The following is a 56,665-nucleotide window of genomic DNA, read 5'->3' as shown; positions in this document are numbered from 1 at the left end:
TCTGCTGGACCCCGATGAATCACACACGCTGCTGGTCTTCACCGCGGCGCCCGGTAGTGAAAGCTACGAGAAGCTGCAACTGCTGTCGGTGGTCGGCGCGCCGACGGTGTGAGCGGCGGCCCCGGTGTCATGCTGGTCTCGATGACCGACCGGCCGCTGGACCCCAACACCCGGCTCGCCGCCGAACGCAACCGGCTGGCCCTGGAGCGCACTTTGATGGCGTGGACCCGGACGGCGACCTCGCTGATCGCGTTCGGGTTCACCATCTTTCAGATCTTCCGGTATCTGTCCGAAAATGAGCGCCTGGCCGATCCCTACGTCAGCCCGCAGCTGGTGGGCACCGTCATGATCGTCATCGGCATCACCGCGTTGATCCTGGCCTGGGCGCAGCACCGGCAGGAGTTGGCCGCGCTGCGCAGGGAGTTCGGTCCGATGCGCTATTCCATCGCCTCGGTCGTCGCCGCGATGCTCGCCGGACTCGGCGTGTTGGCGCTGCTGGCGATCACGTTGCGGATGTGATGGCATGAGCGCTTGGCTGGTGGAGCATGTCCCGGCGGGAATGCTGCTCATCGCCCTGATCGTGCTGTTCGCCGGCGGTGCGCTGCTGGCGCAGCGGTTCGTGCGGCGCCGGTACCCGCACCTGGCCGGYGAGGAGCACAACGACGTCACCCGGTTCGCCTACGGGGTGATCGGATTCGTCTACGCCTTCTTTATCGGCTTCGTCGTCTCGGCGATGTGGGGCCACATCAACACAGCGGATGGCAACGCGCGGGCCGAGGGCGCGGCCGCGGTGCAGTTGGCAACGGATGCCGCGGTTTTCGATGCTGTCGATGCCGAACGCATCCGGCAGCGTCTGCTCACCTATGAACGGGCGGCCATCGCGGAGTGGCCGGGCAACCGTTCGGCCCAGGCCGATGCCGCGCTGACCGACGTGTACCGCGCCTACGGGCAGATCGTGCCGGCCGGTGACCTTCAGAAGTCCATCGTCGCAACGTCGTTCGGCAATCTCGACAAGGTCGGTCAGGCCCGGACGGTGCGGATCATGGCTGCCCACGGCGATGACGGACCGCCGTGGCCGCTGTGGGCCGTCGTCTTCCTGACCAGCGCGTTGGTATTGGGCACCGCGATCATCTACGGGGTGGAAAAGCCGTCGATGCACTACCCGATGGTGGCCATCGTCGGCGTGCTGGTCGCCACCAACCTGTTCCTCGTGCTGCAGCTTTCGCACCCGTTCATCGGCGACGTGGCGACCTCGCCGGATCCGCTGCACGAAGCCGTCGCGGTGCTGGAGCAGCCCAGCGGTTAGAGCCGGTACATCTCCCGCGCCATGGCGGCGTCCTCCATGAAGGCCTCCCGCTGAACCGCGCGGTGGCCGGCGTTCTTGCGTGTCTGCTGCACCGGAGCCAGAAACGTCGCGCGCAACGCCGCTTTCATACGGGCCACCCAGTGCCGAGAATTGATGCGCGGCAATGGTATCGCTGCCGCCGGCGATCCCCTGAGGGGTTGTGCCTGTGTCATGATTCGACGTTACGAATTATGCGCTGACCAGGCATCGTGCCCGAGGGCGATCTTGATCTGCGACCGTAGTAGGAGGCCGGCCCGCCCAGGGCATGAGAGCCGGGTCACACTGCGCGGCCGCGTCCGGGCTCAGTGGCCGGTCAGGTGCGCCCGCACATCGTCGTCGAGTTCGACTCCGAAGGACCGCAGCATCCAGCCCAGCGTCTCATAGGCGCCGACGGTGAAGATGGCGTCCAGGATCTGCTGCGTGCTCAGGTGCGCGTTCAATGTGGCCCAGGTGGCGTCGCCGATAACGCCGTCGGCGACCAACTCATCGGCGGTGCGCAGCAGGGCCGCGTCGGCCTCGGACCACAGCGAGGAGTCCGGGCCCCACGCGATCTGGGCCACCTCGTCGCGCGAGATGCCCACATCGCCGGCGATCACCACATGCTGGGCCCATTCGTACTCGGCCTGCCGCAGCACCGCGGTGCGCAGGATCAACATCTCGCGCTGGCGCGGCGTCAGTGAGGTCGCCGACAACAGGTGGCCGTTGAAGGTGAAGAAGGCCTTGGAGAGCTCCGGGTGATACGCCAAGGCGCCCAAGACGTTCAGCCCCTTCGGCCGGCCCTCGGTCGGCAGCGGGGGATGGCGGCGCACCGGCGGGTTCATGGCCGCCAGCGCGTCACGCATCTGGGGTGGCCACTCCTTGGGGTGCAGCGGGTCGACACGAGCCATGCTGGGAGGTTCCTCTCGTCGCTGCGGCCGCTTCCACGGCCCGACCGGTAATGGCGTTCTCCCAAGATTGCACGACGATCCCGAAAATGACGAATGCGACGCTTCCGGGGTCTAGGGAGAGCCGAGACCGCGGAGGCGTCGCACCGGAAACTTGGGGCCGTCAGCTGGCGGCGGGCTCCTGCAGATTCCACAGATTGTTGGTCAACAACCTCTGCAACTTGTCGAGAACAGCGGTGACCTCGTCATCGGTGCCCACGAATCCGGCGTAGAAGCCCATCCCGAACATCAGCACCAGCAACATCTCGACGAGCGCGGCAGCGTCGGCGTCGGCGGCCAGCTGGCCGGTTTCGGCGGCGTCGCTGACGGCGGTGTTCAAGAACGCGCGGATGTCCTCGCGGGGCGCGTATTCGTCGTTCTTGAGCTCGGGGTGCCGATAGGCCTCCAGCATCGAGGTGACCAGGAACGCCGCCGCCGAGTCGAACTCGCGGTGCGCGGCCATCATCCCGGTCATGAAGGCCGAAAGCTTGCCGGTCAGGGTGGTCTCACCGGCCGCGGCCTCGACACCGGCGTTGAACAGCGCGGTGTTGGTGCTCGCCAGCACCTGCCCGTACAGATCTTTCTTGTTCGTGAAGTAGTGATTGATCGCCGGGCGGGTCAAATTGGCCCGTTCTGCGATCGCCTGAAACGTCGACGCATCGTAGCCAAGTTCACTGAAAACCTGCCGAGCCGCATGAATGATCCGCTCACGGGTTTCGGCACCGTTAGCTGCTCGTGGACGCCCGCGAGTGCGGCGCAGCGCTTGTGTCATACGCGGAGTTTGCCACAGTTATCTGACTCATGCGTAGAAAACGTTTCGAACTGCTGGTTTACCGGTCTGCATAGCAAATGTCCGAACGAGGGTTGTTGCCGACCCCGTCCTTGCCGCCGTAGCCTCGTGAGGTGTCCGGAGTGACCGCAGTCCGTGCCGACGAACTGGCCGCCCTGGAGTTCTTCGCCGGTTGCCCCGCGCAGACCCTCAGGCCGTTGGCCGCGCAGCTACAACCGCTGGTCGCGGCGCCCGGGCAGGTGCTGATGCGCCAAGGTGAGACCGCCCTGACCTTTTTGCTCATCGCTTCCGGGCAGGCCGAGGTGACCCACGTCGGCAAGGACGGTGCGGTGACCGTCTCGCACCTCGGTCCCGGCGTCGTCGTGGGTGAGATCGCGCTGCTGCGTGACAAGCCGCGCAACGCCACGGTGGTGGCGACCACCGAGCTGAGCGGCTGGGTCGGCAACCAGGACGCCTTCGCTCAGATGCTGGAACTGCCCGAGGCGATGAACCGGCTGGTGCGCACCGCCCGGCAGCGGCTGGCGGCCCACATCACCCCGATCGAGATCGCCCTGCGCGACCACCTGGTGCTGCATCTGCGCCCGGTGCTGCCCGGTGACAACGTGCGCACCACCAGCGGCCCGATCGAGTTCTCCTCCGAGACGCTCTACCGCCGGTTCCAGAGCACCCGGGTGCCCACCCCGGCGCTGATGGCATACCTGTTCGAGGTCGACTATGTCGACCACTTCGTCTGGGTGATGACGGCCGGACCGGACGGGCCGGTGGTGGCCGACGCCCGCTTCGTGCGGGAGGGGCACGGCGTCAGCACCGCCGAGGTGGCGTTCATCGTGGCCGACGTCTACCAGGGTCACGGCATCGGCACGTTCCTGATGGAGGCCCTGGCGGTGGCCGCGCACGTCGGCGGCGTCACCCGGTTCTCGGCGCGGGTGCTGTCGGACAACTACGCCATGCGGGCGATCATGAACCGTGCCGGCGCGCACTGGGTGCGCGATGATCTGAACGTGGTCATCACCGAGGTGGACGTGCCGCCGGCCAAGTCGCTGTCCCTGCGGCCCGAGATGTACGAGGAGATCGCCGAGATGGCGCGCCGCACCATGAGAGCGGTGAGCTGATGGCGCGCCGCCCGCCGCTGAACAAAGACACCCGGCTGTGCATCTCGCTGGCCGCGCGGCCCAGCAACATCGGCACCCGGTTTCACAACTATCTCTACGACGAGCTCGGCCTCGACTTCATCTACAAGGCTTTCACCACCACGGACATCACCGCCGCCATCGGCGGGGTGCGGGCACTCGGTATCCGCGGCTGCTCGGTGTCGATGCCGTTCAAATCCGACGTGATGGCCCTGGTCGACGAGATCGAGCCCTCGGCGCAAGCCATCGAGTCGGTCAACACGATCGTCAACGACGACGGCCATCTGCGGGCCTCGAACACCGATTACCTTGCCGTGCAGGGCCTCATCGCCCAGCACGGGCTCAATCCGGATCAGGAGGTCATCATCCGGGGCAGCGGCGGGATGGCCAATGCGGTGGCAGCCGCCTTCGTCGGGGCCGGCTTCGCCGAAGGCGTCATCGTGGCGCGCAACGCAGATGCCGGGCGGGCGCTGGCCGACCGGGTGGGCTACCGGTACGCGCCCGAGGTCGGGTCGCTGCGGGCGCCGATCGTGGTGAACGTGACCCCGATCGGTATGGCCGGGGCGGCGGAGGAAACCGAGCAGGCCTTCGACGACGACGTGATCGCCGCCGCCGCCGCCGTTTTCGACGTGGTGGCGCTGCCGTCGGAGACCCCGCTCATCACTGCCGCCCGCGCAGCGGGGACAGCGGTGATCACCGGCGCGGAGGTCATCGCGTTACAGGCGGCCGAACAGTTCGAGCGTTACACCGGTGTCCGGCCGACCGATCAGCAGATAGCCGCCGCGTCGGCGATCTCGCGGGCCTAGGGCGTGATGGTCGTTTCGTCGTCGATGGCCGACGTGGCATCCATCAGCGGGCCCATCTGCTCCTCGGTGCCCTCGGCGTTGATCTGCAGCACGAAGACGCCGCCCTCGACCGGGATGACCGTCGTCTTCTGGGCGACGAGCAGATTCTTGCCGTCCTTGACGTAGGTGCCGCCGACCTGGACGGCGTCGAACCCGCCGAGCTTGTCGGGCTGACCCTCGGCGGGGCCGTCGAACTGGGGGAGATTGCGGAGCTCACCCGGGGCGAACTCCAGGACCTTGGCGACGTCCACATCGCCGGTCAGCTTCGACATGATCGCGGTGATGGTCGGCGGCGGTGGCGGCATCGACGGGTCGGTGAACACGATCTGGCTGTAGGCCCACTCCGGGGTGGCCGGTCCGGCGTCCATCCACCCGGCCGGCGCCGGCAGGTTCACCGTGGGTGCGCCTTCGTCGCCGCGCTTCACCTGTGCCTCGGTGATGCCGTTGTCCCGGATGTACTCGGCGATCGTGTAATTCTCACCGGCGGGCTCGGCGGGAGCGCTGGATGCCGCGGCGCTGGTACTGGTTTCGGCGGCCTCCGACGAGGTGGCGCTGGTGCTCTCCTCGGCGCTGCTGGTCGACTCGGTCTTGGTGTCCGACCCACAGCCGGCCAGTGCCAGGCTGAGCACTGCGGCCGCCGCGGCCACACCGCGGGCGGTCGTCTGCTTGTTCATTGCATCTCCTGTCGTGGGCACCCGAAGGCGATCTCGTGCGGGACGTTACCTGGCGCGGTGATGTCCCGCGGGCGTGCGCGCCGATGTGGTACCACAGCTTCATGCGTGGCTACGCGATCTGTCTGGGCGCCGTGCTCGTCGTCACCGGATGCGACGCATCCCAGCCCGCCACCCCCACCCCGTCGTCGGCCACCCCGCATTCGGCCGCGGTGAATCCGGCCGCGGTCGCGCGGGTGCGCAGCGCGCTGCCGCCCGGCTATGAGGTCGGCAATCTCGCCGATCATGCTGCGCCGGCGTCGTTCTGGGGCCTGAAACCGCAGTGGACCGCCGAGCCCGCGCAGTGCGGTGCGCTGGYCGATCCGGGTGCCGGCGCGCCGGTGCGGGGCTGGTCGGCGTCGGGGCCCGGCGGGATCGTCTACGCCCTCGTCGCGGGTCCGGGAGCGGGCGCCGGCGTGCCGCACGGGTGCGTGGCCTGGACGTTGGCCGGCGGGCGCACGACCGCTGCGGTGAATGCGGTCGAGGCACCGGCCATCGCCGACACGCCGACGGCCGCCATGAGCACGGTGGCCACCACCGTCGTCGAAGGCGGCACCGAGACGCGGTCGCACGCCGATACCGTCAACGCCTATCTGGACTCGGGATACGTCGCCTCGGTGACGGTGGTGACCGACCCGGRCTCGGCTCTGCCGGTCCTCGGGCCCGACGTCGCCGCGCGCCTGCTGGCGCAGACGGTCACCGCCGTCCGCGGCTGAGGCCGGTAGATTGGCGGCGATGTTCTCGCCACGGGTGCTCGCCCTCACCGCCTGCGCGGCCGCGCTCACCGCCTGCACGGCAGGCGAACCCGAACAGGGTGCCGGTATCGAGGGAGTCTTCGACGTGAAGCCGACCTTCGATGCGCAGTACCAGGTGACCACGACGGGTCCCACCGGTATCGACCCCAAGCTCCTCGCGCCGGCGGCAGTGCCGGCCGGTGTCCGGGTCGAGCCGGCGGCATGTACGAAATTCGCCGCCGGCGTTGGCATTCCGGAGGGCGCCCAGGGCAACATGGCCGCCACCACGGCCGAGGGCAAGGGCAACCGGTTCATCGCGATCGCCGTCGAGACCTCAGAGCCGGTCCCGTTCAACGAGCCCGGCCCGGATTGCCAGAAGGTCGGCTACGGCGGGCCGGGGGTGCGCGGCCTGGTCGAGGTCGTCGAATCCCCACAGATCGAGGGTGTGCGCGTGGTGGGTACCCATCGCGTGGTGCAGACCGTGGTGGACGGGAAGCCGCACAGCGGCGAGTTGTTCAACTACGTCGCGAGTTTCGATTCCTACCTGGTGATCGTCACCGCCAATCCGCTGGTCGTGCCGAACACCCCCGTCGCCGCGGTGGACACCCAGAAGGCCAGGGACCTGCTCACCGCCGCGGTGGCCGCGGTACGCGGCTAACGCACGTCGCGGGCCCGGAACTGGATGCTGATCCGCGGCCCGGTCGGTCGGGCCGTCTTCGGGACCGCGTGCTCCCATGTGCGCTGGCAGGATCCGCCCATCACCAGCAGATCCCCGTGGCCCTGCGGTAGCCGCAGCGAGCGTCCCCCGGCGCGCGGCCGCATCGCGAAAGTCCTTCGCGCGCCCAGGCTCACGATCCCCACCATGGTGTCCTCGGTGCTGCTGCGCCCGACGGTGTCACCGTGCCACGCCACGCTGTCGGTGCCGTCGCGGTAGAGGCACAGTCCGGCGCTGGTGAACGGTTCGCCCAGTTCGCCGGCGTAGATGTCGTTGAGCCGTCTGCGCATCCGGGCGATCGCCGGGTGCGGGGCGGGGCCGTCGGTCAGGTCGTGGAAGCTGACCAGGCGGGGCACGTCGAGCACCCGTTCGTACATCTGCCGGCGCTCGGCACGCCACGGAATGGCTTCCAGCAACTCGTCGAACAGGGTGCCGTCACCGTCCAGCCAGCCATTCAGCCAGCCGGCGCGTACGTCGATCCAGGCGCCGGCGCCCAGGTTGCGACGATCATCGTGGTCGAAGAGCGACCCTTGGACGGCCAGAGACACGACTCGAGCGTATCGCACAGACGTTCGATATCACAGGTTGACCGCGCCCGGTCCGTGGTCGGCCAGCACGTCTTCGGGGTTGACCAGCTGACACGCCTTGAGGCTCATGCAACCGCAGCCGATGCACCCGGTCAGGTTGTCGCGCAGCCGCTCCAGATGCACGATCCGGTCCTCGAGGTCCTGGCGCCAGCCCGCCGAGAGCCGGGCCCAGTCCTTGCTCGTGGGGATCCGGTCGTTGGGCAGGGTGGCCAGCGCGTCGCGGATACGGGCCAGCGGGATGCCCAGGCGCTGCGACATCCGGATGAACGCAACCCGGCGCAGCGTCTCGCGGGGGTAGCGGCGCTGGTTGCCCGAGGTGCGCCGGCAGCTGATCAGGCCCTCGCGCTCGTAGAAGTGCAGCGCGGACACCGCCACTCCACTGCGGAGTGACATCTCACCGGGCGTCAGCTCGTGGGTTTCCACCACCTGAACCTTAGTTGAGCTCGGCGCGCGGTGCCGTTTTCTGCAGCAGGGTCGTTCCAGGGAGTTGTTCACCGCCTTCGTGTAGAAATCGGCGGTACCGGGTGGCCACGTCGGATGAACGCCTCGCGCGCCCGGTGCAGGACGAAAGCCCTGGAATGCTCGGCCACCACATGAATGTCGATCCAGCCCTGCCGGTCGATCATCTCCGCACGGCCGATGTCGCGCACGAATCGACGCCTGTCGGTCTGATGAATCGCGCCGTCGTAGTCGAAGCCGACCTTCGGGCCGTCATAACCCATATCCAGGTATGCGACGTTGGCGCCATCGGTGACGGGAATCTGGGTGCGCGGCCGAGGAAAGCCGCCATCGACCAGCACCCATCGCAACCACGATTCCTTCGGCGACTGCGAGCCGGGGTCCATCAGACCCAGGGCACTCCGCGCCTGCCTGATCCCGCGCAGGCCTGGGTATCTCGCGGCCAGCGTCAATACGTCTGCCGCGCTGACACCCGTCACGGAAGCCAAGTCGTCCAGATGGGCGAGGGCCTCGACCGGCGACAGAAAGCGGGCCAGATCGAGCGCGGTGCGGACGGGTGTGGTGACGGTGAGGTCGCCGATACGGCAGATTTCGTCGTCCGCCAGCTTCTCCTCCCGCACCACCACGCCGGCACGCTTGCGCCCGTGCCGGGTTATCAACTCGATCGGCACGCCGTCGTCCACCCACCGTGCGCCGTGCATGAACGCTGCCGCGCGCCCGGCGATGACGGCTCGACGGTCGGACCACAACCACGCGGCCACGATCTTCGACGACAAGGTGTGCGGCCCGTCTCGCAGAACGTAGACGCGCGGGTGTGCTGCGGCGTAGCGCCAGCGCAGTTGCCCGCGAGTCAGTAATCCCGCTTGCAGCGCCTCGGGTCCCAGGAATGGCGTGGTCATGGCCGAAGACTCGCGCGCGCTTCCGACACCAATGCGGGATCGACGCCCGAATCCAGACCTGGTTGTGGATAACTTCGTCCCAGCCGTCGCCGTTTTCTTCGCCATGGTCGTCGATCGCTCGGAAGAGCAGCCGAGGTGTAGAAAACGGCGCGGAGAACCGGCACCTAACGCCAGGACGGCAACCAGATCTGCATGTGCCAGGTGGCCTGCGATATCGGCAGCCCGGTCAGAATCGGGTAGAGCCAGGCGAAGTTGGTGATCACCAGCGCCACATACACACTCACCGCGATCAGGCCCAGCGTTCTGCGCTCGGCGTTCTGCCGGGGCTGATACAGGATGTCGCCGAGTATCAGCGCTATCAGCATCACCAGGAACGGCGCCATCGTCGTCGCGTAGAAGAAGTACATCTGCCGGTCGATGTCGAGGAACCACGGCAGGTACCCGGCCGCATATCCCACCAGCACTGCGGCATAACGCCAGTCGCGGCGCACGAACGTCCGCCACACCGCGAACAGCAGCACCGGCACCGCGATGAACCACATGGTCGGGGTGCCGACCAGCATCACCGCCTTCACGCACGACTCCGCGCCGCAGCCCGGCACGTTCTGCTGATCGATGGCGTAGAGCACCGGCCGCAACGACATCGGCCACGTCCACGGCTTGGACTCCCACGGATGATGATTGCCCGCCGCATTGGTCAGCCCGGAATGGAACTTGTACACCGAGGCCGTGTAGTACCAGAGCGAGCGGATCGCATCGGGCAGCAGTCCGCCCTCGCCGATGGTGCGGCCCACCTCATGCCGGTACACCCCGGTCTCGGAGGCGAACCAGCGCGCGTAGGACGCCAGGTACACGAACAGCGGGATCACGACCAGCGCGTACACCGCGGGCACGGTGTCACGGCGCAGCGCGCCCAGCCACGGCCGCGGTGCCCGGTACTGGCGGCGCGCCGCGATATCGAAGGCCAGCGTCATCACCCCGAAGAACGCGATGAAGTACAGCCCCGACCATTTGGTGGCACACGCCAGGCCCAGCAGCACGCCGGCGCCGAACCGCCACCAGCGCACCCCGAGCCGCGGGCCCCACGGGGTTTCGCCGATCCGGCCCTCGAGCAAGGCCACGTGCATCCGCTCGCGCACCTGGTCGCGATCCACGATCAGCGCACCGAAGGCCGCCACCACGAACACCACCAGATACACGTCCAGCAGCGCGGTGCGCGCCGAGACGAAGCTGACGCCATCGGCGATGATGAGCAGCCCGGCGAGCGCCCCGACCAGTGTGGAGCGGCTGATCCGCCGGACGATCCGCGCCACCAGGATCACGATGATGACGCCGCACACCGCACCGGAGAACCGCCAGCCCAGCCCGGTGTAACCGAAGATCCACTCGCCGATGGCCATCAGCGCCTTCGACAGCGGCGGGTGCACCACCAGCCCGTAGCCGGGGTTGTCCTCCAGGCCGCCGTTGCCCAGCATCTGCCAGGCCTGCGGCGCGTAATGCTTCTCGTCGAAGATCGGGGTGCCCGCGTCGGTCGGCGACCCGAGGTTCAGGAACCGGGTCAGCGCGGCCAGCGCCCCGATGATGGCCGTCATGACCCAGCCCTGCAGCCGGTCGACGGGCCCGAAGTCCGGCACCGGCACAAGCGGGCCCGGGCTGATCACGGGTGCGGCGCGCTCCGGAAGCACGGTGTCGGGAGCGGTCATCACCGACGATCGTAGGCTGCACAGGTGGAAGACGGCCGACTGCTCCTGGGTGCCACCCCGTTGGGCCAGCCCGGGGACGCCTCGGCGCGTCTGGTTCAGGCGCTGACGTCCGCCGACGTGATCGCCGCCGAGGACACCCGGCGGGCGCGCACGCTGGCCGCCGCGCTGGGGGTCACCCCGGCCGGCCGGGTGCTCAGCCTCTACGACCAGAACGAGGCCACCCGGGTGCCGATGTTGCTCGAGGAGATCGCCGCGGGCGCCACCGTGCTGCTGATCAGTGACGCGGGCATGCCGCTGATCAACGATCCGGGCTACCGGCTGGTCACCGCGTGCGTGRCGGCGGGCCTGACGGTGAGTTGCCTGCCCGGTCCGTCGGCGGTGACGACGGCGCTGGCGGTGTCCGGTCTGGCCGCCGACCGGTTCTGCTTCGAGGGCTTCGCGCCGCGCAAGCAGGCGGCGCGGCGCACCTGGCTGGGTGAACTCGCCGGCGAGCGGCGCACCTGCGTGTTCTTCGAGTCACCGCGCCGGTTGGCCGACACGCTGCGCGACGCCGTCGACGTGCTCGGCCCGGGCCGCCAGGCCGTGGTGTGCCGGGAGCTGACCAAGACACACGAGGAGATCAAACGCGGCACCCTTGGCGACCTCGCGGACTGGGCCGCACACGGGGTCCTCGGAGAGATCACCGTGGTGCTGGCCGGCGCCGTTCCGCAGACAGACCTGCAGACGCTGGTGAGTGAGGTGCAGGAGCTCATCGAGGACGGAGTCCGGGTGAAGGACGCGTGCGCGCAGGTGGTTGCGGCGAATCCGGGCGCGACATCGAAGCGGGAGCTCTACGATTTGATCTTGAAGTCACGCGAGTAGGGGAGACGGGGATGTTCGGTTGGCTACGCAGGCGCAGTGAAGCCGCCGCCGAGCAGGTGAGGGCCGAACTCGCGGGGGAGGGCGTCCTTCTCGGCCCGGAGAAGGGTTCCTATCGCGGCGCGACGGCGCCCGGGTACCCGACCGTCAAGAACACCGGGGTGATCGCGCTGACCCGGCGGCGGCTGGTGTTCCGCACGCTGACCGGCAAGTCGATCGAGGTGCCCGTCGATGCCATCACCGGCGTGCGCGAGGCCACGGTCTTCAAGGGGTCGGTGGTCGGCGGGCAGCAGCACCTGGTGGTCACGACCGCCGCGGGGGAGATCGGCTTCTACGTCTTCTCCGGTATCGGCGAATGGGTCACCGCGTGGAATTCACTGACGCCCAGCTGACCCAGACCCACAGTCGGCGCCGCCTTGTGCAGGCATTCCTCCCATTCGGCGGCCGGGTCGGAATCCGCGGTGATCCCACCGCCCACACCGAGCACCGCGGCGCCGTGCCCGTCGAACTCCACCGTGCGGATCGCCACGTTCAGTTCGGTGCCTGCGCTGGGCGAAGCCAAACCAACTGTGCCGCAGTAAATTCCGCGTCGTTCGTTTTCCCATTCCAGCAGCAGTTCGCGGGCCCGGCCCTTCGGGGTTCCGGTCACCGACGCGGGCGGGAAGGTGGCCTCCAGCACTTCGGACATCGGCACCTCGGCCGGGATCCGGGCAGCGACCGTGGACACCAAATGCCACACCCCCGGCGCCGGGCGCACCCGTAGCAGTTCGGGAACGGTCACCGATCCGGTGACGGCGAGCCGGCTCAGGTCGTTGCGCACCAGGTCGACGATCATGATGTTCTCGGCGACGTCCTTGACCGACGCGCGCAGCAGTGCAGGCGACTTGTGCAGGGGCAGCGTGCCTTTGATGGGACTGGAGATGACCGACTCGCCGTGCCGCCGCAGGAACAACTCCGGGGACAACGACGCCACCGCTCCCCAGCTGCCTGCGATGTAAGCGGCCCGCGCCGGGGAGGTGCGGTCGACGGCGTCGACGAAGAAATCCAGTGGGTCACCGGTGATCCGGCCGTGGAACTGGGTGCAGACGCAGGCCTGGTACACCTCTCCGGCGGAGATCGCCTCCAGGCAGGCCGCCACACCGGTCAGGTGCGTATCGCGGTCGGGTGCGGTCCAGTGCATCGAGTATGGCCGCGGCGCTGTCGCGGTGACCCCGGTCAACCATTCGGGAAGTGCTGCACCGGTGAGGCTTTCGTGCCACCAGCAGCCATCGCCATCTTGGCGCAGCACCGAATCGGACCAGCCGCCCGCAGCTTCCGGGATGCGCGGCGCGCCGTGCCCGTCGGGGAAGGACAGATAGCCGAACCAGCCGCCCCCCACCGCTGCTGCCGCCCCGGGAACAACGGCGAACACCTCGGTGGCCGGTGCCGCGTCCAGTGAGGGTGCGATGACGGCCCTGGACCCGAACCAGTCCCCGATCAGCGCGGCCGGCGGTGCCAGACCCAGGCGGGCCCCGGCGTCGGCGACCCAGCGCAGCACGCCGGGCGCGTTGCCCAGGAGGCCGAGCCGGTCGATTCGCACCGGCCCAGCCTGTCAGAAGCTAACGGCTGATGGCGCGGCGGATGGTGGCGGTGGTCAGCTTCTCCGGATTGCGCATCGCATAGAAGTGCGAGATCCGGCCCTCGGTGATCTCCACGGTGATGACACCCTCGAAGCTCTCGCCCAGGTAGAGCTTGAGGGCCGGCGCGTTGTTGTAGGTGGCCAACTCGACGCGGCCCTCGTCGCCACCGATCCGGAGCAGACCGATGATGAGCCGGGCCACCCGGTCGGCGCCGTGCACCGGGCGGCGGGCGGCACTGACCTTGCCCGCGCTGTCGGCCGTCCACACCACGTCCGGCGCGAGCATTTCGATCAGACTGCTGACATCACCGGACGCGGCGGTCGCGAAGAACTGCAGGGTGATCTGCTCGCTGGTCGCCGCGTCGACGGGCTCGAACCGTTTGCGCCGGGCCTGTACATGCTCGCGGGCGCGGTGCGCCATCTGGCGTACCGCCGCCGCGGATTTGCCGACCGCCGCGGCGATCTCGTCGTGACCGAAGCCGAACACCTCGCGCAGCACGAACACCGCACGTTCGTCGGGGGTCAGCGATTCCAGCACCACCATCATGGCCATGGACACCGATTCGGCCAGCACCACATCCGAACCGGCATCCTCGGTGTCGACCAGCAGCGGTTCGGGCAGCCAGGGACCCACGTACTCCTCGCGGCGGCGGGCCTGGGCCCGCAGCGCGTTGAGGGACTGCCGGGTCACCAGCTGGGCCAGATACGACTTGGTGTCGCGCACCGTGTCCAGGTCCACCTCCGCCCAGCGCAGGTAACTCTCCTGCAGGACATCATCGGATTCCGTTGCCGAACCCAGGATCTCGTAGGCGATGGTGAACAGTAGCGGCCGCAGCGCGGTGAACCGGTCGGCGTGCTCGCTCATCGGACTTCTTGTGCACCCGCGGAAGCGGCCTTCGCGTCGGCGACCCGCTGCGCCCGCTTACCGCCCTTGAGCCAGAAGTACGAGCCCGGCTTGCGGGCCTCCTTGGCCAGGAACGACACCGTGCCCTTGCAGACGGCTTCCTTGACCGTCGCCGCGACCCGCCCGCCGATGTACAGAGGCATCACCCGGTCGTCGAGGTGGGCCACCTGGATGGTGGCGGCGCGGCGCCCCAGGCTGATGCACTGGCCGGTGAAGGCCTGGTTGATCACCGCGGGCTCGGTGCCCTCGATGCGGCTCAGCACGGTGTTCGCCGCCTGGGCGCCCAGCGGGATGGCCGCCTGGCAGCTCATCCGCAGCGGCAGACCCGACGTGGCGGACGCGTCGCCGGCGGCCACGATGTAGGGGTTGTCGACACTGGTCAGGGTCTCGTCGGTGAGCAGCCGGCCGAGGGCGTCGGTGGCCAGACCGCTGCGGGCTGCCAGGTCGGGCACCCCGAACCCCGCCGTCCAGATCGTCACGGCACTGCGCAGCTCGCGTCCGTCGGCCAGCAGCACGGAGTCCGCGCGCACCTCGGTCACCTTGGCCTCGGGTCCTTCGACGACGGTGACGTCGAGCCTGCGCATCACCTTGGCCACCGACCTGCGCCCCTTGGCGTGCAGGTACGGCCCGAGCACCCCGCCGCACACCAGCGTCACGTCATGGCCTTCCTCGGCAAGCTCGGCGGCCATCTCGATGCCGGTCGGCCCCGCGCCGACCACGGTCACCGGCTCGCCGGCGCGGATCCCCGCAATCGCGTCGCGCAGCGGAGCGCCGTGCTCCAAGTCTGATATCGGATAGGCGAATTCGGCGGCACCGGGCACGGTCAACGCGGCGCCGGTGCTGCCGACGGCGTAGATGAGGTAGTCGTAGCCGACGGTGCCGCCGGAGCCCAGCGTGACGGTGCGCGCGGCGGCGTCGATCCGCTCGGCAGTATCGACGAGCAATCGCACATCGGCGCCCAGGATCTCGGCGTAGTCCACCACCGCGTCATCGGAGCCGGTGACCAACTGGTGCAGCCGGATCCGTTCCACGAACTCCGGTCGCGGATTGATCAGGGTGACGGCGACGTCGGGGTTGCACCGCAGGTGATTGGCCGCGATGACGCCTGCGTATCCGCCGCCGATGACGGCGACGCGACTGTTGTGAGCACTCATGGTGTTCTCCTATCTCGAGCGGGTTATGCCCTCAAGACACCGGCCACGCGGATATTGTGACTGGACGTGACCTAGATCACGTCGGCGGCACACAACAATATCGAGCTAGCTGATTCTGGCCGGGGGAGGCCAGCGGAGATCGGATTGGGCAGCCGAAGCAGGGCGCTGCCGAGGGGGGTCCATGTCGGGCGGTGGTGCTGGCGCCAGGATCGTGGCCATCGGCGCCTCGGCCGGAGGGCTGGAGGCCATCGGGCGGCTGCTCGCGGTCGTCGAACCCGGTCTGGGCTGTGCCTATGTGGTGCTACAGCACATCTCGCCGGCCCGCCCATCGGCCATGGCTGCCCTGCTTGCGGGGAAGACCTCGCTGGATGTGGTGACGCTCGCCGACGATGCCGAGGCTGTCGCAGACACCGTCTATGTGGTTCCGGCTGGATACCACGCGGACATCGTCGAAGGCCGGATGCGGCTGACTCCCGTCCCCGCCGAGACGACCCCGAAACCGTCAATCGATCGGTTCTTCGTGACGTTGGCGGCCGAGCAACGGGAGCGGGCGGTGGGGATCGTGCTGTCCGGCACGGGGTCGGATGGATCGGCTGGGCTGCGTGCCATCGTGGAAGCAGGTGGCCGGGCGGTTGTCCAGCAGCCGGCTTCGGCCTCCTTCGATGGGATGCCGGCGTCGGCGCTGGAGTCGGTGGCGATCGCATTCGTCGGAACTCCCGAGGAGATCGCCACCCAGCTTCCCGTCCTGCTCGATACCGATGCCCCCGCGGATGCCGCCGACGACCAACTCGCCGAACTGCTCGGACTGCTCAGTGCCCGTGCCGAGATCGACCTCTCCGGGTACAAACGCGGCACCGTGCGGCGCCGGATCGAGCGCAGGCTGGGTGCCGTCGGGGTGACGTCGCTCGCCGACTACCTCGCGCTGGTGCGGGACGATCCCGGCGAACTGGATGCGCTGGCCGATGACATGCTCGTCTCGGTCACCGCGTTCTTCCGCGATCCTTCTGCGTTCGAGGCCATGGCGGGTGCCATCGCCCGCACTCTCGAGGAGAAGGAACCGGCAGAGGGGTTGCGTCTGTGGGTCGCCGGGTGCGCGACCGGCGAGGAGGCGTACACGCTGGCGATGATCGTCTCCGATCTCACCACCGGTTCGGCGTCGCGCGACGTCCAGATTTTCGCGACCGATATCGACGAACGCGCGTTGGCGGTCGCGCGGCGCGGGGTATACCCGCCGTCGGCGCTCGATGATCTGCCGGCCGACGTCGTGGCGAAGTGCTTTCACGTCGTGGAGGGCGGTTACCAAGTCGACACGCGACTCCGGGACATGATCCTGTTCGCGCGGCACAACCTGGTCTGCGACCCTCCGTTCCTCCGCCTCGATGCGATCACCTGCCGCAACGTGCTGATCTACTTCGATGCGGAGCTGCAGACGAAGGTGCTCGGTGCGTTCCATTTCGCGCTCGGTGCCAACGGCGTCCTGTTGTTGGGCAAGTCGGAGACCGTCTCAGCGGCGGAGTCACTGTTTGTCCCCGTCAACCGGGTGGCGCGGGTGTACCGGAGAGCTACCGGGGACAGCCGGCTGCCGGCACCACGCGGTGGCTACCCGGCGCGCCGGATGGTGCGGCGCGTGGATGTGCCGGTCGACCAGTTGTTGGCCGCAACGGCGAGGACTCTCGACGCGACGGTGATCCTGTGCGATCGCGAGGGCACCATCCAGTACACCGTCGGGCAGGTGGCGTCGTTTCTCGCCTTACCCACGGGTGCTGCGAGGTTGACGATCGTCGACGCGATTGCCATGGAACTGCGTGGCGAGCTGCTCACGATGCTGCACCGCTTCCGGGCGACGGCGAAACCGCAGCACAGCCGACACCACAGCGTCGGCGATCAGCTGGTCCGAATCCTGCTGGAACCGTTGTCGGACCACAGGGAACCGTCTATTGCCATCGTGATCGTTCCTGCGGCGCCGGCTGCCCGGGAGCAAGGCCGGGCGCCCGCTGCCGGGCAGGGTCTCAGCGAGGAGGCACTCGTCGATGAATTGGCCTCTACGCGAGAACATCTGCACGTTCTGCTGGAACAGATGACCGCCGGCAATCAGGAAATGCAGGCGCTCAGCGAGGAATTGCAGGCGGCCAACGAGGAACTGCAGGCAGCCAACGAAGAACTGCAGGCCTCAAATGAAACGTTGCAGGCTGCCAACGAGGAACTTGTCGGCCTCAATGAGGAATACAACAACAAGGCCGCCGAACTCGCACGGATCAGCGGCGAGTACGCGCACCTGTATGACACGCTTCCCTTCGCGGTGCTGGTATTCGATGGCGATGGGCTTCTCCTGCGGTTCAACAAGGCCGCAGCGAACTCGCTGTCGCTGACGGATCGGTCGGTGGGTCACCCGATCGGTGAGCTCCAGCTGCCCGATGCCTTCACCGGGCTGCAGCGGCTACTGGACCAGACAATGAAAACCGGAGCCGGAGAAGACTTCACCGCCACCTGGGACAACAGGATATTTCGTGTCCAGGTGACCCCGGCGACAGATGACCGTAGGCGGGTGGTCACCTTTGCCGCTTCGATTGTCGACATGACAGACATCACCGAGGCGCAGCAGCGCCTGCTCGACTCAGAGGCGCGTCTCCAGGCACTGCTGGAGGTCACCGCTGYGGTGTACGCGATCAAGAATGTCCACGGCACATATCAGTACGTCAACCAACAGTTTCTCGACATGTTCGGGCTGGACCGATCTCCAATCGAACTCACCGATTTCGATATCATGGGGCCACCGCTGGCAGGTGAGCTGTGGAGCGCCGACCGCGAGGCACTGCGGACCGGCGCACCGCAGGACCGGGAGTATGCCGTGAATGTCGCCGGGGCGATGCGGTTCCTGGCCAGTACGCATCGAGTTCTTCTCGGCAGCAATGGAACACCGACGGGATATCTGTTCGAAGCCCGAGATATCACCGCGCAGAAAGAAGCCCAGGATATTCTGCGGGTGTCGGCAAGTGTCTTCGAGCAGGCCGGCGAGGCAATCGTCATCACCGATCCGGAGGGCCGCATTCAGACATGCAACCTCGCCTTCGAGGTGATCACCGGCTACACCACCGCTGAAGTGACGGGGATGGCACTGGAGTTGTTCTTCGGGGCCCCGGGTGGCGGTCGCGAGTCGGCGATGTGGTCGGAAGTGCGCCGGCACGGCCGGTGGCGCGGTGAGATCATCCACCGCCGAAAGAACCAGGAGTCCTACCCCGCGTGGGTCACCGTCAGTCGGTCAAACGAAAGACCCGGTCGGGTCGAACATTTCGTCGCCGTGTTCTCCGACATCTCCCAGATCAAGAATGTGCAGCGACGCACCGAGTTCCTCTCCACCCACGACGAGTTGACTCGGCTTCCCAACCGCGCGCTCTTCACCGAACTCCTCGATGAAGGGATCGAACGCTCTCCGCACGAATCGGGCGTCTTGGCAATGTTCTTCATAGACATAGACCATTTCAAGTATGTCAACGACATGCTCGGTCACAGTGTGGGTGACGAACTGCTGAAAATGGCCGCGAAGCGCATCCGCTCCGTTCTACGCGACGACGACACGGTCGCGCGATTCGGCGGCGATGAGTTCGTGGCGCTGATACGCAGACAGAATCGGCATGACATCGAGACACTGGCCGGCAATGTCGTGGACACGCTGTCGCGGACGTACTCGTTTGACGAACTTGATGTATTCAGCTCGGCCAGTGTCGGTTTGGCGTTCCACCCCGATGATGGAGCTGACGGTGAGACGCTACTGAACGCGGCCGATGCGGCCATGTATCACGCGAAATCGCAGGGGCGGGACCGGGTCGGGTTGTTCGACCCGTCGATCGGCGAACGGCTACGCCGGGATGCCCGCATAGAACGCGGTCTGCGGCGATCCMTGCGCGAGGATGTCTTTCGGCTGATGTATCAACCGATCCACCGGATCGCCGGAGCCCGTGAGATCGTCGGGCTGGAAGCCTTGCTGCGCTGGGAGGACAGCGAGCTGGGGCCGGTCAGCCCGGCCGAGTTCGTTCCCATCGCCGAGCGGTGCGGTCTGATCGTGGCGCTGGATCGGGTGGGGCGTGATCTGCTGCTCGCGCAGTTGACGCGGTGGCGCGGCGACGGCTACGCGGTGCCACCCGTGTCGCTGAACGTATCCCCGTGGAGTCTGCGGGAGGCCGAGTTCGCACCGGAACTGCTCACTGCCATGTCCGAGGCCGGTATCGAGGGCAGCCGAGTCCGGTTGGAGATCACCGAGAGCGCACTGCTGCAGGACGAGGGTGCGGTGTCTGGCAATCTGATGGCATTGGGCGCGGCCGGCGTGGTGCTGTCCATCGATGATTTCGGTACCGGATATTCATCGTTGAGCTATTTGCGCCGACTCCCGTTGTCGGAGCTGAAGATCGATCGGTCGCTCACCGCCGGAGTCGGCCGCGTGGCGGAGGACGGGGCCGTCGCACTCGCGATCCTGGGGCTGGCCGACAACCTCGGTCTGTCGACAGTGGCCGAAGGGATCGAGAACGAGCAGCAACGTTCATGGCTGGAGGAGCATGGCTGTGAGTACGGCCAGGGTTTCGGCCTTTCGCGCCCGAGCGAACCTGCGATGATCGCAGACCTGTTGGTGAGGCGGTCGGAACAGGCATGAGTCGTGGTTTCATCGATGGCTGCGAGCAGGAGCGGCTGCACCTCTCAGGAGCAATTCAGCCCTTCGGCGTGCTGCTGAAGGTCGACCGGGCCGGGTACATCACCCATGCGTCGGCGAACGTGCACACAGTCATCGGTCTCGGCGCCGATGAAGCGATAGGCACGCACGCGGATTCACTCGATCTGCCGCATGGGACGCCGGTCCAGCCCACCGACCGCCGGGCCCGGCGGCAGGCGGTGACGCTTCGCGGCATCACGCTGAGCGTGCTCACGATCGTCGCCGCCGATGGAGGGATGCTCCTGGAAATGATCCCGCAGGCCGGATCATCGGTGCCGGCGCACGCTGGATCTGCGGTGCGCAGTGCGCATCCGCCGAGTAGCGAGGCTGACATCAAGGCCGACAAGCAGCGGCTTGTGGACGAGATCGCTGAGCGCACCGGATATGCGCGCACCATGTACTACCAGTTTCATGATGACGGGCATGGCGAGGTGATCGCCGAAGCGCGCAACGGAACTGCTTTCGGTAGCTACCAGGGGCTGCACTTTCCAGCCAGCGACATCCCGAAGATCGCGCGAGCGTTGTACCTACAGAACCCCTGGCGGATGATCCCCGATGCGACTGCGGCTCCCGTTGCACTGCTGACGCGATCGACTGACCCGGTCGATTTGACCCGGTCCGATCTACGCAGCGTGTCCGAGGTTCATCTGGCATACCTGGCCAACATGGGTGTGGGCGCTGCGTTGTCCTTCCCGGTAGCGGCCGGGGACACGCTGGCTGCGTTGATCTCCTGCCATCATGCCGGTCCACGGGACCCTGATATCAGAGTCCTCGACGACATCGCCGCGCTGGTGGACGCACATGCGCTGGCGGTCTCGTCCTTCAGAGCCGGCCGGCGGATGCGTCTGATAGACGGGATGGGACGCCGCTTCCGCGATATCGAGGCGCTCGTCGCGACCACCGAACGGGTCGAGGATATCTGGCCGGTGCTGGGGCCGCGGCTGATGGCCGACTTCGGCGCCGATGGCGCTGTCATGTGTGTCGGCGACACCATCCACGCGGTGGGTCACTGCCTCGACGATGACACCCTGGGCCGGGTCGAACAGGTGTCTTTCGACCGTGGTGCCGTCGTGTGGCAGAGCGACAGCCTGATCCGCGATGTGGCGGACCTGATGTTGACACCCGTTGCGGGCGCCGCCGGCGTGGTCATCGAAACCTCTGCGCGACAACGGGTCAGACTGTGGGTCAGTCGCGCCGAGCACATCGACGAGGTGACCTGGGGAGGTAACCCCGACAAACCCCTGGAATCCGATCCTGTCGACAAGCCGATATCCCCGCGCCGATCCTTCGAGGCGTGGGTCGAGCGCAGAATCGGCTACAGCCGGCCGTGGACGAGCGAGACCGAACTGCTGCTGAGGCACCTTCGCGTGGCGTTGCGGCCCTTGGCGCAGAAAGCCTGGCGCTAGCCGAGTTGCGTTCGCGGCCTGCGCTTCTCGTGCAGGCCGACCGTCTCACTCGACCTGGTAGCGGGGGAACACTCCTTCGGGCGCGGGAAGCGTGGTGCCGGCGGCCAGCCGGGTACCGATCGCGGTGAAGTCCCGCTGCTGCGCGGGCTGGCCCAGCAGATCGAGCAGCTTGCCCGACGACTCGGGCATCACCGGCTGGCTCAACAGTGCGGCGATGCGCACGGTCTCCAGCGTCGTGTAGAGCACGGTGTTGAAGCGCCCGGCGTCGGTCTTGCGCAGCACCCACGGCTCCTGGGCGGAGAAGTACCGGTTGGCCGCGCCGAGCACCGACCAGATCGCTTCCAGCCCGAGGTGCATGGCGGTGGCCTCGAAATGGCCTCGGACACGGTCAAGCAACGCGTCCGCCGCTGCGAGCATGGCCGAATCCTCGGCGGTGAACTCACCCGGTGTGGGCACGATGCCGTCGAGGTTCTTGGCGACCATCGACAGCGAGCGTTGCGCCAGGTTGCCGAACTCATTGGCCAGGTCGGCGTTAATCCGGCCGATGATGGCGTCCTCGTTGTAACTGCCGTCCTGGCCGAACGGCACCTCGCGCAGAAAGAAGTACCGCACCTGGTCCAGGCCGAACGTGTCGACCAGGTTCACCGGATCGACGACATTGCCCACCGACTTGCTCATCTTCTCGCCGCGGTTGAGCAGAAAGCCGTGCACGAAAACCTTTTTCGGTAGTTCGATGCCCGCCGACATCAGGAATGCCGGCCAGTACACGGTGTGGAACCGGATGATGTCCTTGCCGACCATGTGCAGATCAGCCGGCCAGTACCGCTGGAACAACTCCGAATCCGTGTCGGGGAAACCGACGCCGGTCAGATAGTTGGTCAGTGCGTCCACCCACACGTACATCACGTGATCGGGATGATCGGGCACCGGAACGCCCCAGTCGAACGTGGTCCGCGAGATCGACAGGTCGCGCAGGCCGCCGGAGACGAAGCTGACCACTTCGTTGCGACGCACCTCGGGTTCGATGAACTCGGGATGCGCCTCGTAGAGGGCCATCAGCCGGTCGGCGTACGCGGACAGCTTGAAGAAGTAGGTCTGCTCCTCGGTCCACGTCACCGGAGTGCCGGTCTCGGTGGCGATCCGGGCGCCGTCGGCGCCGACCGAGGTTTCGGCTTCGGTGAAGAAACGCTCGTCGCGCACCGAGTACCAACCCGAGTAATTGTCGAGGTAGACGTCCCCGGAGTCGACCATCCGTCGCCAGATCGCCTTGGACGCCTCGTAGTGGTCGGCGTCGCTGGTCCGGATGAAGCGGTCGAAGGAGATGTTCAGCTTTTCCTGCAGGCGCTGGAACACATCGGAGTTCTGCCGCGCCAACTCGGCGGTGGGGATACCGAGTTTCGCTGCCGTCTCGGCCATCTTCAGACCGTGCACGTCCGTTCCGGTGAGGTAGCGGACGTCATAGCCGTCCAACCTCTTGAACCGCGCGATCGCATCGGTGGCGATGTATTCGTAGGCATGTCCGACGTGCGGGTCGCCATTGGGATAGGCGATCGCCGTGGTGATGTAGTAAGACTCGCTCATTTCAGCTTCACCCTAGAGTGTTAGGGCGTGAGCGCCCACGGAAGACGTAGCGAGCCGCCGCCGATCCCGGAGCCGCTCGCCCCGCTGATCGACGCTCATACCCACCTCGACGCGTGCGGTGCCGAAACCGCCGACGATGTCCACGCGATCCTCGACCGGGCCGGCTCGGCCGGTGTGCAGGCCGTGGTCACCATCGCCGACGACCTGGACGCCGCGCGCTGGGCCGCCCGGGCCGCGGACTGGGATCCGCGCGTCTATGCCGCGGTCGCCCTGCATCCGACCCGGGCCAACGCCCTCGACGACGCGGCGAAGGCCGAACTGGAAGCGCTGGCCGCCCGGCCGCGGGTGGTGGCGGTGGGGGAGACCGGCATGGACATGTACTGGCCGGGCAAGTTGGAGGGCTGCGCTGATCCCGCCGAGCAGCGGGAAGGCTTCGCCTGGCACATCGACCTGGCCAAGCGCACCGGCAAGCCACTGATGATCCACAACCGCGACGCCGATGCCGAAGTGCTCGACGTGCTCGCCGCGGAGGGGGCGCCGGAGACGGTGATCTTCCACTGCTTCTCCTCCGACGCCGACATGGCGCGGATCTGCGCGGCCAACGGATGGATGGTGAGCCTGTCCGGAACGGTCAGCTTCCGCAACGCCCACGCCCTGCGCGAGGCCGCCACCGTCGTGCCCGCCGAGCTGCTGCTGGTGGAGACGGACGCCCCGTTCCTCACCCCGCACCCGTTCCGGGGTGCGCCCAACGAGTCGTACTGCCTGCCGTACACCGTGCGCGCGCTGGCCGATGTGCTGGACCGTTCCGCCGCGGAACTGGCCGAGATCACCGCCGACAACGCGATCCGCACGTACGGATTGGTGTGACGTGTTGGGTACCGTGGCGAGTTGGCGCGGTTGAACGAACTTCGTTACCGTCCTGTTATCGACGGCGGACGGTCATCCTGGCTGCTCACGTGCCGCGCTCATTAGTCGGGGATCGAAATCAGTGAATGTCTTGAACCAGCTCCACGAGTCGCGCTCGCCTGCGCTCCGGTTTTTGGTGGGCGCACTGCTGCTCACCTTGGTGTTTGCCGGTGGCGTCGCAGTGRCTTCCCACAAGACGGTGTCACTGACCGTGGACGGCACCCAGCTCACCGTGGCAACGATGAAGTCGCGGGTCATCGACGTGGTCGAGGAGAACGGCTACACCGTCGGCGAGCGTGACGACCTCTACCCCGCCGCCGACGCGAACGTGGCCGATACGGATTCCATCGTGCTGCGCCGCAGCCGCCCCCTGGAGATCTCCCTGGACGGCCAGAACAGCACCGAGGTGTGGACGACGGCAGCGACGGTCCAGGAGGCGCTCTCGCAGCTATCGATGACCGACACCGCTCCTGCCGCGGCATCGCGCGGCAGCCGCCTGCCGCTGGCCGGCATGTCATTGCCCGTGGTCAGCGCCAAAAACGTACAGCTCAACGACGGTGGCAAACTGAGCACCGTCCGGCTGGCCGCCCCGAACGTCGGCGCTCTGCTGGAGGCGGCGGGCGTGCCGCTGGAACAGCGCGACACCGTGATCCCGGCGGCGTCGTCGCCGGTCGTCGACGGGATGCGCATCGACGTGACGCGTGTCCGCATCGAGAAGGTGACCGCGCAGGTGCCGCTGCCGCCGCCCAGCAACCGGATCGAAGATCCGACGATGAATCARAGTCGCCAGGTCGTCGAGGACCCGGGCACCCCGGGTCTGCAGGACGTCACGTTTGCCATCGCGGAGGTCAACGGGGTGGAGACGGGAAGATTGCCAGTAGCCAATGTCGTCGTCAATCCGGCGCGCCAATCTGTGCTGAGAGTGGGCACCAAACCCGGTACAGAAGTGCCGCCGGTATCGCAGGGTCACGTCTGGGATGCGCTCGCCGGGTGCGAATCAGGTGGTAATTGGGGTATCAACACCGGCAACGGATATTTCGGTGGGGTCCAATTTGATCAAAACACCTGGGAGCGACAAGGTGGTCTGAGGTATGCTCAGCGGGCAGATTTGGCGACGCGTGAAGAACAGATCGCGATTGYTGAAGTGACGAGGGCACGTCAGGGTTGGGGTGCCTGGCCAACATGTAGCGCCAGATTGGGGTCATCGTGACGATCCGACTGCTCGGGCGAACCGAGATACGGCATCTGGCTCGGGAGATCGACTTCCGGCCGAGGAAGGCGTTTGGACAGAACTTCGTCCACGACGCCAATACTGTGCGGCGCATCGTGTCCGCGTCCGGTATCCATCGGCAGGATTCGGTGATCGAAGTCGGTCCGGGCCTCGGCTCGCTGACCCTGGGCCTGCTCGACCGGGGTGCCCGCGTGACTGCGGTGGAGATCGACCCGGTGCTGGCCCGTCAGCTTCCCAAGACGATCGCCAACCACTCGCACAGCGAGATCGGCCGGCTGACCGTGCTGAACCGCGACATCCTGACGTTGAAGGCCGATGACGTCGACGAGCTGCCCACCGCGCTGGTCGCCAATCTGCCGTACAACATCGCGGTCCCGGCACTGCTGCATCTGCTGGCCGAGTTCCCGTCGATCAAGACCGTGATGGTCATGGTGCAGGCCGAGGTCGCCGAGCGGCTCGCCGCCGAGCCCGGTGGCAAGGACTACGGCGTGCCCAGCGCCAAGGTGCGTTTCTACGGTGAGGTGCGCCGGTACGGCATGGTCTCGCCGACGGTGTTCTGGCCGATCCCGCGGGTCTACTCCGGTCTGGTCCGCATCGACCGCTACGAGTCGTCCCCGTGGCCGACCGATGCCTCGTTCCGCGAGGAGGTTTTCAACCTCATCGACATCGGCTTCGCGCAGCGCCGTAAGACCTCGCGTAACGCGTTCGCCGAGTGGGCCGGTTCTGGCAACGAATCCGCCGAACGTCTGCTGTCGGCCAGTATCGACCCGGCTCGCCGTGGCGAGACCCTGGCCATCGCGGATTTCGTGCGGCTCCTTCAGCGGTCCAGCGAACTGGCGCCGCCCCCGCCGGCCCCGGCACCCGAGCCGGCCGTGACGGAATCCGAGCGCGCCACCGACTCGGCTCGCAGCTGACCCTGGCAAAGTTCGTCCCCGCGCCGGGGTCGCACCGGCCCAGATTATCGCCGGCTGATATCGACCGCGTTTATCTCGACGAATAGCGGGCCGGTCCATCGTCGTTGTGATCCTTGACACACCGTATCGGCAAACACTAGCCTGGTCGGACAGCGGCGGGATCTGACGAGGGGTATCTCAGCGCTTATCCGCTCGGCGTGTCAGGCGTGGCGGTAGTGTCGTCCGGTGTCTGCATCTGACGGCGATACCGCAACCGAGTGGGTGCCCACCGGTTCGGTGACGGTGCGCGTCCCCGGCAAGGTCAATCTGTATCTGGCGGTCGGGGATCGCCGTGCCGACGGCTACCACGAACTCACCACCGTTTTTCATGCGGTTTCCCTGTTCGACGACGTCACCGTGCGCGACGCCGATGTGCTGTCTCTGACGATGTCCGGTGAGGGCTCCGAGGCGCTGCCGACCGACGCGCGCAACCTGGCCTGGAAGGCCGCCGAGCTGCTGGCCGACCATGTCGGCCGGGCGCCCGATGTGGCGATCTCCATCTCGAAGTCGATCCCGGTGGCCGGCGGGATGGCGGGCGGCAGCGGTGACGCCGCGGCCGTGCTGGTGGCGATGAACCATCTGTGGGAGCTGGGCGTGCCGCGCCGCGATCTGCATGCGCTGGGCGCCAAGCTCGGTAGCGATGTGCCCTTCGCGCTGCACGGCGGTACGGCGCTGGGCACGGGCCGCGGCGAGGAGCTCGCGACCGTCCTGGCCCGCAGCACCTTCCACTGGGTGCTGGCCTTCGCCGACGCGGGACTGTCCACACCCGCGGTGTTCGGAGAGATCGACCGGTTACGCGAGACGCCGGGCCGGGGCGGTCCGCCGCGGCTCGATGATGCCGAACCGGTCCTGGCCGCGCTGGCCTCGGGGGACCCGCATGAACTGGCCGGCCTGCTCGGCAATGATCTGCAGCCCGCCGCGCTCAGCTTGCGCTCAGACCTGCGCCGCACGCTGCGCGCCGGCGACGAGGCCGGGGCGCTGGCCGGCATCATCTCCGGGTCCGGGCCCACCTGCGCCTTCCTGTGTGCATCGGAATCCGCGGCGGTCGACGTCGGCACGGCGCTGTCGGGCGCCGGAGTCTGTCGCACCGTGCGGGTGGCCAGCGGCCCGGTCCACGGCGCCCGGGTGGTGCCCGACCCGGGCCGGTGAATCAAACATTGTTGCGTTGTGACACATGTCTCGATCGGTCCAAGAGTTTGGCAGTTACTTAAGGGTTCTTTAAGATGGGCTCTGGTGGAAACCCGCAGGCGGAAACAAGTGCGAGTTACCGGCTGGCCATCACCGTTTTGAGACACAACTGCTTCCCAATTGTGTGTGCGCGCCTCTCTCTACGAGGGTGCTAGCAGGCGGAATATAGGGAAACGCGCAAGGAAACTGGCGCCGAGGTCGCAGCCGACCCGGTCCCAGACACCCAGGAGGTTGTCGTGAGCCGATTCACCGACAAGATGTACCGCAGCGCCCGTGAGAGCGAGCGGGGCATGGTCACCGGCGAACCGTATGAGCCAGTTCGGCACACCTGGGCCGAGGTGCACGAGCGCGCCCGCCGCGTCGCCGGCGGACTTGCCGCGGCCGGAATCGGCCCCGGAGACGCCGTCGGCGTGCTGGCCGGCTTCCCGGTGGAGATCGCGCCGACCGCCCAGGGCGTGTGGATGCGCGGCGGCAGCCTCACCATGCTGCACCAGCCGACCCCGCGCACCGACCTTGTCGTCTGGGCCGAAGACACCATGACCGTCATCGGCATGATCGAACTCAAGGCCGTCATCGTCTCCGAACCGTTCATCGTGGCGATCCCGGTGCTCGAAGAAAAAGGGATAAAGGTCCTCGTCGTCTCCGACCTGTTGGCCGCCGACCCCATCGACCCGCTGGAGACCGGCGAGGACGATCTGGCGCTGATGCAGCTGACGTCCGGCTCCACCGGCTCGCCGAAGGCCGTGCAGATCACCCACCGCAACATCTTCTCGAACGCCGAGGCCATGTTCATCGGCGCCGAATACGACGTCAACACCGACGTCATGGTCAGCTGGCTGCCCTGCTTCCACGACATGGGCATGGTCGGCTTCCTCACCATCCCGATGTACTTCGGCGCCGAGCTGGTCAAGGTCACGCCGATGGACTTCCTGCGCGACACCCTGCTGTGGGCCAAGCTCATCGACAAGTACAAGGGCACCATGACGGCGGCCCCGAACTTCGCCTACGCGCTGTTCGCGAAGCGGCTGCGCCGCCAGGCCAAGCCGGGCGAGTTCGACCTGTCCACCCTGCGGTTCGCGCTGTCGGGCGCCGAGCCCGTGGAACCCGCCGACGTCGAGGACCTGATCGACGCGGGCAAGCCGTTCGGGCTGCCGGAAACGGCGATCCTGCCCGCCTACGGCATGGCCGAGACCTGCCTGGCGGTGTCCTTCTCACCGTGCAACGCCGGCCTGGTGGTCGACGAGGTCGACGCCGACCTGCTGGCCGCCCTGCGCCGCGCGGTGCCGTCCAGCAAGGGCAACACCCGGCGGCTGGCATCTCTGGGCCCGCTGCTCAATGACCTGGAAGCCCGCATCGTCGACGAGGACGGCGCCCTGCTGCCGACCCGCGGTGTCGGTGTCATCCAGCTGCGTGGCGAATCGGTCACCCCCGGCTACATCACCATGGCCGGCTTCCTGCCGACCCAGGACGAGAACGGCTGGTACGACACCGGCGACCTCGGCTACATCACCGATGAGGGCAATGTCGTGGTGTGCGGTCGCGTCAAGGACGTCATCATCATGGCCGGCCGCAACATCTACCCGACCGATATCGAGCGGGCCGCCGGCCGCGTCGAGGGCGTGCGCCCCGGTTGCGCCGTCGCGGTGCGCCTCGACGCCGGCCATTCACGCGAAACCTTCGCCGTCGCAGTGGAATCCAACCACTACCAGGATCTGGCCGAGGTGCGCCGCATCGAGCACCAGGTCGCCCACGAAGTGGTGACCGAGGTCGACGTGCGTCCGCGCAACGTCGTCGTGCTCGGGCCGGGCACCATCCCGAAGACCCCGTCGGGCAAGCTGCGCCGGGCCAACTCGGTGGCACTCGTCACCGGCTGAACCCAACGCGCAGCGTGTTCCCCGGAGGGGGAGTACGTTTCTTCCTGTCGGCCACATTTACGTGTCCGTCAATGTAGGAGGCGTTGTGGCTGTAGCTGGCGGGCGTTCGGCGGTCCTGCTGACCGCGATCTCAGCGCTCGGTGTCGCCGGGACGCTCATGTGCACGGCTTCGGCCTGGGCGGGTGGTCCGGGCGGAGTTGTCGAAGACCCCGATTTGTCGAGAGCGGTGGGCTCGGGTCTCGTGAACGGCCTGCTGGTCGGTTACACMGCAACCGGCCCCACCAATGAAGCGGCAGCGGCGACCGTGGTGTCTGTGTGTGCCGCCGCCGGCGCCGAGCAGTGCAGCAGCGACGAGGTCACCAATGATGTCTTCTGTGTGGTGACTGTCGGCGCTGACGACGGCAGTGGCCTCGTGGCCGGCGGTGCCGGTGGGACGGTCGAATCGGCGCGCGACGATGCCTACCGCAATGCAGCACGGGCAGGCGTGATRCTCGATCCAGCTGCCCGAGTCCTGGCGTCGTCCTGCCCATGAGGTCATCTGCAGCGGAAGGTGCCATGACACATCGCGCGAAATATCCGAGCATGCTTGTGATGACGGGTGTGGTTGTGGCCGCACTCATCTCAGCTCCTGCGGCCAACGCCATGCCGACCTGTCAGGACGCGGGCAGCGTCACCAGGTGCCAGACCAACGGCAGCGTGTCGATCAAGGCGGTTCCAGGGACGCGGGCGCCCAACGTGGCCGAGTCGATCCCGCGTGGCAACAACAGATCCGGCATCATCCTGTCCTGGTAGCCCACTACCCGACAGTCCGTACCCTGGTCTGATGGACCGTGCCTCACACGCGTTGTTCGGCTGGATCGCGGTACTGGGCGCCGCCATCTCGGTGGTCGCCATCCTGACACTGGACGCGATACTCGGCGGCCAGTCCCACCGGCCGGGTCGCACCCTGCGCATGGCGACCATCTCCGAGTACATCTACACCGCGGGTGGTTGGGCCTTTCTCACCGGTGTGCTGGCCCTGGCCGTCGGCTCGATCCTGTTGCTGGCCGGGCTGATCCGCGCCGGCGTGGTGGCTCCGCTCTCGTTCGGCTCGATCCTGATGTCGCTGTGGGTGATCGGGCTCGTCGGGGTGGCGGCTTTCCCCAAACACAACTGGGAGATCGGACCCAGCACCAGCGGGTCGATACACCGGATGGCCACGCTGCTCGCCTTCGTCTCCCTGCCCGCCGCGGTGCTGGCCATCGCCCGCAGGCACCGGCAGGCCCGCCCGGCGGTGTGGCTGGCCTACGGTTCCATCGCCTGGCTCTCGGTGCTGTTCGGCGCGATCGCCGTCAGCATGGTGACCGACCTGCGCTGGCACCGCATCATCCCGCTCGGGATCGTCGAACGCGGCATCGTCGCGTTCGAGGTGGGCGCGGTGATCGCGCTCGGGGTCTGGCTGATCCGCGGGGAGTTCGTGACCGCGAAGCGGTTGGAATCGCCCTGAGCGCAACGCTGCGCCGGTACCGGGGCAGCGCTCGACAATGGTCGGCGTGGATCGCAGCTTTCGCCTCTGGGCATTCGGCGACGCACACGTAGGCACCGACAAACAGTTCGGCAGGGAGAGCCTGGCCGACGCGATCCGGCAGTCCGAATCCGACGGCGCACCGGGATTCGACTGGGACATCGCCATCGACGCGGGCGATATGTCCGGGGCGCACCACAGCCTGCCCGACGATGCCGAGGGCCAAGAGGTGCGCCGCCAGCTGGCGGCACTGGCCAAGCATCGCCGAGAGGACGTCTACTCGGTCTGCGGGAACCACGACCGCAACGGTCTGGACGAGCCGCAGGCGTGGTGGTGGCGTAAGTGGATCGACCCGCTCGGTGAGCACACCGAGCACTCGGGCGTCGACGCCTCGGCCCGCCGCTTTCCCGTGGCGGGCACCTGGGAGCGCTACTCCTTCCGGGTGGGCAACCTGCTGTTCCTGATGATGAGCGATGTCAACGAGCCCTCCCAGACGGTCGGGCGCGGCACCCTCGGCGGCAACCCCGGCGGAGTGGTTTCGGCCCAGACCTTCGACTGGTGGGTGAACATGGTTGAGAACAACCGTGATTCGATCATCATCACGGTGCACCACTACGTGCTCAAGGACACCACGGTGGCCTCCGGGGAATGGGAAGGCGTGCGCAGAGATGCCGACGGCAGCCTGCACGAGCACTACCACCGCCCCTTCACGCAGGGCACGCCCCAGGGGGCCTCGTATCTGTACTGGGTGGGCAGCCAGCCGGATTCCGGCGCGTTCGAACGCTATCTGGCCGAGCATCCCGGCGCGGTCAAGCTGTGGATCGGTGGGCACACCCACACCCATCCCGACGACTCGCACGGCGGCAAGACGCATATCGAACGACGGTGGGGAGGAACGTTCTTCATGAACGTCGCGTCGCTGAGCCGGCACCACATGCCGATCACGACGCTGCCGATCAGCCGGTTGCTGACGTTCACCCCGGACAGTTCGGAGGTCATCGTCCAGTGCTACCTGCACACCGATCAGTACGCGCCGCAGGGCTGGTATGACAAGGCGGAGCGGACGCTGGATCTCGGTGTCTCGTTCGCCTGGTAGCTACCAGGCGTGCACGGTGTTCTGCGCGGGCTCCAGCCCTTGCGCGAGAAGCAGTTCCACCGCGTCGGCGGCCTGCTCGCAGATGATGGGGACCTCTGGGCGCTCGACGGCGGAGAAGTTCTCCAGCACGTAGGCAGCCGGATCCTTGCGTCCGGGCGGGCGTCCCACCCCGATGCGGACCCGCTGAAAGTCCTTGGTGCCCAACGCGGACGCCACCGAGCGCAGCCCGTTGTGGCCGCCCTCCCCGCCGCCGAGCTTGAGCCGGATCCGGCCGAAGTCGATGTCGAGTTCGTCGTGCAACACCACGACATCGGCCGGGGACACCGAGTAGAACTTCGCCAACGGGCCGACCTGGCGGCCCGATTCGTTCATGTAGACCCGGGGTTTGGCGAGCACCACAGCCCGGCCGCCGAGGCGACCAGTGGTCACCTCGGCGCCGGACTTCTTGTGCACCTTGAAACCTGAGCCGATGCGCTCGGCCAGGAGGTCGGCGACCATGAATCCGAGGTTGTGCCGGGTCTTGGCGTAGTTCGGCCCGGGATTCCCCAGGCCGACCACCAACAGCGGTTCGGCCATAGTCGACGAAATTCCCCGGAGTTACTCGGAGGCTTCGGCTTCGCCCTCGGCTGCTTCGCCCTCGCCCTCGGCGGCGTCATCCTCGGCCGGAGCGGCGGTGTCGTCGGCCTCGCCGGCGCCATCGCTCTCCAGGTCCTCAGCGGTCGGCGCCGCGACGACGTTGACCACCAGGGTCTCGGGATCGACGTTCAGGCTGACGCCCTTGGGCAGGTCGAGCTGAGCGGCGGTGATCTGGGTGCCGACCTTGGCGCCCTCGACCGACACGGTGATCTGCTCGGGGATGGACATCGCCTCGGCCTCGACGGCGATGGTGTTGGCTTCCTGGGTGACCAGCGTGCCGGGGGCCGCTTCGCCCTCGACGAGCACGTTGATGTCCACGTTGACCTTCTCGCCACGCACCACGACGAGCAGGTCGACGTGCTGGATGTTGCGGCGGACCGGGTGGATGTCCAGCGCCTTGGTCAGCGCGAGCGACTCGGTGCCCTCGATGTCCAGGGTCAGGACGGCGTTGGTGCCGGAGTGGCGCATCACGGCGGCGAAATCGCGCGCGTTGAGCTCCAGGTGCTGGGGCTCGGTGCCGTGGCCGTACAGCACGGTGGGGATGAGGCCGTCGCGGCGGGCCTGGCGCGAGGCGCCCTTGCCCGTACGGGTGCGCACGGTCGCGGTGAGCTTGTTGGGGGCCGAGTTCTTGGCCATGTGTCGTTACTCCTGTGCCGGTGTGGTGAAAAGCACGGCCAGGGACGAAGAGACAGTTCCCGTCGATAACGGTGGTCGGACCACCCTCGCCGTGATGGGGCCCAGGCTATCCCAGAACACCCTCAGATCTGAAATTCGGTGCCGGTGAGCTGCGCGGACAGCGCCCACAGCCCGGCAGCGGTCCGGGGGTTGCGCGCCAGCGGGCTGCGTGGGCTGGGGCCGGTCGGTCCGCCCATCCCGAACCGCGGGCCGATGAAACTGTCGCCGGGCACGTCGGCGGCGACCGCGTACAACGTCTGCCGGGCCCCGAAGTCGGCGTCGGTGGCGATCCGGTTCGCGGCCTTCCAGAACTTGTCGCCGGTGGTGTTGCCGGYCTGGCCCTGCAGGTTGGTCGCCGAGTACCCGGGGTGCGCGGCGACCGCGAGGACCGGCGAACCGGCGGCGGTCAGCTTGCGTTGCAATTCGCTGGTGAACAGCAGGTTGGCCAGCTTGGACTGCCCGTAGGCCAGCCACGCCGAGTAGGGCCGCGACTTCCAGTTCAGGTCCTTGAGGCTGATCACGCCGAGCAGGTGCATCATCGAGGACACCGTCACCACCCGGTCGGTGATCTTGGGCAGCAGCAGGTTGGTCAGCGCGAAATGCCCGAGATGGTTGGTGCCGATCTGGCTCTCGAACCCGTCGGCGGTCTGCGCGTACGGGACGGCCATGATGCCGGCGTTGTTGATCAGCACGTCCACCGCGTCGGTCTGCTCGGCGAAGGCGCGTACCGACGCCAGGTCCTGCAGATCGAGCGCGCGGACCGCGACATCGCCGGTCATCGTGGCGGCGGCGTCATCGCCCTTGGCGGTGTTGCGGACGGCGAGCACCACCGAGGCCCCGACCCGGGCCAGTTCGCGCGCGGTGATCAGCCCGAGCCCGCTGTTGGCGCCGGTGACGATGACGCGGCGGCCGGCGAAGGAAGGCAGGTCCGAGGCGGTCCATGAACTCATGGTGGCCAGGGTAACTACTTCGCCGCGACGTTGAACCCCGAGATGATCTGCTCGATCGCCGCGCCCTTGGCCTCGGCGTCATCGGCGAAGCTGGTGATGGTCAGCTGCACCAGGTACTTCTGCGCTTTGGGTTCCAGCTGACCCGGCGCGGGTTTGTCGGGCATCTTCCCGGTGGCGAACACGATCCGGTTGTAGGCCTGCATGCGTTGCCCGCTGACGTCGTAGGTGCCCTCGATCATCGAGGACGGAAAACCCTTGAAGTCATCGCGAGAACCGTTGAGCTTCTTGAAGTTCTCCGACACCTCGGCGTCGACGTCGGCATGCTTGAGCGCCTCCGCGGTGTCGAAGTCGCCGTCCAGGGTGAACACCATCAGCATGGCCGTCGGATAGGTCTCGCCGTCGGCGATCACCCGGGTTCCGGGCGCCAGATTGGTGTTGGTGTAGTCGTGCCAGCCCGGCGGCCGGGGCACCGTCACGGCCAGATCGGTGAGCTTCTCCGGGGCGACCGGTTGCCCTTTCACCCCGACGCCCTCCAGGTAGGCCGAGAGCGGGACCGACTCCTGCGAGGTGGTCTGGGTCGGCTGTGCCGGGGTGGTCGACAGCAACGACTGGTAGTCCGGGGTGGCTTCACCGCAGCCGGTCAGCAGCGTCGCCGCGGCCGCCAGCGCCGCAAGTGCAGCTCTCACAAGATCTCGTGGACCTTGTCGATCGGGCGCGTCAGCCGGGTGCCCTTGTCGGTGACCACGAACGGCCGTTCGATCAGAATCGGATGTTCTGCCATCGCGTCGAGTAGCTCGTCATCGGAGGCGTCGGCCAAACCCAGTTCGCTGTAGAGGGATTCGCGTTTGCGGACAGCCGAGCCCACGTCGATCCCGGCATCGGCGATCATGGCGGCCAGCTCGGCCCGCGAGGGCGGGGTCTTCAGGTACAGCACGATCTCGGGCTCGATACCGTTCTCGCGCAACAGATCCAGCGTCTTGCGCGAGGTCGAGCACTTCGGGTTGTGGAGGATTCGCGCCACGGTTACGCGGATCCGTCGAACAATCCGGTGACCGAACCGTTGTCGAACACCGCCCGGATGGTGTTGGCCAGCAGCGGCGCGATCGAGAGCACGGTGAGCTGCGGGAACCGCTTCTCCTCGCCGATGGGCAGGGTGTTGGTGACGATGACTTCCCGCGCGCCGCAGTCGGCCAGTCGCTGGGCGGCCGGGTCGGACAGCACGCCGTGCGTCGCGGCGATGATGACGTCCTTGGCCCCGTCCTCGCGCAGCAGGTTGACCGCGCCGGCGATGGTGCCGCCGGTGTCGATCATGTCGTCGGTCAGGATGCAGGTCTTGCCCCTGACCTCGCCGACCACCCGGTTGGACTTGACCTGGTTGGGCACCAACGGATCACGGGTCTTGTGGATGAACGCCAGCGGCACACCGCCGAGCGCGTCGGCCCACTTCTCGGCGACGCGCACCCGGCCGGAGTCGGGGGAGACGACGACCTTGTCGGCGTCGGCGTAATTCTCCGCGATGTACCCGGTGAGCAGCTTCTGGGCGCGCATGTGATCCACCGGGCCGTCGAAGAAGCCCTGGATCTGGTCGGTGTGCAGATCGACGGTGACGATGCGGTCGGCGCCGGCGGTCTTGTACAGATCGGCGACCAGGCGCGCGGAGATGGGTTCACGGCCGCGGTGCTTCTTGTCCTGGCGCGCGTACGGGTAGAACGGCAGGATCGCGGTGATCCGCTTGGCGCTACCGCGCTTGAGCGCGTCGATCATGAGGAGCTGTTCCATCAACCACTGGTTCAGTGGCGCGGGATGGCTCTGCAGTACGAAGGCGTCGCAGCCACGTACCGATTCGTCGAAACGGACGAATATCTCACCGTTGGCGAAGTCGCGCGCGGTCTGCGCGGTGACCGGAACATCGAGTTCCTTGGCCACCTGCTCGGCCAGCTCGGGGTGGGCCCGACCCGAGAAGAGCATCAGGTTCTTACGGTTGTCGGTCCAGTCGTGGCTCATTTAGGTGCCTTCGCCAGTCGGGTCGATTACGCGCCAATCGTACGTAGCTTTCCTGACCGGTCGTGGCCGGGTTACCGGAACGCCAACATCAGGCGTCGGGTTCGGGTGCCCCGGCCTTGCGCGCGGCCTCGGCCGACGCGCTTGCTGGGCGCTTGCGCAGCACCCACCCCTCGATGGTGCGCTGCGTGTTGTCCGAGACGGCCAGCGCGCCGGGCGGAACGTCGTCGCGCAGGACGGTGCCCGCCCCGGTGTAGGCGCCATCCCCGACGGTCACCGGGGCCACGAACATGGTGTCCGAACCGGTCCTGACGTGGGAGCCGATCGTGGTGCGGCGCTTGGTCTCACCGTCGTAGTTGACGAAGACGCTGGAGGCGCCGATGTTGCTCTGCTCGCCGATGTCGGCGTCCCCGACATAGGTCAGGTGCGGCACCTTGGTGCCAGTGCCGATCTTCGAGTTCTTGGTCTCGACGAACGCGCCGAGCTTGCCGTCGGCGCCCAGTTCGGTGCCCGGCCGCAGATAGGTGAACGGTCCGACGGTGGCGCCCGCCCCGATGACCGACAGCTCGCCGTGGGTGCGGATGACCGACGCGCTGTCACCGATCTCCATGGAGGTGAGCGTGCTGCCGGGGCCGATGGTGCAGTCGGTGCCGATCGCGGTGGCGCCGAGCAGCTGGGTGCCCGGATGCACCACGGTGTCGGCACCGATCTCCACGTCCACGTCGATCCAGGTGGTGGCCGGGTCGATGATCGTCACCCCGGCCCGCTGATGGCGTTCGACGGTGCGCCGGTTCAGCTCGGCGCCCAGCGCGGCGAGCTGGACGCGGTCGTTGACCCCGGAGACCTCGGTGGTGTCGGCGACGTGCTGGGCGCGCACGGTGTGCCCCTCGGCACGCAGGATGGCCACCGCATCGGTGATGTACAGCTCGCCCTGGGCGTTGTCGGTGCTCAGCCGGGTCAGCGCCGAGCGCAGCGCGGCGGCCTCGAAGGCGTACACCCCGGAATTGATCTCGGCGATGGACCGCTGGGCCTCGTCGGCGTCGGCCTGCTCGACGATGGCCGCCACCTCACCCTCGGCGTCCCGGATGATGCGCCCGTATCCGGTGGGGTCGGCCAGCGTGGTGGTCAGGATGGTGGCTCGGGCGCCCGCATGCGCGGCGGTCAGGGTGGTCAGGGTGGGCCCGCCGAGCAACGGCACATCGGCGGTGGTGACCACCACGGTGCCGGTGAAGTCGTCGGGCAGACCGGAGAGTCCGACGCTGACGGCGTGCCCGGTCCCGAGTTGTTCGTCCTGCACCACGGTGCTGATCCGGCTGTTGGTGCGGGCGGCCACCCGGGTCACCTCGTCGTTGACCTGGTCGCGGCCGTGCCCGACCACCACCACGATGTGGGTGGGGGTGAGCGCGTTCAGCGCGTGCAGGACGTGGGCCAGCATGCTGCGCCCGCCGAGGGGGTGCAGCACCTTGGGGGTGGCCGAGCGCATCCGGGTGCCCGCGCCGGCGGCCAGCACGATCACGGCGGTTTCGGTGGTTGACACGGATTTCTCCTCCGGCGACGCGGTCAGTTCGGGGTCGCTCACGGCAGGGTTGCTCCGTCGCCAGGACTCGAACCTGAACTATCTGAACCAAAATCAGAGGTGCTGCCGATTACACCACGACGGACTGATCAACCCGAGACTCTAGTCGAAAGCTATAGGCTCCTCGGTGTGGCTGCACCTGATAAAGAGACTCGTGCGCCCCGCGCCCGGATGACCGGCAGCGAACGTCGTCAACAGCTCATCGCGATAGCCAGGTCCCTGTTCGCCGAACGCGGCTATGACGGCACCTCGGTGGAGGAGATCGCGCAGCGCGCCAACGTGTCCAAACCCGTCGTCTACGAGCATTTCGGCGGCAAGGAGGGCCTCTACGCGGTCGTCGTCGACCGCGAGATGTCCACCCTGCTGGACCGGATCACCGCCTCGCTGACCAACAACCGGTCCCGGGTGCGCGTCGAGCTGGTGGCGCTGGCCCTGCTGACCTACGTCGAGGAACACACCGACGGGTTCCGCATCCTCATCCGCGACTCCCCGGCGGCCATCACCGAGGGCACCTACGCGACGCTGCTCAACGACGCTGTCAACCAGGTGGCCTCCATCCTGGCCGGGGACTTCTCCCGGCGCGGTCTGGATCCGGATCTGGCGCCGCTGTACGCCCAGGCGCTGGTCGGGTCGGTGTCGATGACGGCGCAGTGGTGGCTCGATGTGCGTGAGCCGCCCAAGGAGGTCGTGGCCGCGCACGTGGTCAACCTGTGCTGGAACGGGCTGACGCATCTGGAGCCGGATCCCAAGCTCGAGGACTAGCGGGCCTGCTGCTTCTGCTCGGCGGTCAGGTAACACCCGGTACCGACGTACATGGTGGACGCCTGCATCGATCCGAACGCGAGCCGGCCGTTGTCGGCGTCCCGGATGGTCAGATCCTTGGCGACATCGTCGGTGGCGTTCTCGGTGCGGCTGACGACATCGGTGTAGCCGAACTTCGCGGCGATGTCGATGACGGTCCGGGAGGCCTGATCCCACAGCGCGGCGGGCACGGGCACCTTCGACACGTAATGCGGGCTGAAGTAGATGCTGCCGTCGGTGGACCCGAAGTCACCGCACACCGAGGAATGCGGTTCGCCGTGCGGCAGCCACCGTGCGCCGGGCACGACATCGGCGAGCGCGGTGGTGATCTCGCCGATCATCCGGTCGCGGTCGGCGATGACCTGTTCGGCGTCGCGACGCTCCAGCAGGGTGCCGAGTTCCTCGGGCGTGCCGTAGCCGTGATCGCCTTCGCCTGTGACCGGGGGCATGGTGTCAAACATATGGCCGCACCCCGCCAGCGCGAGCACCATCGCCAGCGCGAGTATCAGTCGTCCCATCACGGCTCCACCTTCACGTAGCGGTCGTCTTGTCCCAGTCCGGCCACCACCACCGCCTGGTTGTAGAGGGCGGTGGTGTCGACGAACGAATACCTGCTGTGGCCCGTCGATTCGTCGCGCGGGCCCAGCGCGGTGGTCTCGGCATTGGTGGACAGGTCGGTGAAGCCGACCAGGTCCGAGGGGATCGTCTGGCCGAAGATGCGCGCATTGGCCACCAGGTCGTCTTTGGCGTGCTGGACGTAGACGTGCCCTTCGGACAGGTGCAGATCCTGAACCGATGTCGGCACCCGGTACTGCTGCGGGTCGGTCTCCAGTCCCGGCGATCCCATGAACACCACGTCATCGGCGGCGGTGCCGCGTTGCAGCGCCTCGCTGGCCAGGGTGGACCCGTAGGAGTGCCCGAGCACCGTCAGATGTGGGTCCGTGTCGCGTGAACTGTCGATGCCGTTGATGAACGAGGCGAGCTCGGGGGCGTTGTCGTCCGCGTAGTGCGGGCGGGTGGCCTGCAGGACGTTGGACGGCGGCTCGTAGCCCAGCCAGGCGACGGTCGCCACGGTCTCGTCGGTCTTGCCCGCGTCCAGCAGCACCCGCTCGGTCTCGGTCTTCAGCCATTCCGACTGCTCGATGTAGGCCGGCAGGTCGTTGCCGTCGGTCGGGTTGTCCCACGGGATGGAGCCGGTGCCGGGCACGTACACGCTGACGTGATCGGCGGTGTCGACATTGCCGATCGCCAGCGCCACCTTCGGGTGATCGCCGTCGAAATCCACCACCAGGAGCTGACGGGTGCCCTGCTTGGCGAGGGCGGCGTCGATCTCGGCGATCGTCGCGCGCTCCTGGTCGGTGAGGTTCGGGTCCCGGCGCAGCGTCTCCAGCCGGTTCCGGTTCGCCAGATCGCGTGCCGTGCCGGGCACCCCGTCGAGGTTGCCGATCCACTCCGGCTTCTCGGCGATGAGGCGCTGCTGTTCCTCGGGGCTGAGCCCGTCCCACCACTGGTTCACCTCGGTGTCGGTGGCGCCCTCGGGTGGTTTCAGCTCCTCGATATCGGGTGCGGGGGGCGGTTCGGCGGGCAGCTCGCCGCCGGGAGCGTTCAGCGGGGCGGCGTTCGTGACGGCATCGGCGGTGGCCTGGTCGACGGCGTCGAACTGCTGCAGCAGCGTTTTCAGCACGGTGCTGTACGCGGCGGCGACCTGCGGGGTCATCGGGCCGCCACTGCCGGACGGGGTGACGGTGCCGTCGGCGCCGACGGTGGCGCCCAGGGCGACGGCCTGCTGGGTGACGTCGACGACGGCCTGGCGCAGCGGGGTGAGATTGGTACCGCCGGTGCTCAGCGTGGTCTGAATCGTCTGCAACTGCTGCCGCAGTTCGGTGAGCCGTTCCAGGGTCTTCCGGGCGTCGGCCACGGCGGCCGCGGACGCGTCGCCGTCCCAGCCGGCGGCCAGCCCGGCCAGCGTGCGCCGCTGGGTGTCGATCGAGGTGTCCAGCTGGGCGATCTTGGCCTGCAGCTGCGCCGCGGCGTCGGACAGTGTCGCGGGATTACTGGCGGTGACCTGGGGAATCGTGACCGTCACCGCGTCACCCCGGTCATGTCGCCCCCGCCCCCATGAATGCCTGCCAGCACGTTAACACCGTGGCGGCCACCGTTCGGTCACCAAAATTCCGGGTATTCCGGCGCGAGATTCGTCACTGAAGGGTGCCGCCTAGGATGGAGCCATCATGACCGCACCGGGGCACACGCATGTCCAAAACTCGATCGCGGGGCTCGTCGACCTGGCGCTCAGCTCGCCCACCTTCACCGATCTGATCGACCGCGCACAGACCCGTCCGGACTCGCTGGCGATGGTCGGGCCGGCCAGCGCGCGGCTGTTCGCCGCCGCCGCGCTGGCGCGCACCGGCCCGCTGCTGGTGGTGACCGCCACCGGCCGCGAGGCCGACGACCTGACCGCCGAACTGCAGGCCGTCTTCGGCGACGCCGTCGCGCTGTTCCCGTCCTGGGAGACGCTGCCCCACGAGCGGCTCTCACCCGGCGTGGAGACGGTCGGCGCCCGGATGATGCTGCTGCGCAGGCTCGCGCATCCCGAGGACGAACACCTGGGGCCACCGCTGCGGGTCGTCGTCACCACCACCCGCTCGCTGCTACAGCCGATGGTGATCGACCTCGGTGACATCGAACCGGTGACGCTCGCCGTCGGGGCCGATTCCGATTTCGATGCCACCATCGCCCGGCTGGTCGAGCTGGCCTACACCCGGGTGGACATGGTGGCCAAGCGCGGCGAGTTCGCGGTCCGCGGCGGCATCCTCGACATCTTCCCGCCGACCGCCGAACACCCTGTGCGCGTCGAGTTCTGGGGTGACGAGGTCAGCGAGATGCGGATGTTCTCGGTGGCCGATCAGCGGTCCATCACCGAGATCGAGATCAATCACCTGGTGGCCGTTCCGTGCCGGGAGATCCTGCTCAGCGATGCGGTCAAGGAACGCGCGGGTCAACTCGTCGACGCCGGCCCGCAGACCGACAACACCGTCGCCGGCGGCGTCGGCGACATGCTGGCCAAGCTCGCCGAGGGCATTCCGGTCGACGGGATGGAGGCGCTGCTGCCGGTGCTGCAGCCCGACGCGCTGACCCTGCTCACCACGCACCTGCCCGAGGGCACGCCGGTGCTGGTGTGCGACCCGGAGAAGGTGCGCTCGCGCGCCGCCGACCTGATCCGCACCGGCCGGGAGTTCCTGGAGGCGTCCTGGTCGGTCGCTGCCATCGGCGGGGCCGCACCGGTCGATATCGAAGCGCTCGGCGGTTCCGGTTTCCGCGAACTCGACGAGGTGCGGGCCGCGGCCGGCCGCTGGTGGACGCTGAGCCAGCTCAACGACGAATCGGCGCTGGAACTCGATATCCGGCCCGCTCCCTCGGCGCGCAGCCAAAACGCGGTCGAGGAGATCTTCGCCATGCTGCGCGCGCATGTCCTCACCGGTGGGTACGGCGTGGTGGTGACGCCGGGCACCGGTACCGCGCACCGCGTCGTCGAACAGCTCGGTGAATCCGACACGCCGGCAGCGCTTCTGGAGCCCGGCGCGCAGCCCGCGGCCGGCGTGGTCGGCGTGCTCAAGGGACCGCTGCACGACGGGCTGGTGATCCCCGGGGCCAACCTGGTCATCATCACCGAGACCGACCTCACCGGTAACCGGGTCGCGGCCACCGACGGGAAAAGGCTTGCCGCCAAACGCCGCAACGTCGTCGACCCGCTGGCGCTGGCCGCAGGCGATCTGGTGGTGCACGATCAACACGGCATCGGCAAGTTCGTCGAGATGACCGAACGGGTGATCGGCGGCGCGCGCCGCGAATACCTGGTGCTGGAATACGCGTCGTCCAAGCGGGGCGGTGGTACCGACAAGCTGTACGTGCCGATGGACTCCCTGGACCAGCTGTCCCGGTATGTCGGCGGCCAGGCGCCCACCCTGAGCCGCCTCGGCGGCAGCGACTGGACCAACACGAAAACCAAGGCGCGCAAGGCTGTTCGGGAGATCGCCGGTGAGCTGGTGTCGCTGTACGCCAAACGCCAGGCCGCCCCGGGCCACGCGTTCGGGCCGGACACCCCGTGGCAGGCCGAGATGGAGGATGCGTTCGGCTTCACCGAGACCATGGACCAGCTGACCGCCATCACCGAGGTCAAGGCCGATATGGAGAAGCCGGTCCCGATGGACCGGGTGATCTGCGGTGACGTCGGCTACGGCAAGACCGAGATCGCGGTCCGCGCAGCATTCAAGGCCGTGCAGGACGGTAAGCAGGTGGCGGTGCTGGTGCCGACGACACTGCTGGCCGACCAGCATCTGCAGACCTTCACCGCCCGCACCGCGGGCTTCCCGGTCACCGTGAAGGGGCTGTCCCGGTTCACCGATGGGGCCGACTCGAAGGCCACCCTGGAGGGGATGGCCGACGGTTCGGTGGACATCGTCATCGGCACGCACCGGCTGCTGCAGACCGCGGTGCGCTGGAAGGACCTCGGGCTGGTGATCGTCGACGAGGAACAGCGTTTCGGTGTCGAGCACAAGGAACACATCAAGAGCCTGCGGACCCACGTCGACGTCCTGACCATGAGCGCCACCCCGATTCCGCGCACCCTCGAGATGAGCCTGGCCGGCATCCGCGAGATGTCGACCATCCTGACGCCGCCCGAGGAACGGTTCCCGGTGCTCACCTACGTCGGCCCGCACGACGACAAGCAGGTCGCCGCGGCGCTGCGCCGCGAACTGCTGCGCGACGGGCAGGCGTTCTACATCCACAACCGGGTCAAGTCGATCGATCAGGCCGCCGCACGGGTACAGGCCATGGTGCCGGAGGCGCGCGTGGTGGTGGCACACGGCCAGATGGCCGAGGAGACCCTGGAGAAGACCGTCGAGGGCTTCTGGAATCGTGACTACGACATCCTGGTCTGCACCACCATCGTGGAGACCGGCCTGGACATCTCGAACGCCAACACCCTGATCGTGGAGCGCGCCGACACCTTCGGTCTGTCGCAGCTGCACCAGCTGCGCGGCCGGGTTGGCCGGAGCCGCGAGCGCGGGTACGCGTACTTCCTGTATCCGCCGGAGGTGCCGCTGACCGAGACCGCCCATGACCGGCTGGCCACCATCGCCCAGAACAACGAACTCGGCGCTGGTATGGCAGTGGCCATGAAGGACTTGGAGATTCGCGGCGCGGGCAACGTGCTGGGTGTCGAACAGTCCGGCCACGTCGCCGGCGTCGGGTTCGATCTGTACGTGCGGCTGGTGGGTGAGGCCGTCGAGGCCTACCGCGCCGCCGTGGACGGCAAGACCGTCAGCACCGTCGAGGAACCCAAGGATGTGCGCATCGACCTGCCGGTCGACGCCCACTTCCCGCCGGATTACATCGGCAGCGACCGGCTGCGGCTGGAGGCCTACCGCAGGCTGGCCGCGGCCTCCGACGCGGCCGGGGTGGACCGCGTCATCGAGGAACTCGTCGACCGCTACGGTCCGCTGCCCGAGCCGGCACAACGCCTGATCGCGGTGGCGCGGCTGCGGCTGCTGTGCCGCGAATACGGGGTCACCGAGGTGGCGACGATCTCCGATGCCACCATCAAGGTCGCACCGTTGACGCTGCTGGACTCCGGTCAGATGCGGCTCAAGCGGGTCTACCCGGGGTCGGCCTACCGGGCGACGACGTCGACGGTGCAGATCCCGATTCCGCGGGCAGGCACCGGGGTGGGCGCCCCGCGTATCCGCGACCTCGAACTGCTGCAAGCGGTTGCGGGTCTTCTGCTGGCCCTGGACGGTCGACCGGCCAATGAGGTCGACATCACCGCTATGGGAGGTGCGCAATGACAGTCGTCCTGGTCGACCCGCGCCGGCCTTCCCAGGTGCCGGTGGAAGCCGTCGGCCTGCTCGCCGGTGACGTGCAGTACACCGAGGAGATGCCGATCAAGGTGCCGTGGTCGCTGCCCTCGGCGCGCCCGGACTACGCCGGCGAACCGGCCCCGGTGCTGCTGTCCTCGGATCCCGACCATCCCAGTGTGAAGGCCCGGCTGGCGGCGGGGGAGCAGCTGATCGCGGCGCCCGGCCCGCAGGCCGGCGAGCGGCTGGTCGACGCGGTCGCGATCATGGACAAGCTGCGCACCGACGGCCCGTGGGAGAGCGAGCAGACCCACGATTCGCTGCGGCGCTACCTGCTGGAGGAGACCTACGAGCTGTTCGACGCGGTGCGCGGCGGCGACGCCGAGGAACTGCGCGAGGAACTCGGAGATGTGTTGCTGCAAGTGCTTTTTCACTCCCGCATCGCCGAGGACGCGCCGGCTCACCCGTTCGGCATCGACGATGTCGCTGACGCGCTGGTCCGCAAACTGGGCAACCGGGCGGCCGGGGTGCTCGCCGGTGACTCGGTGTCACTGGAGGAGCAGCTCGCCCAGTGGGAGGAACGCAAGCGCAACGAGAAGGTGCGCGACTCCTGCATGGACGATGTCCCGACCGGACAGCCCGCGCTGGCGCTGACGCAGAAGGTGCTCGAACGCTGCGCCGGAGCGGGGATCCCCGACGAATTGATCCCCGATGCGCTGCGCGAGGTGCGGATCGGGGTGGACTCCGACGCCGAGAACACCCTGCGCACAGCCACACTGGAGTTCATCGACACGGTCCGCCGCACCGAGCAGGCCATCGAGGCCGCCCGCGGCGGCGACGCCATCGGGGAGGCGCCGTCAGATCCGATCGGCGCCGACGAATGGCGCGCCCACTGGCCCGGCTGAACCCTCTTCGCCGAAACTGTATTCCAGACGGCGGGCTCTCGAACTTTGCCCTCTGGAATACAGTTTCGGCGGTCATGACAGTAGGGTCTGCCCCAACCAGTCGCCCTCGGCCACACCCGGCAGCATCGCGAACGTCGCCGACCCCACCGTGGTGATCCACTGGTTCATCGCGTCCGCGTCGGCCAATCGCTGCTGCACCGGGATGAACTGGCGCGCCGGGTCCCTCAAATAGCTCGCGAAGATCAGCCCGCTGTCGGTGGTCACCCCGGCGGGTGGGGGATCGTCGTAGTTGTAGGGCCGCCGCAGGAACCGCTCGTCGTCATTGTGGTGACGTGCCAGCGCGATATGCGAATTGGGCGGAATGACCGGGATGCCGCCCACCTGCGCGTCCAGATCGGGCACGTCGTCCTCACGTGTCCCGGTCAGCGGGGCGCCGGTGTCCAGACGTCGGCCCACCGCGAATTCCTTGCTGGCCCGGTCGAGTTCGTCCCAGGTGTCCATCTCGGCGCGGATCCGGCGCAGCACCAGGATGGTGCCCCCGGCGAACCACGGCTGCCCGGCGCCCTCGTCCCAGATGAACCGGTCGAACTCTCCGGCATCCCGGAGGTTCGCGGTGCCGTCCACCTGCCCCATCAGGTTGCGCATGGTGCGGCCCGATCCGTCGGCACCATGCGCATGCCGGAAACCGTTCTGACGCCAGCGTTGCCGCGTCATCGCCCGCACGTTCTTCAGCAACACCCGGCTGGTATGCGCGACGACCATCGGGTCGTCGGCGCAGATCTGCAGCAGCACGTCGCCGCCGCAGAACGCCGGGTCGAGCCGGTCGGTCCGGAACGCGGGCATCGCGATGGCGGTCGGCGGCCGCCGGTGCGCCAGTCCGATGCCGTCGAACAGTGCGGGGCCCAACCCGACGCTGACGGTCAGTCGTGCCGGACGTGCGGCCAGTTCGGGTTCGGTATCGGCKAGGGCAGGTCGGCCCTGGGTGAGCCTGGCCGCGTCCGCCGACCACAGCTTGAGCACCGCGGCCAGCGTCGCGCGGGCGCTGCGCCCGGCATCCGGCGTCAGATCGAGTGCGACGAACAGCGCGTGGGCCTGCGGCGCGGTGGTGATGCCGCCCTGGTGCATGCCGTAAAACGGCTCGGCGTTACCGCCGAAACCGTCGGCTGCCGGGGTGGCGGATTGCGCGGCCCCGCATTGGGTGAGGGCGGCGCCGGCGGCCAGCGCGGCGGCGCCCCCGGTGAGGAGGCGCCGCCGGTTGACATCAACCATGGCCGTTGTGCCCGGGCTGGTATTCCTCGTTGGCCCCGGCGAAGTCCCGCACCTGCACGGTGACCGGCAGCGTGGAACCGTCCTCGAACTGCACCGTGAGTGCGATATCGGAGCCCGCCGACAGCGGTGCGGTGAGATCCATCAGCATCAGATGATCACCGCCCGGCGCCAGTTCGTGGCTCCCGCCGGCCGGCAGCACGATCCCACCTTCCTTGGGGCGCATGGTTTTCGTACCGGCCTCGCCGGCGACCTCATGCACCTCGACGTGACCCGCCGCCGGCGAGCTGCCGGACACGATGCGGGCCTCGTGGTGCCCGTGGTTGACCAGCGTGCCGAACACCGCGGCCATCTCGCCGTCGCCGGCCGACGCCCACTGCTCTTCGAGCACCACCTCGGAGGCCATCGCGTGGTCGGAGTGCTCCGCGGTGGGCGAGGTGCAACCGGTGGCCAGCAGCGCGACGACCAGAGCGATCAGAAACCTACGCATCGGAAAGCTCCTTGCGCCGCTTGGCCGCACCGATGGCGAGGTCCAGCACCACGAAGGCGGCCAACGAGATTCCAAGCAGCGGAAGGAACCAGCCGACCGCCACCGCGGCCACCGTCAGCACACCGATCGTGACAGGGGACAGCCGCCGCAGGCCGCCCCGCACCGGTGGGCGGCCGACCGCCCACGCTGATCCGCGGGTCGGGCGGCGCTGCCACCACATTCGGTATCCACCGACGATCACCGCGACCAGCGCGACCGCGATACCGAGCAGTAGCAGCTGGTTCAGCAGGCCGAACAGCAGACCCATGTGCCCGCGGATACCCCAGTCGGCGAGCATGGCGACCACCGAATAGTCACGCCAGTAATCGATTTCGCTGGTCACCGTGTTGGTCGCCGGATCCACCGAGGCGGCGTTCGTGGTCAGCCGGTAGGGCTTCTCGATCTCGGCAACGCCGATGCCCTGTCCGGGTTCGGCGGGCAGCGTCACCTCCAGCGGCAGGCGCACACCCGCGCCGGCCGCGGCGCGAAGCACCGCATCGAAATCGACAGGTCCGGACCCGCTCACCGGTGCCGTGTGCCCGGTGTGGCCGGCGTGTTCGTCGGGCACCACGGCCGCCGCCGGCGTCAGGGCGGTGTCCAGCGCCGGACGCTTCCAGTTCATCGCCGACCGCAGTTCGGTGACGTGCTCCCCGGCGTACGTCGACCAGGTGATGCCGGTGGCGGACAGGAACAGCAGTGCCGCGAGCAGCCACACACCGGTGGTGCCATGCCAGTTCATGGTGCGGGCACGGCCCTTGAGGCTGCGATCGAGGCGCAGCACGCGGCCGGGCCGGTTGCGGCGACGCTCGGCGGCCGCCTTGGTCAGCCACAGCACCACACCGCCGAGGGCGACCACCCACAGCCAGGAGGCCGCGAGCTCGCTGTAGACGCGGCCCGGTTCGCCGAGGTTGAGGTGCCGGTGGAAGCCGTCCAGCCAGGTGCTCACCGGCAGGTAACCCAGCCAGCTCGCCTCGTCGCCGAGCACCCGCCCGGTGTACGGGTCGACGAAGACCGCACGCTGCAGTTCCTCGTCGAGGGAGGGGTCGGCGAAGTACACCCGGGTGGAGTCACCCGGATCGGCGGCCGGGCGCATGCCGGTCATGGTCAACGCCGGGAAGGCGTTCTGCGCGGCGGCGGCCTGGTCGTCCAGCGCGATGGGCTGGCCGGATTCCGGCACGGTCAGGATGTCGCCGTAGACGACGCGTTCGATGGACGGGGCCATCGCGTACAGGCCGCCGGTGAGCGCGGCGATCAGGATGAACGGGGCGATCAGCACACCCGCGTAGAAGTGCAGGCGCACCACCAGGGGGCGCCAACTGCGCCGCGGTGGTCCTGGGTCGGTGGTGGACGTGGATTCGACGGTGTCGCCGGATTGGGTCATGAAAGCTGCCTTCAGCAGAAGCGATGGGTGGGACGCAGCGCCCGATGAAGCAGGCGTGCGGACGGCCGCGACCGGAGGAGCGCGGCATCGTGACAGGAGCGACCGCTATGCGGTCGCGACGCCACCCATCGGCGGGGCGCGCATGCCCAGCCCGGTACGCCACAGAAGTGACTGTGCGACAACGTTGTTGGTACGGCGCCGGGTGCGCGGAGGCGCCGGGCGCGGGCTGACGGTCGCGAAGAGCCGCAGCCAGCGCAGCACCGATGAGCACACCAGGTACAGGTGCTCGACGGCGCCGATGGCGATACCGAGCACCACCGCCGCCCCGGCGTGGGCCGCGAACATAGCGGGGCTCAGGCCCAGACCGCCCCCACCGTGATGGCCGCCGGCCAACGCCAGGGTGAGGTGACCGAGCAACTGCGCGGCACCCAGGGCCGCGATCAGTGCGAGCAGTTGGGCGTGCCGGTTCTGCAGCCGGATGCCGGCCGCGGCCGCACCCGAGGTGGCGCACACCAGCAGCGCCGCGACCAGGGCGGCGCCGTGCGGGAACACGCCCGACGCGGCGGCGTGCGCACCGGTGGTGCCGGCCGCTGCGCTGACACCGACCAGCCCAGCGCGCAGCCGGTGCGCGCGTCTTGCCGGCGTGGTCACGAGCGGGACTCTACTACGACTAGTAGTCGACGAGCCGGTCGCCGAGGAACCGGTCGTGGCCCGTCACCCCGGGCAGCACGAAGAAGAACCCGCCGCCCACGGGCATGATGTACTCCTCCAGCGGCTCGCCCTTGAGCCGTTCCTGCACGGTCAGGAAGCCTTTCTGCAGGCTGCGCTGGTAGGCGACGAACGCCAGGCCCTGATCGAGGCGGCCGGCGCCGTCGAAACCGCGCGAGTAGTTGAAGCCGCGGCGCAGGATGAGGTTCTCTTCGGTTTCCGGGGTGCGCGGGTTGGCCAGCCGGATGTGCGCGTTCAGCTTGATCCGAGCGCCGTCCGGGTCCGCCGGGAAGTCCGGGTCGTCGAACTCGCCGGTCATGCCGAGCGGTGCGCCGCTGACCTTGGCCCGGCCGATCAGTGCCTCCTGCTCGATGAGCTGGGTACGGTCCCAGAACTCGACGAAGTTCCGGATGATGCGCACGGCCTGATAGGTCCCGCCGACGGCCCAGTCGGGCTCGTCGTCGTCGGCACCCACCCACACATGGCGATTCATCACGGCGTCGTCGGCCACGTCAAGATTGGAGGTACCGTCCTTGAACCCCAGCAGGTTTCGCGGGGTGGCGGCGTCTTTGTTCGAGCTGACGGCGGCGCGCCCGGCGCCGATGCCCCGGGCGTAGCCGTCGATCATCCAGCGCAACACCAGATCGCTGCGGGTGCGACGCATCAACTGCCGCAACGCGAACTGCATCGTGTCGTTGTGGCCGGACTCGAAGATGATGGAGATGTCGCCGTGCGACAGCTTGGGATCCAGCCGGTCATTGGCCAGGAACGGCATGGTGACCAGCTCGCGGGGTTTGCGATCGGCCAACCCGAAGCGGCCGTCGAACAGGGATGCCCCGACACCGACCACAATGGACAGATTGTCGGCGGGCGGCTTCTCGCCGAGGATCCCGGAGTCCATCGGTGGATAGGCGGGATCCCTTGTCTCGGGCGGCTTTCCGGCCATCAGGCCGCGGATCTCGTCGGTGAGCTCGCGCAGCGTCGAGGTCAGTTCGGCGCGGTTGCGGGCGTGCACGTTGAACGATGCGATCAGCCCCTGTTCGGGGATGGGCAGCGCGGTGATCCCGGCCTGGTGCGGGCCCTCGAATTCGATGAACCGTTCGGTGGCGGTGACCCCGGGCGACGCACTGTCCGAGGAACAGCCCGCGAGCGCGCCCGCTCCCACCGCGGCGCCGGTACCGAGGGCACCCGCGACGAATCCGCGGCGGGAGATCCCGCGACGTGGTGACTCCTGCGTCACTGCAGTTTCAGTACTCCCGAGACCTGCGACAGATTCTCGGACAAGCCGGCCAACTGCGCCTTGAGAGTATCGATGACCTGGGGCGTCACCGTGACGGCCGGGCACCGGTCAGACGGGTAAGGGTCGTTTTCGGTGCAGTAGAGCACCCAGCCGTCACCTTGGCGCAGGGGCTGCAGGGTGGCGTAGATCTCGGTGATGCCGCCGTCGATCTTGCCGAGCAGCGCGGGATCGACCTCCTGAAGGGCCGGCGTGAGCTTGTCGACGGCGGCCTGTGAACCCTGCAGGTTTGCGTCGAAGTCCCACAGGTCGGTCTTGGAGTACCGCTCTTCTTCACCGGTGATCTTGCCGGACGACACCTCTTCGATGAGCTCGGAGGCTCCGGTGGCCACCTTCAGCGGTGGCACCTCGAGCTTGGCCATCTCGTCCTTCAGCCCGGCGATATCGGCGTCGAGCTGGTCGGCGAACGGGGCGCCGCCATCGGTGGTGTTCTTGACGAACAACAGGTACTCCAGGCGGTGCCAGCCGGTGAATGCCGGATCGTCTTCGTTGGCGAAGTCGTCCACGCGGGAGTCGACCTTGCCGTCGACGTCCGGAATGAGCTCGGCGAGCGGCTCGATGCGCTCCCACGGCATACGGGACGGCGCGTAGGCGTCCTGGGCGGCCTTCACGTCACCAGCGCGGACCGCGTCGGTGAACACCTTGACGGCGGCAATTAGTTCATCGACCTGGGCGATCGAATACGCCTTGTACTCGTCGCCGACCTTCTCGGTCAGCGGGTTGGGGGCCGCTGCCTCAGAGCTGGTCGCCGACGCGCCCGACGTGGCACTCGAGGTCGACGCGTCCGAGCCGCTGTCCGAGCTGTTGCTCGAACAGCCGCTGAGAATGAGTGCTGCCGCGACAACCGGTATCTGCCAGGCGAAATGCCGTCCCATCGATCCTCCTCTAGTGAATGTCAGCACAGTACCTGTTCGACCTACGTTGGATAGGCATACCTAGCTCATCGGCTCCGATTCGCCGGTTCAGGGATGCCGGTCGGCGCCACCGTTACTCTTGATCGGGGGATATCGGCCCCCATCTGTCGTTGTTATTGCCGGTGGTTTGAGGGAGAGCCTTGTCCGACATAGGGAGTGTGTCGCGCCCGGCGCCGACCGTTCCCGCAGCGATCTCCGACCCGGAACCGGCGCCCAACGCGGTGACGCGACGGCTCCGTTGGTGGCGGGTGGCCGCCGTGCTGACCGCGACGCTGCTGCTGCTGGCCTCCAGTTGTTCGTTCCAGACCGGTGACCCGATTCCCGAGGGTGTGCCGCCGCCACGCGGCGCCGCCGTCCCCGAGATCGATACGAACGCCACCGGCCGGCCCGCCGACCAGCTCAGCGACTGGGCGGCCGAGCTGGCACCGGCGATCGGCATCCCGGCCAAGGCCCTGGAGGCCTACGCCTATGCCGCGCGGGTGGCCCAGGTGGTCAACCCCAAGTGCAATCTGGCCTGGACGACGCTGGCCGGTATCGGGATGATCGAGAGCCATCACGGCACCTATCAGGGGGCCACCATCGCGCCGAACGGCGACGTGCGCCCACCGATCCGTGGTGTGCAGCTCGACGGCACGCTGGGCAACATGCAGATCCTCGACACCGACAACGGAGCGCTGGACGGGGATCCGCACCTGGACCGGGCGATGGGGCCCATGCAGTTCATCCCGGAGACCTGGCGGCTGTACGGGGTGGACGCCAACAACGACAACGTCATCAGCCCGGACAACTTCGACGACGCGGCGCTCTCGGCGGCGGGCTATCTGTGCTGGCGGGGCAAGGACTTGTCGACCCCGCGGGGCTGGATGGAGGCGCTGCGCGCCTACAACCTGTCCAACCAGTACGCGCGCAGCGTCCGGGACTGGGCCACCGCTTACGCCGACGGTCATCCCATCTGAGCACGCCGCGCCGACGCGCAACCTCTAGGCTCTTATGAGCACAAGACCCAGTAAGAGATCAGTCTTCACCAAGGAGGAGCCCGTGCCCATCATCGAACAGGTCGGAGCCCGCGAGATCCTGGATTCGCGCGGTAACCCGACCGTTGAGGTCGAGGTGGCCCTGATCGACGGAACAGTCGCCCGGGCCGCAGTGCCCTCCGGCGCCTCGACCGGCGAGCACGAGGCTGTGGAGTTGCGTGACGGCGGTAGCCGCTACGGCGGCAAGGGCGTGGAGAAGGCCGTCGAGGCCGTGCTCGACGAGATCGCCCCGGCGGTCATCGGGCTGTCCGCCGACGACCAGCGGCTGATCGACCAGGCGCTGCTGGACCTGGACGGCACACCGGACAAGTCGCGGCTGGGCGCCAACGCCATCCTGGGCGTGTCCCTGGCGGTGGCCCGCGGTGCGGCCGAGTCGGCCGGCCTGCCGCTCTTCCGCTACATCGGCGGACCCAACGCCCACATCCTGCCGGTGCCGATGATGAACATCATCAATGGCGGCGCCCACGCCGACACCGGGGTGGACGTCCAGGAGTTCATGATCGCCCCGATCGGCGCGGCCACCTTCAAGGAATCGCTGCGCTGGGGCGCGGAGGTCTACCACTCGCTCAAGTCGGTGCTCAAGAAGCAGGGCCTGTCCACCGGTCTGGGTGACGAGGGCGGTTTCGCGCCTGATCTGCCCGGCACCAAGGCCGCGCTCGATCTGATCGGCACCGCCATCGAGGGCGCCGGTTTCAAGCTCGGCACCGAGATCGCGCTGGCGCTCGACGTGGCGGCCACCGAGTTCCACACCGAGGGCACCGGATACGCGTTCGAGAAGGAGACCCGCACCGCGGAGCAGATGGCGGAGTTCTACGCCGGTCTGCTCGACGGGTACCCGCTGGTCTCCATCGAGGATCCGCTGTCCGAGGACGACTGGGACGGCTGGGTCGCGCTGACGGCCGCCATCGGCGACCGGGTGCAGCTGGTCGGTGACGACCTCTTCGTCACCAACCCCGAGCGCCTGGAGGAGGGCATCGAGAAGGGTGCCGCCAACGCGCTGCTGGTGAAGGTCAACCAGATCGGCACGCTGACCGAGACCCTGGATGCCGTGTCGCTGGCGCACAACAGCGGCTACCGCACCATGATGAGCCACCGTTCCGGTGAGACCGAGGACACCACCATCGCCGACCTGGCGGTGGCGGTGGGCAGCGGTCAGATCAAGACCGGTGCGCCGGCCCGCAGCGAGCGGGTGGCCAAGTACAACCAGTTGCTGCGCATCGAGGAGGCCCTCGGCGACGCCGCACGGTACGCCGGCGACCTCGCCTTCCCGCGTTTCGTGCCTGCGAGCCAGTAGAAACGCTCCATGCCCGACGCGAAACGGCCCGATCCGCGCCGCCGCGGCCCTGCCCCCCGGCCGGGCAAGGCGGGCGGGGCGGGCCGTCCGCGTTCGGCGTCGCGGCGTGAACCGCGCGCCATCGAGAGCCGGGAGGGCCGCGAGGCGCGGGAAGCGGCCGAGGTCCGCGAAACCGGGGCAGCATCCCCGGATGCCGGCCAGGACACCGTCGCCGAAGCGATCCGCAAATCGGTCGCCGAATCCGCCGAGCAGCAGTCCGATCAGCGCTTCGGGTCGGCTGCCCGGCGGGCGGCGATCCTGGCCGCGGTGGTGTGTGTGCTCACGCTGACCATCGCGGGCCCGGTGCGCACCTACTTCGCCCAGCGAACCGAGATGAATCAGTTGAAAACCGTTGAAGCGCAGCTCCGTTCGCAGATCGCAGATCTGGAGCAGCAGAAGATCAAGCTCGCCGACCCGGTGTTCATCGCGGCCCAGGCCCGCGAACGTCTGGGTTTCGTGATGCCCGGCGACATTCCCTATCAGGTGCAGTTGCCCCCGGGTGCCACCGCGGCCCCGGTGACCGGCCCCGATGCCCCGGAGGTGAAATCCGGTGACCCGTGGTACACCTCGCTGTGGCACACCATTGCCGATGCCCCACATGGGGTTTCGCCGGTGATCACGCCGGCTCCCGTGCCTGCCGAATCGGTCGACGTCCCTGCTGACCCCCCGCCCGCCGGTGGTTGACCAGGCCGACCTGGACGCCGTCGCGCAGCAACTCGGCCGTGAGCCGCGCGGCGTCCTGGAGATCGCGTACCGGTGCCCCAACGGCGAACCCGCCGTGGTGAAGACGGCACCCAAACTTCCCGACGGCACCCCGTTCCCGACGCTGTACTACCTGACCCACCCGGTGCTGACCGCCGCGGCGAGCCGGTTGGAGTCCTCGGGCCTGATGCGGGAGATGACCGACCGGCTGGCCGAGGATCCGGAGCTGGCCGCGGCCTATCTGCGCGCCCACGAGTCCTTCCTCGCCGAACGCGATGCCATCGAATCGCTGGGCACCACGTTCACCGGCGGCGGTATGCCCGACCGGGTCAAGTGCCTGCACGTGGTGATGGCGCACGCACTGGCCAAGGGGCCGGGGGTGAACCCGTTCGGCGATGAGGCGCTCGCCCTGCTGGCCGCCGAACCCGGTATGGCCGGAATCCTGGACAGCGAGGTGTGGACATGACGGTCGGCGCAGTCGACTGCGGGACCAATTCGATCCGGCTGCTCATCGCCGAACCCGGCGAGGACGGGCGGCTGCGGGATGTGCACCGCGAGATGCGCATCGTGCGCCTGGGCCAGGGTGTGGACGCCACCGGGGAGTTCGCGCCGGAAGCGCTGGCGCGCACCGAGTCCGCACTGTCCGACTACGTCGACCTGATGCGTGAGCACGGCGTGCGCACAGTCCGCATGGTGGCGACGTCGGCGGCCCGAGATGCCGGTAACCGTGACGAGTTCTTCGCGATGACCGCGCGGCTGCTGGGTTCGGTGTCGCCGGGCGCGGTCGCGGAGGTGATCACCGGCACCGAGGAAGCCGAGCTGTCGTTCCGCGGAGCGGTGGGTGAACTGGACACCGACGCAGCGCCTTTCGTCGTCGTCGACCTCGGCGGTGGCTCCACGGAGTTGGTGCTGGGCGCCTCCGAGGTGACAGCGTCCTTCTCGGCCGACATCGGCTGCGTGCGCATCAAGGAACGCTGCCTGCATTCGGATCCGCCGACGGCAGCCGAGATCGGCGCCGCCCGGGCGGTGGTGCGGGAACGGCTCGAAGAGGCGCTGGCGGTCGTGCCGGTCGAGGGCGCGCGTACCTGGGTGGGCGTGGCGGGCACCTTCACCACGCTGGCCGCGCTGGCACACCGGCTGCCGGCCTACGACCCGGCCGCGATTCATCTGTCGCGGACGGCTTTCAGCGATCTGCTGCCGGTCTGCGAGCAGCTCCTCGCGATGACCGGGGAGCAGCGACTGGCGCTCGGTCCCATGCACGAGGGCCGGGCCGATGTCATCCCGGGTGGGGCGATCATCGTGCAGGAACTGACCCGCGTACTGGCCGAACGGGCCGGGTTGAGCGAACTCGTGGTCAGTGAGCACGACATCCTGGACGGCATTGCGCTGTCCATCGCTTAGCGTGGTAACGGTGAAACGTGAGGAGGCAGCGGCGTGAGCACATGGAATTCGGGTGGTTCACCTCCGCCCGTCGTCCCGCGCCCGCCGGCGAGGCGCGGACCGAATATCGGCGTGATCGTCGGGATCACCGCCGCCGTGCTGGCCATCGGTGCCGGGGCGGCGTATCTGCTGTTGCGCCCGTCGGCGCCGGATGAGCCCGCCGCCGAACGGTCCACGGCACCGGAAACCTCAGCGGCGGAATCGGCTTCGGCCGACGCCGATGATCCCAACGCGCGGCTGATGAAGGCGCTGCCCAAGGGCTACCCGGACGGCGCGTGCAAGCCGGTGGCCCGGTTGGAAGGGGCGATGTCGACCATCGCCTGCACGGTCAACAGGGACCCGGGCGGCCCGATGTCCGCCACGTACTCACTGCTGCTGGACACCGCCGCGCTCAATGCCGCCATCGAGGATCTGGCGTCGACGTCGACCGTGGTGGACTGCCCGGGACGGATCCAGTCACCCGGACCGTGGCGGCACAACGCGTCGCTGCACGAGGTCAGCGGGACCCTGGTCTGCGGTATCCAGAACGACAATCCGATGCTGGCGTGGACCGATATCGACCAGCAGATGATCGCGGTGACCCAGGGTCGTCCGGCGGGGCCGACGCTGGATCACCTGTACAACTGGTGGACCACGCACTCCTGATCTCCTGACGAAAAAGTCCGGCGCCTTGGCTTTTGGCCAGGGCGCCGGACTTTTTCGGTGCGGATCAGGCGGCGGGCGGTGCGATGACCGGGGTGGTGATCGGTGCCGCGCCCTCGGGCAACGGGGTGCCCTGGCTGCCGGCCTCGGCCGGGGCCACGGGGGCTGCCGCGGCGCCTTCCACGGCGGCGGGGGCCGGCGC

Annotated in this window: 56 protein-coding genes and 1 tRNA gene (1 of these 57 cut by a window edge); 29 read left to right on the top strand and 28 right to left on the bottom strand. The window is 68.1% G+C overall.

What is annotated here, in order from left to right; translation table 11 throughout:
- The 3 genes in view from AC1DTF_RS16690 to AC1DTF_RS16680 are tightly spaced (at most 29 nt apart) and all read left to right on the top strand, a layout consistent with a single transcriptional unit that may run on beyond the window.
- Positions 1–112 carry the 3' end of a helix-turn-helix transcriptional regulator gene (locus tag AC1DTF_RS16690; protein WP_477474860.1) on the top strand. It extends 725 nt beyond the left edge of the window, so 112 of the gene's 837 nt are visible here — the last part of the coding sequence; its start codon lies beyond the left edge, outside the window; the stop codon is at positions 110–112.
- A 29-nt stretch (positions 113–141) separates the two neighbouring features.
- A complete protein-coding gene (locus AC1DTF_RS16685; protein ID WP_200962188.1) occupies positions 142–519 on the top strand; it encodes a YidH family protein in 378 nt (125 codons plus the stop codon).
- Positions 520–523: 4 nt separating this feature from the next.
- A complete protein-coding gene (locus tag AC1DTF_RS16680) occupies positions 524–1,306 on the top strand; it encodes a bestrophin-like domain (RefSeq protein WP_057168289.1) in 783 nt (260 codons plus the stop codon).
- Here the strand turns inward: AC1DTF_RS16680 and AC1DTF_RS16675 are convergent.
- The 3 genes from AC1DTF_RS16675 to AC1DTF_RS16665 form a co-directional block, all read right to left on the bottom strand.
- Complete coding sequence (locus tag AC1DTF_RS16675; RefSeq protein WP_156409248.1) at positions 1,303–1,518, bottom strand: hypothetical protein; 216 nt, start codon at positions 1,516–1,518, stop codon at positions 1,303–1,305. The two genes, AC1DTF_RS16680 and AC1DTF_RS16675, sit on opposite strands and share 4 nt — an antisense overlap.
- Positions 1,519–1,647: 129 nt before the next feature.
- A complete protein-coding gene (locus AC1DTF_RS16670; RefSeq protein ID WP_477474859.1) occupies positions 1,648–2,232 on the bottom strand; it encodes a carboxymuconolactone decarboxylase family protein in 585 nt (194 codons plus the stop codon).
- Positions 2,233–2,392: 160 nt separating this feature from the next.
- A complete protein-coding gene (locus AC1DTF_RS16665; protein WP_057168287.1) occupies positions 2,393–3,040 on the bottom strand; it encodes a TetR/AcrR family transcriptional regulator in 648 nt (215 codons plus the stop codon).
- Between the two features lie 131 nt (positions 3,041–3,171).
- On the opposite strand from AC1DTF_RS16665, the gene AC1DTF_RS16660 reads away from it, so the two are divergent.
- A complete protein-coding gene (locus AC1DTF_RS16660; RefSeq protein ID WP_057168286.1) occupies positions 3,172–4,170 on the top strand; it encodes a GNAT family N-acetyltransferase in 999 nt (332 codons plus the stop codon).
- Positions 4,170–4,994, top strand: a complete 825-nt coding sequence (locus AC1DTF_RS16655) for a shikimate 5-dehydrogenase (RefSeq protein ID WP_477474858.1) — start codon at positions 4,170–4,172, stop codon at positions 4,992–4,994. Before AC1DTF_RS16660 ends, AC1DTF_RS16655 begins: the two co-directional genes overlap by 1 nt.
- On the opposite strand, the gene lpqN is transcribed toward AC1DTF_RS16655, so the two are convergent.
- Positions 4,991–5,707 carry an envelope biogenesis lipoprotein LpqN gene (lpqN, locus tag AC1DTF_RS16650; RefSeq protein WP_477474857.1) on the bottom strand — a complete coding sequence of 239 codons (717 nt, stop codon included), beginning with the start codon at positions 5,705–5,707 and terminating at the stop codon, positions 4,991–4,993. The two genes, AC1DTF_RS16655 and lpqN, sit on opposite strands and share 4 nt — an antisense overlap.
- Before the next feature lie 35 nt (positions 5,708–5,742).
- On the opposite strand from lpqN, the gene AC1DTF_RS16645 reads away from it, so the two are divergent.
- The gene (locus AC1DTF_RS16645; protein ID WP_477474856.1) at positions 5,743–6,459 is read left to right on the top strand and encodes a DUF5642 family protein; all 717 of its coding nucleotides are present in this window, start codon (positions 5,743–5,745) and stop codon (positions 6,457–6,459) included.
- 19 nt (positions 6,460–6,478) lie between these two features.
- Positions 6,479–7,135, top strand: a complete 657-nt coding sequence (locus AC1DTF_RS16640; protein ID WP_477474855.1) for a DUF5642 family protein — start codon at positions 6,479–6,481, stop codon at positions 7,133–7,135.
- On the opposite strand, the gene AC1DTF_RS16635 is transcribed toward AC1DTF_RS16640, so the two are convergent.
- From AC1DTF_RS16635 to AC1DTF_RS16620, 4 genes are all read right to left on the bottom strand, one after another.
- Entirely contained in the window at positions 7,132–7,740 is a 609-nt protein-coding gene (locus AC1DTF_RS16635) for an alpha-ketoglutarate-dependent dioxygenase AlkB (protein WP_057168282.1), read from the bottom strand. The two genes, AC1DTF_RS16640 and AC1DTF_RS16635, sit on opposite strands and share 4 nt — an antisense overlap.
- A 30-nt stretch (positions 7,741–7,770) precedes the next feature.
- Positions 7,771–8,202 carry a redox-sensitive transcriptional activator SoxR gene (soxR, locus tag AC1DTF_RS16630; RefSeq protein WP_082614276.1) on the bottom strand — a complete coding sequence of 144 codons (432 nt, stop codon included), beginning with the start codon at positions 8,200–8,202 and terminating at the stop codon, positions 7,771–7,773.
- Positions 8,203–8,270: 68 nt separating this feature from the next.
- Positions 8,271–9,137, bottom strand: a complete 867-nt coding sequence (locus AC1DTF_RS16625; RefSeq protein ID WP_057168281.1) for a hypothetical protein — start codon at positions 9,135–9,137, stop codon at positions 8,271–8,273.
- Positions 9,138–9,301: 164 nt separating this feature from the next.
- A complete protein-coding gene (locus tag AC1DTF_RS16620; protein WP_057168280.1) occupies positions 9,302–10,840 on the bottom strand; it encodes a dolichyl-phosphate-mannose--protein mannosyltransferase in 1,539 nt (512 codons plus the stop codon).
- A 24-nt stretch (positions 10,841–10,864) separates the two neighbouring features.
- On the opposite strand from AC1DTF_RS16620, the gene rsmI reads away from it, so the two are divergent.
- Both rsmI and AC1DTF_RS16610 read left to right on the top strand, forming a co-directional pair.
- On the top strand, positions 10,865–11,701 hold the full coding sequence (rsmI, locus tag AC1DTF_RS16615) for a 16S rRNA (cytidine(1402)-2'-O)-methyltransferase (RefSeq protein WP_477474854.1): 837 nt from the start codon (positions 10,865–10,867) through the stop codon (positions 11,699–11,701).
- Positions 11,702–11,712: 11 nt separating this feature from the next.
- On the top strand, positions 11,713–12,090 hold the full coding sequence (locus AC1DTF_RS16610) for a hypothetical protein (protein ID WP_477474853.1): 378 nt from the start codon (positions 11,713–11,715) through the stop codon (positions 12,088–12,090).
- Here AC1DTF_RS16610 and AC1DTF_RS16605 read toward each other — a convergent pair.
- From AC1DTF_RS16605 to AC1DTF_RS16595, 3 genes are read right to left on the bottom strand one after another with little or no spacing between them, the layout of a single operon-like run.
- On the bottom strand, positions 12,030–13,277 hold the full coding sequence (locus AC1DTF_RS16605; RefSeq protein ID WP_477474852.1) for an aminodeoxychorismate synthase component I: 1,248 nt from the start codon (positions 13,275–13,277) through the stop codon (positions 12,030–12,032). The two genes, AC1DTF_RS16610 and AC1DTF_RS16605, sit on opposite strands and share 61 nt — an antisense overlap.
- Before the next feature lie 19 nt (positions 13,278–13,296).
- Positions 13,297–14,181, bottom strand: coding sequence for an RNA polymerase sigma-70 factor (locus AC1DTF_RS16600; protein ID WP_477474851.1), 885 nt, complete (start codon positions 14,179–14,181; stop codon positions 13,297–13,299).
- Positions 14,178–15,374: an NAD(P)/FAD-dependent oxidoreductase gene (locus AC1DTF_RS16595; RefSeq protein WP_477474850.1), complete on the bottom strand. Its 1,197-nt coding sequence runs from the start codon at positions 15,372–15,374 to the stop codon at positions 14,178–14,180. The genes AC1DTF_RS16600 and AC1DTF_RS16595 overlap by 4 nt, the downstream gene beginning before the upstream one ends.
- Positions 15,375–15,555: 181 nt before the next feature.
- Here AC1DTF_RS16595 and AC1DTF_RS16590 point away from each other — a divergent pair, with 181 nt between their 5' ends.
- Both AC1DTF_RS16590 and AC1DTF_RS16585 read left to right on the top strand, forming a co-directional pair.
- Positions 15,556–20,019 carry an EAL domain-containing protein gene (locus AC1DTF_RS16590; protein WP_477474849.1) on the top strand — a complete coding sequence of 1,488 codons (4,464 nt, stop codon included), beginning with the start codon at positions 15,556–15,558 and terminating at the stop codon, positions 20,017–20,019.
- Positions 20,016–21,482 carry a GAF domain-containing protein gene (locus AC1DTF_RS16585; protein WP_477474848.1) on the top strand — a complete coding sequence of 489 codons (1,467 nt, stop codon included), beginning with the start codon at positions 20,016–20,018 and terminating at the stop codon, positions 21,480–21,482. The genes AC1DTF_RS16590 and AC1DTF_RS16585 overlap by 4 nt, the downstream gene beginning before the upstream one ends.
- A gap of 45 nt (positions 21,483–21,527) precedes the next feature.
- Here AC1DTF_RS16585 and metG read toward each other — a convergent pair whose 3' ends face one another.
- Positions 21,528–23,063, bottom strand: coding sequence for a methionine--tRNA ligase (metG, locus tag AC1DTF_RS16580; RefSeq protein WP_057168272.1), 1,536 nt, complete (start codon positions 23,061–23,063; stop codon positions 21,528–21,530).
- 27 nt (positions 23,064–23,090) lie between these two features.
- Here metG and AC1DTF_RS16575 point away from each other — a divergent pair, with 27 nt between their 5' ends.
- The 9 genes from AC1DTF_RS16575 to AC1DTF_RS16535 all read left to right on the top strand — a co-directional run bounded on the left by AC1DTF_RS16575 (position 23,091) and on the right by AC1DTF_RS16535 (position 31,815).
- Entirely contained in the window at positions 23,091–23,930 is an 840-nt protein-coding gene (locus AC1DTF_RS16575) for a TatD family hydrolase (RefSeq protein WP_477474847.1), read from the top strand.
- A 121-nt stretch (positions 23,931–24,051) separates the two neighbouring features.
- Positions 24,052–25,179 (top strand): transglycosylase family protein, encoded by a 1,128-nt coding sequence (locus AC1DTF_RS16570; protein ID WP_477474846.1) that lies wholly within the window; start codon positions 24,052–24,054, stop codon positions 25,177–25,179.
- Positions 25,176–26,114, top strand: a complete 939-nt coding sequence (gene rsmA / locus AC1DTF_RS16565) for a 16S rRNA (adenine(1518)-N(6)/adenine(1519)-N(6))-dimethyltransferase RsmA (RefSeq protein ID WP_057168269.1) — start codon at positions 25,176–25,178, stop codon at positions 26,112–26,114. Before AC1DTF_RS16570 ends, rsmA begins: the two co-directional genes overlap by 4 nt.
- A 225-nt stretch (positions 26,115–26,339) precedes the next feature.
- Positions 26,340–27,302 (top strand): 4-(cytidine 5'-diphospho)-2-C-methyl-D-erythritol kinase, encoded by a 963-nt coding sequence (locus AC1DTF_RS16560; protein WP_082614249.1) that lies wholly within the window; start codon positions 26,340–26,342, stop codon positions 27,300–27,302.
- A gap of 275 nt (positions 27,303–27,577) precedes the next feature.
- On the top strand, positions 27,578–29,215 hold the full coding sequence (locus AC1DTF_RS16555) for a fatty acyl-AMP ligase (RefSeq protein ID WP_057168267.1): 1,638 nt from the start codon (positions 27,578–27,580) through the stop codon (positions 29,213–29,215).
- An 85-nt stretch (positions 29,216–29,300) separates the two neighbouring features.
- A complete protein-coding gene (locus tag AC1DTF_RS16550) occupies positions 29,301–29,747 on the top strand; it encodes a hypothetical protein (protein ID WP_477474845.1) in 447 nt (148 codons plus the stop codon).
- 59 nt (positions 29,748–29,806) lie between these two features.
- Positions 29,807–30,007, top strand: a complete 201-nt coding sequence (locus AC1DTF_RS16545) for a hypothetical protein (protein ID WP_477474844.1) — start codon at positions 29,807–29,809, stop codon at positions 30,005–30,007.
- A gap of 31 nt (positions 30,008–30,038) precedes the next feature.
- Positions 30,039–30,701: a DUF998 domain-containing protein gene (locus tag AC1DTF_RS16540; protein WP_057168266.1), complete on the top strand. Its 663-nt coding sequence runs from the start codon at positions 30,039–30,041 to the stop codon at positions 30,699–30,701.
- A gap of 46 nt (positions 30,702–30,747) precedes the next feature.
- Positions 30,748–31,815 (top strand): metallophosphoesterase, encoded by a 1,068-nt coding sequence (locus tag AC1DTF_RS16535; RefSeq protein WP_477474843.1) that lies wholly within the window; start codon positions 30,748–30,750, stop codon positions 31,813–31,815.
- Here the strand turns inward: AC1DTF_RS16535 and pth are convergent, their stop codons facing one another.
- The 8 genes from pth to AC1DTF_RS16495 all read right to left on the bottom strand — a co-directional run bounded on the left by pth (position 31,816) and on the right by AC1DTF_RS16495 (position 37,738).
- Entirely contained in the window at positions 31,816–32,391 is a 576-nt protein-coding gene (gene pth, locus AC1DTF_RS16530; RefSeq protein ID WP_057168264.1) for an aminoacyl-tRNA hydrolase, read from the bottom strand. It lies immediately after the preceding gene.
- Between the two features lie 21 nt (positions 32,392–32,412).
- Positions 32,413–33,087, bottom strand: a complete 675-nt coding sequence (locus AC1DTF_RS16525; protein ID WP_057168263.1) for a 50S ribosomal protein L25/general stress protein Ctc — start codon at positions 33,085–33,087, stop codon at positions 32,413–32,415.
- A 122-nt stretch (positions 33,088–33,209) separates the two neighbouring features.
- The gene (locus AC1DTF_RS16520) at positions 33,210–34,076 is read right to left on the bottom strand and encodes an oxidoreductase (protein WP_477474842.1); all 867 of its coding nucleotides are present in this window, start codon (positions 34,074–34,076) and stop codon (positions 33,210–33,212) included.
- 14 nt (positions 34,077–34,090) lie between these two features.
- Entirely contained in the window at positions 34,091–34,762 is a 672-nt protein-coding gene (locus AC1DTF_RS16515; RefSeq protein WP_477474841.1) for an LpqN/LpqT family lipoprotein, read from the bottom strand.
- On the bottom strand, positions 34,759–35,097 hold the full coding sequence (gene arsC / locus AC1DTF_RS16510) for an arsenate reductase (glutaredoxin) (RefSeq protein ID WP_477474840.1): 339 nt from the start codon (positions 35,095–35,097) through the stop codon (positions 34,759–34,761). Before arsC ends, AC1DTF_RS16515 begins: the two co-directional genes overlap by 4 nt.
- Before the next feature lie 2 nt (positions 35,098–35,099).
- Positions 35,100–36,080, bottom strand: coding sequence for a ribose-phosphate diphosphokinase (locus tag AC1DTF_RS16505; RefSeq protein ID WP_057168259.1), 981 nt, complete (start codon positions 36,078–36,080; stop codon positions 35,100–35,102).
- A gap of 88 nt (positions 36,081–36,168) precedes the next feature.
- Positions 36,169–37,560, bottom strand: a complete 1,392-nt coding sequence (gene glmU / locus AC1DTF_RS16500) for a bifunctional UDP-N-acetylglucosamine diphosphorylase/glucosamine-1-phosphate N-acetyltransferase GlmU (protein WP_477474865.1) — start codon at positions 37,558–37,560, stop codon at positions 36,169–36,171.
- A 106-nt stretch (positions 37,561–37,666) separates the two neighbouring features.
- Positions 37,667–37,738 (bottom strand) — tRNA-Gln (locus AC1DTF_RS16495).
- A gap of 86 nt (positions 37,739–37,824) precedes the next feature.
- Here AC1DTF_RS16495 and AC1DTF_RS16490 point away from each other — a divergent pair.
- Entirely contained in the window at positions 37,825–38,415 is a 591-nt protein-coding gene (locus AC1DTF_RS16490; RefSeq protein WP_057168258.1) for a TetR/AcrR family transcriptional regulator, read from the top strand.
- Here AC1DTF_RS16490 and AC1DTF_RS16485 read toward each other — a convergent pair.
- Entirely contained in the window at positions 38,412–38,972 is a 561-nt protein-coding gene (locus AC1DTF_RS16485) for an LppA family lipoprotein (protein ID WP_477474839.1), read from the bottom strand. The two genes, AC1DTF_RS16490 and AC1DTF_RS16485, sit on opposite strands and share 4 nt — an antisense overlap.
- A complete protein-coding gene (locus AC1DTF_RS16480; RefSeq protein ID WP_477474838.1) occupies positions 38,972–40,540 on the bottom strand; it encodes an alpha/beta hydrolase in 1,569 nt (522 codons plus the stop codon). Before AC1DTF_RS16480 ends, AC1DTF_RS16485 begins: the two co-directional genes overlap by 1 nt.
- Before the next feature lie 145 nt (positions 40,541–40,685).
- Between AC1DTF_RS16480 and mfd the strand changes: the two genes are divergently transcribed.
- Both mfd and AC1DTF_RS16470 read left to right on the top strand, forming a co-directional pair.
- Positions 40,686–44,303, top strand: a complete 3,618-nt coding sequence (gene mfd, locus AC1DTF_RS16475) for a transcription-repair coupling factor (protein ID WP_057168255.1) — start codon at positions 40,686–40,688, stop codon at positions 44,301–44,303.
- Complete coding sequence (locus tag AC1DTF_RS16470; protein ID WP_477474837.1) at positions 44,300–45,217, top strand: nucleoside triphosphate pyrophosphohydrolase; 918 nt, start codon at positions 44,300–44,302, stop codon at positions 45,215–45,217. The genes mfd and AC1DTF_RS16470 overlap by 4 nt, the downstream gene beginning before the upstream one ends.
- A 72-nt stretch (positions 45,218–45,289) precedes the next feature.
- On the opposite strand, the gene AC1DTF_RS16465 is transcribed toward AC1DTF_RS16470, so the two are convergent.
- From AC1DTF_RS16465 to AC1DTF_RS16440, 6 genes are all read right to left on the bottom strand, one after another.
- Positions 45,290–46,486 carry a Dyp-type peroxidase gene (locus AC1DTF_RS16465; protein ID WP_477474836.1) on the bottom strand — a complete coding sequence of 399 codons (1,197 nt, stop codon included), beginning with the start codon at positions 46,484–46,486 and terminating at the stop codon, positions 45,290–45,292.
- The gene (locus tag AC1DTF_RS16460) at positions 46,479–46,973 is read right to left on the bottom strand and encodes a copper chaperone PCu(A)C (RefSeq protein WP_477474835.1); all 495 of its coding nucleotides are present in this window, start codon (positions 46,971–46,973) and stop codon (positions 46,479–46,481) included. Before AC1DTF_RS16460 ends, AC1DTF_RS16465 begins: the two co-directional genes overlap by 8 nt.
- Complete coding sequence (locus AC1DTF_RS16455) at positions 46,966–48,393, bottom strand: PepSY-associated TM helix domain-containing protein (RefSeq protein ID WP_477474834.1); 1,428 nt, start codon at positions 48,391–48,393, stop codon at positions 46,966–46,968. The genes AC1DTF_RS16460 and AC1DTF_RS16455 overlap by 8 nt, the downstream gene beginning before the upstream one ends.
- A 105-nt stretch (positions 48,394–48,498) precedes the next feature.
- A complete protein-coding gene (locus tag AC1DTF_RS16450; protein WP_057168250.1) occupies positions 48,499–49,044 on the bottom strand; it encodes a hypothetical protein in 546 nt (181 codons plus the stop codon).
- Between the two features lie 19 nt (positions 49,045–49,063).
- A complete protein-coding gene (locus AC1DTF_RS16445) occupies positions 49,064–50,341 on the bottom strand; it encodes a Dyp-type peroxidase (protein WP_477474833.1) in 1,278 nt (425 codons plus the stop codon).
- Positions 50,338–51,273: an EfeM/EfeO family lipoprotein gene (locus tag AC1DTF_RS16440; RefSeq protein WP_057168248.1), complete on the bottom strand. Its 936-nt coding sequence runs from the start codon at positions 51,271–51,273 to the stop codon at positions 50,338–50,340. The genes AC1DTF_RS16445 and AC1DTF_RS16440 overlap by 4 nt, the downstream gene beginning before the upstream one ends.
- A gap of 260 nt (positions 51,274–51,533) precedes the next feature.
- On the opposite strand from AC1DTF_RS16440, the gene AC1DTF_RS16435 reads away from it, so the two are divergent.
- From AC1DTF_RS16435 to AC1DTF_RS16410, 6 genes are all read left to right on the top strand, one after another.
- Entirely contained in the window at positions 51,534–52,268 is a 735-nt protein-coding gene (locus AC1DTF_RS16435) for a lytic transglycosylase domain-containing protein (protein ID WP_477474864.1), read from the top strand.
- Positions 52,269–52,350: 82 nt separating this feature from the next.
- The gene (eno, locus tag AC1DTF_RS16430; protein WP_477474832.1) at positions 52,351–53,640 is read left to right on the top strand and encodes a phosphopyruvate hydratase; all 1,290 of its coding nucleotides are present in this window, start codon (positions 52,351–52,353) and stop codon (positions 53,638–53,640) included.
- A 9-nt stretch (positions 53,641–53,649) separates the two neighbouring features.
- The gene (locus AC1DTF_RS16425) at positions 53,650–54,363 is read left to right on the top strand and encodes an FtsB family cell division protein (protein WP_057168246.1); all 714 of its coding nucleotides are present in this window, start codon (positions 53,650–53,652) and stop codon (positions 54,361–54,363) included.
- Positions 54,356–54,847, top strand: a complete 492-nt coding sequence (locus AC1DTF_RS16420) for a DUF501 domain-containing protein (protein WP_057168245.1) — start codon at positions 54,356–54,358, stop codon at positions 54,845–54,847. The genes AC1DTF_RS16425 and AC1DTF_RS16420 overlap by 8 nt, the downstream gene beginning before the upstream one ends.
- Positions 54,844–55,782, top strand: a complete 939-nt coding sequence (locus AC1DTF_RS16415; RefSeq protein WP_477474831.1) for a Ppx/GppA phosphatase family protein — start codon at positions 54,844–54,846, stop codon at positions 55,780–55,782. The genes AC1DTF_RS16420 and AC1DTF_RS16415 overlap by 4 nt, the downstream gene beginning before the upstream one ends.
- Before the next feature lie 33 nt (positions 55,783–55,815).
- Positions 55,816–56,466 carry a hypothetical protein gene (locus tag AC1DTF_RS16410; RefSeq protein ID WP_477474830.1) on the top strand — a complete coding sequence of 217 codons (651 nt, stop codon included), beginning with the start codon at positions 55,816–55,818 and terminating at the stop codon, positions 56,464–56,466.
- The last annotated feature ends 199 nt before the right edge of the window (positions 56,467–56,665 follow it).

The organism is Mycobacterium sp. P4_H6 (assembly GCF_056400845.1).
This window is presented reverse-complemented; position numbering and strand designations above follow the sequence as displayed.

Bases quoted from the DNA above. Each gene is read 5' to 3' on its own strand.
- AC1DTF_RS16440 (WP_057168248.1), bottom strand. From the start codon at position 51,273: ATGGGACGGCATTTCGCCTGGCAGATACCGGTTGTCGCGGCAGCACTC.
- AC1DTF_RS16470 (WP_477474837.1), top strand. From the start codon at position 44,300: ATGACAGTCGTCCTGGTCGACCCGCGCCGGCCTTCCCAGGTGCCGGTG.
- AC1DTF_RS16600 (WP_477474851.1), bottom strand. From the start codon at position 14,181: ATGAGCGAGCACGCCGACCGGTTCACCGCGCTGCGGCCGCTACTGTTC.
- AC1DTF_RS16610 (WP_477474853.1), top strand. From the start codon at position 11,713: ATGTTCGGTTGGCTACGCAGGCGCAGTGAAGCCGCCGCCGAGCAGGTG.
- AC1DTF_RS16625 (WP_057168281.1), bottom strand. From the start codon at position 9,137: ATGACCACGCCATTCCTGGGACCCGAGGCGCTGCAAGCGGGATTACTG.
- AC1DTF_RS16525 (WP_057168263.1), bottom strand. From the start codon at position 33,087: ATGGCCAAGAACTCGGCCCCCAACAAGCTCACCGCGACCGTGCGCACC.
- AC1DTF_RS16595 (WP_477474850.1), bottom strand. From the start codon at position 15,374: ATGAGTGCTCACAACAGTCGCGTCGCCGTCATCGGCGGCGGATACGCA.
- pth (WP_057168264.1), bottom strand. From the start codon at position 32,391: ATGGCCGAACCGCTGTTGGTGGTCGGCCTGGGGAATCCCGGGCCGAAC.
- lpqN (WP_477474857.1), bottom strand. From the start codon at position 5,707: ATGAACAAGCAGACGACCGCCCGCGGTGTGGCCGCGGCGGCCGCAGTG.
- glmU (WP_477474865.1), bottom strand. From the start codon at position 37,560: ATGCGCTCGGCCACCCCCAAGGTGCTGCACCCCCTCGGCGGGCGCAGC.
- AC1DTF_RS16485 (WP_477474839.1), bottom strand. From the start codon at position 38,972: ATGGGACGACTGATACTCGCGCTGGCGATGGTGCTCGCGCTGGCGGGG.
- AC1DTF_RS16545 (WP_477474844.1), top strand. From the start codon at position 29,807: ATGACGGGTGTGGTTGTGGCCGCACTCATCTCAGCTCCTGCGGCCAAC.
- AC1DTF_RS16620 (WP_057168280.1), bottom strand. From the start codon at position 10,840: ATGACCGCTCCCGACACCGTGCTTCCGGAGCGCGCCGCACCCGTGATC.
- AC1DTF_RS16665 (WP_057168287.1), bottom strand. From the start codon at position 3,040: ATGACACAAGCGCTGCGCCGCACTCGCGGGCGTCCACGAGCAGCTAAC.
- AC1DTF_RS16685 (WP_200962188.1), top strand. From the start codon at position 142: ATGACCGACCGGCCGCTGGACCCCAACACCCGGCTCGCCGCCGAACGC.
- AC1DTF_RS16455 (WP_477474834.1), bottom strand. From the start codon at position 48,393: ATGACCCAATCCGGCGACACCGTCGAATCCACGTCCACCACCGACCCA.
- mfd (WP_057168255.1), top strand. From the start codon at position 40,686: ATGACCGCACCGGGGCACACGCATGTCCAAAACTCGATCGCGGGGCTC.
- AC1DTF_RS16490 (WP_057168258.1), top strand. From the start codon at position 37,825: ATGACCGGCAGCGAACGTCGTCAACAGCTCATCGCGATAGCCAGGTCC.
- metG (WP_057168272.1), bottom strand. From the start codon at position 23,063: ATGAGCGAGTCTTACTACATCACCACGGCGATCGCCTATCCCAATGGC.
- AC1DTF_RS16675 (WP_156409248.1), bottom strand. From the start codon at position 1,518: ATGACACAGGCACAACCCCTCAGGGGATCGCCGGCGGCAGCGATACCA.
- AC1DTF_RS16505 (WP_057168259.1), bottom strand. From the start codon at position 36,080: ATGAGCCACGACTGGACCGACAACCGTAAGAACCTGATGCTCTTCTCG.
- AC1DTF_RS16670 (WP_477474859.1), bottom strand. From the start codon at position 2,232: ATGGCTCGTGTCGACCCGCTGCACCCCAAGGAGTGGCCACCCCAGATG.
- AC1DTF_RS16425 (WP_057168246.1), top strand. From the start codon at position 53,650: ATGCCCGACGCGAAACGGCCCGATCCGCGCCGCCGCGGCCCTGCCCCC.
- AC1DTF_RS16460 (WP_477474835.1), bottom strand. From the start codon at position 46,973: ATGCGTAGGTTTCTGATCGCTCTGGTCGTCGCGCTGCTGGCCACCGGT.
- AC1DTF_RS16640 (WP_477474855.1), top strand. From the start codon at position 6,479: ATGTTCTCGCCACGGGTGCTCGCCCTCACCGCCTGCGCGGCCGCGCTC.
- AC1DTF_RS16585 (WP_477474848.1), top strand. From the start codon at position 20,016: ATGAGTCGTGGTTTCATCGATGGCTGCGAGCAGGAGCGGCTGCACCTC.
- AC1DTF_RS16415 (WP_477474831.1), top strand. From the start codon at position 54,844: ATGACGGTCGGCGCAGTCGACTGCGGGACCAATTCGATCCGGCTGCTC.
- AC1DTF_RS16540 (WP_057168266.1), top strand. From the start codon at position 30,039: ATGGACCGTGCCTCACACGCGTTGTTCGGCTGGATCGCGGTACTGGGC.
- AC1DTF_RS16655 (WP_477474858.1), top strand. From the start codon at position 4,170: ATGGCGCGCCGCCCGCCGCTGAACAAAGACACCCGGCTGTGCATCTCG.